Origin of the sequence: Sporolactobacillus caesalpiniae (genome assembly GCF_040513385.1) — a bacterium.
Classification (GTDB): Bacteria; Bacillota; Bacilli; order Bacillales; family Sporolactobacillaceae; genus Sporolactobacillus.
Genome location: NZ_JBEVCB010000001.1, coordinates 517,231 through 573,634, shown reverse-complemented (window position 1 = coordinate 573,634; position 56,404 = coordinate 517,231). Strand labels below are relative to the sequence as shown.

67 protein-coding genes, 1 pseudogene and 1 riboswitch (2 of these 69 running past the window's edge) are annotated in these 56,404 nt (G+C 43.2%); of the genes and pseudogenes, 20 read left to right on the top strand and 48 right to left on the bottom strand.

The features are described 5' to 3' along the window. Positions 1-783 carry the 3' portion of a 3-isopropylmalate dehydrogenase gene (leuB, locus tag ABWW58_RS02860; protein ID WP_353867740.1) on the top strand. 312 nt of this gene lie to the left of the window's left edge, so the window shows 783 of its 1,095 coding nt (coding positions 313-1,095); the start codon falls outside the window, past its left edge; the stop codon is at positions 781-783. A 31-nt stretch (positions 784-814) separates the two neighbouring features. Next, positions 815-2,224, top strand: a complete 1,410-nt coding sequence (leuC, locus tag ABWW58_RS02855; RefSeq protein WP_353867739.1) for a 3-isopropylmalate dehydratase large subunit — start codon at positions 815-817, stop codon at positions 2,222-2,224. Between the two features lie 28 nt (positions 2,225-2,252). Here leuC and ABWW58_RS02850 read toward each other — a convergent pair whose 3' ends face one another. Further along, positions 2,253-3,683, bottom strand: a complete 1,431-nt coding sequence (locus ABWW58_RS02850) for a transposase (RefSeq protein ID WP_353867738.1) — start codon at positions 3,681-3,683, stop codon at positions 2,253-2,255. 196 nt (positions 3,684-3,879) lie between these two features. Between ABWW58_RS02850 and leuD the strand changes: the two genes are divergently transcribed. Beyond that, entirely contained in the window at positions 3,880-4,470 is a 591-nt protein-coding gene (leuD, locus tag ABWW58_RS02845) for a 3-isopropylmalate dehydratase small subunit (RefSeq protein WP_353867737.1), read from the top strand. A gap of 587 nt (positions 4,471-5,057) precedes the next feature. Here the strand turns inward: leuD and thiE are convergent. The 6 genes from thiE to ABWW58_RS02815 form a co-directional block, all read right to left on the bottom strand. Then, complete coding sequence (thiE, locus tag ABWW58_RS02840) at positions 5,058-5,714, bottom strand: thiamine phosphate synthase (RefSeq protein WP_353867736.1); 657 nt, start codon at positions 5,712-5,714, stop codon at positions 5,058-5,060. Continuing rightward, on the bottom strand, positions 5,704-6,519 hold the full coding sequence (thiD, locus tag ABWW58_RS02835) for a bifunctional hydroxymethylpyrimidine kinase/phosphomethylpyrimidine kinase (protein ID WP_353867735.1): 816 nt from the start codon (positions 6,517-6,519) through the stop codon (positions 5,704-5,706). Before thiD ends, thiE begins: the two co-directional genes overlap by 11 nt. Then, a complete protein-coding gene (gene thiM / locus ABWW58_RS02830; RefSeq protein ID WP_353867734.1) occupies positions 6,519-7,328 on the bottom strand; it encodes a hydroxyethylthiazole kinase in 810 nt (269 codons plus the stop codon). Before thiM ends, thiD begins: the two co-directional genes overlap by 1 nt. After that, positions 7,303-8,013, bottom strand: coding sequence for a thiaminase II (tenA, locus tag ABWW58_RS02825; RefSeq protein ID WP_353867733.1), 711 nt, complete (start codon positions 8,011-8,013; stop codon positions 7,303-7,305). Before tenA ends, thiM begins: the two co-directional genes overlap by 26 nt. 73 nt (positions 8,014-8,086) lie before the next feature. Further along, a riboswitch (TPP riboswitch) is annotated at positions 8,087-8,185 on the bottom strand. 77 nt (positions 8,186-8,262) lie between these two features. Beyond that, positions 8,263-8,490, bottom strand: a complete 228-nt coding sequence (locus tag ABWW58_RS02820; RefSeq protein WP_093674787.1) for a DUF896 domain-containing protein — start codon at positions 8,488-8,490, stop codon at positions 8,263-8,265. Positions 8,491-8,575: 85 nt separating this feature from the next. Next, a complete protein-coding gene (locus ABWW58_RS02815; protein WP_353867732.1) occupies positions 8,576-9,391 on the bottom strand; it encodes a lipid II flippase family protein in 816 nt (271 codons plus the stop codon). 221 nt (positions 9,392-9,612) lie between these two features. Here ABWW58_RS02815 and ABWW58_RS02810 point away from each other — a divergent pair, with 221 nt between their 5' ends. Both ABWW58_RS02810 and ABWW58_RS02805 read left to right on the top strand, forming a co-directional pair. After that, positions 9,613-10,302 carry an ABC transporter ATP-binding protein gene (locus tag ABWW58_RS02810; protein ID WP_353867731.1) on the top strand — a complete coding sequence of 230 codons (690 nt, stop codon included), beginning with the start codon at positions 9,613-9,615 and terminating at the stop codon, positions 10,300-10,302. 1 nt (position 10,303) lies between these two features. Next, positions 10,304-11,440 (top strand): ABC transporter permease, encoded by a 1,137-nt coding sequence (locus ABWW58_RS02805; protein ID WP_353867730.1) that lies wholly within the window; start codon positions 10,304-10,306, stop codon positions 11,438-11,440. Positions 11,441-11,502: 62 nt separating this feature from the next. Here ABWW58_RS02805 and ABWW58_RS02800 read toward each other — a convergent pair whose 3' ends face one another. From ABWW58_RS02800 to ABWW58_RS02790, 3 genes are all read right to left on the bottom strand, one after another. Beyond that, positions 11,503-12,444, bottom strand: coding sequence for a proline-specific peptidase family protein (locus ABWW58_RS02800; RefSeq protein WP_353867729.1), 942 nt, complete (start codon positions 12,442-12,444; stop codon positions 11,503-11,505). Between the two features lie 79 nt (positions 12,445-12,523). Further along, positions 12,524-13,777 carry an MFS transporter gene (locus ABWW58_RS02795; RefSeq protein ID WP_353867728.1) on the bottom strand — a complete coding sequence of 418 codons (1,254 nt, stop codon included), beginning with the start codon at positions 13,775-13,777 and terminating at the stop codon, positions 12,524-12,526. An 86-nt stretch (positions 13,778-13,863) separates the two neighbouring features. Next, positions 13,864-14,430, bottom strand: a complete 567-nt coding sequence (locus tag ABWW58_RS02790) for an ArsR family transcriptional regulator (RefSeq protein ID WP_353867727.1) — start codon at positions 14,428-14,430, stop codon at positions 13,864-13,866. Positions 14,431-14,661: 231 nt separating this feature from the next. On the opposite strand from ABWW58_RS02790, the gene ABWW58_RS02785 reads away from it, so the two are divergent. Both ABWW58_RS02785 and ABWW58_RS02780 read left to right on the top strand, forming a co-directional pair. Further along, positions 14,662-15,495 carry a hypothetical protein gene (locus ABWW58_RS02785; protein WP_353867726.1) on the top strand — a complete coding sequence of 278 codons (834 nt, stop codon included), beginning with the start codon at positions 14,662-14,664 and terminating at the stop codon, positions 15,493-15,495. A 93-nt stretch (positions 15,496-15,588) separates the two neighbouring features. Next, positions 15,589-16,269 (top strand): hypothetical protein, encoded by a 681-nt coding sequence (locus ABWW58_RS02780; protein WP_353867725.1) that lies wholly within the window; start codon positions 15,589-15,591, stop codon positions 16,267-16,269. A 54-nt stretch (positions 16,270-16,323) separates the two neighbouring features. Here the strand turns inward: ABWW58_RS02780 and ABWW58_RS02775 are convergent, their stop codons facing one another. Further along, positions 16,324-16,629: a rhodanese-like domain-containing protein gene (locus ABWW58_RS02775; RefSeq protein WP_093674796.1), complete on the bottom strand. Its 306-nt coding sequence runs from the start codon at positions 16,627-16,629 to the stop codon at positions 16,324-16,326. A 20-nt stretch (positions 16,630-16,649) separates the two neighbouring features. After that, entirely contained in the window at positions 16,650-17,927 is a 1,278-nt protein-coding gene (locus ABWW58_RS02770) for an MDR family MFS transporter (RefSeq protein WP_353867724.1), read from the bottom strand. Positions 17,928-18,124: 197 nt separating this feature from the next. On the opposite strand from ABWW58_RS02770, the gene ABWW58_RS02765 reads away from it, so the two are divergent. Further along, entirely contained in the window at positions 18,125-18,994 is an 870-nt protein-coding gene (locus ABWW58_RS02765) for a DMT family transporter (RefSeq protein WP_353867723.1), read from the top strand. Positions 18,995-19,016: 22 nt separating this feature from the next. Here the strand turns inward: ABWW58_RS02765 and ABWW58_RS02760 are convergent, their stop codons facing one another. Further along, positions 19,017-19,583 (bottom strand): NAD(P)H-dependent oxidoreductase, encoded by a 567-nt coding sequence (locus tag ABWW58_RS02760; protein ID WP_353867722.1) that lies wholly within the window; start codon positions 19,581-19,583, stop codon positions 19,017-19,019. A gap of 459 nt (positions 19,584-20,042) precedes the next feature. Between ABWW58_RS02760 and ABWW58_RS02755 the strand changes: the two are divergent. Beyond that, positions 20,043-20,894 (top strand): annotated as a pseudogene (locus tag ABWW58_RS02755) (nuclease-related domain-containing protein); the annotation flags it as partial. Positions 20,895-21,070: 176 nt separating this feature from the next. Here ABWW58_RS02755 and ABWW58_RS02750 read toward each other — a convergent pair. Further along, complete coding sequence (locus ABWW58_RS02750; protein ID WP_353867857.1) at positions 21,071-22,321, bottom strand: L,D-transpeptidase family protein; 1,251 nt, start codon at positions 22,319-22,321, stop codon at positions 21,071-21,073. 383 nt (positions 22,322-22,704) lie between these two features. On the opposite strand from ABWW58_RS02750, the gene ABWW58_RS02745 reads away from it, so the two are divergent. Continuing rightward, positions 22,705-23,007: an iron-sulfur cluster assembly accessory protein gene (locus ABWW58_RS02745; RefSeq protein ID WP_353867721.1), complete on the top strand. Its 303-nt coding sequence runs from the start codon at positions 22,705-22,707 to the stop codon at positions 23,005-23,007. A 45-nt stretch (positions 23,008-23,052) separates the two neighbouring features. Here ABWW58_RS02745 and ABWW58_RS02740 read toward each other — a convergent pair whose 3' ends face one another. The 3 genes from ABWW58_RS02740 to ABWW58_RS02730 are packed head-to-tail and all read right to left on the bottom strand — an operon-like array spanning position 23,053 to position 25,873. Next, on the bottom strand, positions 23,053-23,712 hold the full coding sequence (locus ABWW58_RS02740) for a DUF6320 domain-containing protein (RefSeq protein WP_353867720.1): 660 nt from the start codon (positions 23,710-23,712) through the stop codon (positions 23,053-23,055). Next, the gene (locus ABWW58_RS02735; RefSeq protein WP_353867719.1) at positions 23,690-24,982 is read right to left on the bottom strand and encodes a condensation domain-containing protein; all 1,293 of its coding nucleotides are present in this window, start codon (positions 24,980-24,982) and stop codon (positions 23,690-23,692) included. Before ABWW58_RS02735 ends, ABWW58_RS02740 begins: the two co-directional genes overlap by 23 nt. Further along, on the bottom strand, positions 24,983-25,873 hold the full coding sequence (locus ABWW58_RS02730) for an alpha/beta hydrolase (RefSeq protein ID WP_353867718.1): 891 nt from the start codon (positions 25,871-25,873) through the stop codon (positions 24,983-24,985). Positions 25,874-26,046: 173 nt separating this feature from the next. On the opposite strand from ABWW58_RS02730, the gene ABWW58_RS02725 reads away from it, so the two are divergent. Further along, positions 26,047-26,886, top strand: a complete 840-nt coding sequence (locus tag ABWW58_RS02725; protein ID WP_353867717.1) for an aldo/keto reductase — start codon at positions 26,047-26,049, stop codon at positions 26,884-26,886. Positions 26,887-26,940: 54 nt separating this feature from the next. On the opposite strand, the gene ABWW58_RS02720 is transcribed toward ABWW58_RS02725, so the two are convergent. After that, positions 26,941-27,246, bottom strand: a complete 306-nt coding sequence (locus ABWW58_RS02720; RefSeq protein ID WP_353867716.1) for a DUF6506 family protein — start codon at positions 27,244-27,246, stop codon at positions 26,941-26,943. 414 nt (positions 27,247-27,660) lie between these two features. Here ABWW58_RS02720 and comGC point away from each other — a divergent pair, with 414 nt between their 5' ends. The 6 genes from comGC (at position 27,661) to ABWW58_RS02690 (ending at position 29,888) form a co-directional block, all read left to right on the top strand. Beyond that, entirely contained in the window at positions 27,661-27,987 is a 327-nt protein-coding gene (comGC, locus tag ABWW58_RS02715; protein ID WP_353867715.1) for a competence type IV pilus major pilin ComGC, read from the top strand. Beyond that, positions 27,977-28,420: a competence type IV pilus minor pilin ComGD gene (gene comGD / locus ABWW58_RS02710; protein WP_353867714.1), complete on the top strand. Its 444-nt coding sequence runs from the start codon at positions 27,977-27,979 to the stop codon at positions 28,418-28,420. The genes comGC and comGD overlap by 11 nt, the downstream gene beginning before the upstream one ends. Next, entirely contained in the window at positions 28,401-28,730 is a 330-nt protein-coding gene (locus tag ABWW58_RS02705) for a type II secretion system protein (RefSeq protein ID WP_353867713.1), read from the top strand. Before comGD ends, ABWW58_RS02705 begins: the two co-directional genes overlap by 20 nt. Further along, the gene (gene comGF / locus ABWW58_RS02700; protein WP_353867712.1) at positions 28,727-29,179 is read left to right on the top strand and encodes a competence type IV pilus minor pilin ComGF; all 453 of its coding nucleotides are present in this window, start codon (positions 28,727-28,729) and stop codon (positions 29,177-29,179) included. Before ABWW58_RS02705 ends, comGF begins: the two co-directional genes overlap by 4 nt. Then, positions 29,142-29,549, top strand: coding sequence for a competence type IV pilus minor pilin ComGG (comGG, locus tag ABWW58_RS02695; protein WP_353867711.1), 408 nt, complete (start codon positions 29,142-29,144; stop codon positions 29,547-29,549). Before comGF ends, comGG begins: the two co-directional genes overlap by 38 nt. A 135-nt stretch (positions 29,550-29,684) precedes the next feature. Then, positions 29,685-29,888: a YqzE family protein gene (locus ABWW58_RS02690; RefSeq protein WP_353867710.1), complete on the top strand. Its 204-nt coding sequence runs from the start codon at positions 29,685-29,687 to the stop codon at positions 29,886-29,888. A gap of 30 nt (positions 29,889-29,918) precedes the next feature. On the opposite strand, the gene ABWW58_RS02685 is transcribed toward ABWW58_RS02690, so the two are convergent. From ABWW58_RS02685 to ABWW58_RS02675, 3 genes are all read right to left on the bottom strand, one after another. Further along, positions 29,919-30,647, bottom strand: a complete 729-nt coding sequence (locus ABWW58_RS02685) for a class I SAM-dependent methyltransferase (RefSeq protein ID WP_353867709.1) — start codon at positions 30,645-30,647, stop codon at positions 29,919-29,921. Positions 30,648-30,721: 74 nt separating this feature from the next. Beyond that, positions 30,722-31,354, bottom strand: a complete 633-nt coding sequence (locus tag ABWW58_RS02680; protein ID WP_353867708.1) for an MBL fold metallo-hydrolase — start codon at positions 31,352-31,354, stop codon at positions 30,722-30,724. 47 nt (positions 31,355-31,401) lie between these two features. After that, positions 31,402-32,376: an ROK family glucokinase gene (locus ABWW58_RS02675; RefSeq protein WP_353867707.1), complete on the bottom strand. Its 975-nt coding sequence runs from the start codon at positions 32,374-32,376 to the stop codon at positions 31,402-31,404. A gap of 198 nt (positions 32,377-32,574) precedes the next feature. Here ABWW58_RS02675 and ABWW58_RS02670 point away from each other — a divergent pair, with 198 nt between their 5' ends. After that, positions 32,575-33,423, top strand: a complete 849-nt coding sequence (locus tag ABWW58_RS02670; RefSeq protein ID WP_353867706.1) for a hypothetical protein — start codon at positions 32,575-32,577, stop codon at positions 33,421-33,423. A gap of 3 nt (positions 33,424-33,426) precedes the next feature. Here the strand turns inward: ABWW58_RS02670 and ABWW58_RS02665 are convergent, their stop codons facing one another. From ABWW58_RS02665 to rpmG, 3 genes are all read right to left on the bottom strand, one after another. Next, entirely contained in the window at positions 33,427-33,588 is a 162-nt protein-coding gene (locus ABWW58_RS02665; protein ID WP_353867705.1) for a hypothetical protein, read from the bottom strand. A 55-nt stretch (positions 33,589-33,643) separates the two neighbouring features. Continuing rightward, on the bottom strand, positions 33,644-34,225 hold the full coding sequence (locus tag ABWW58_RS02660; protein ID WP_353867704.1) for a 5-formyltetrahydrofolate cyclo-ligase: 582 nt from the start codon (positions 34,223-34,225) through the stop codon (positions 33,644-33,646). A gap of 107 nt (positions 34,226-34,332) precedes the next feature. Then, the gene (gene rpmG, locus ABWW58_RS02655; RefSeq protein ID WP_093670127.1) at positions 34,333-34,482 is read right to left on the bottom strand and encodes a 50S ribosomal protein L33; all 150 of its coding nucleotides are present in this window, start codon (positions 34,480-34,482) and stop codon (positions 34,333-34,335) included. A gap of 280 nt (positions 34,483-34,762) precedes the next feature. Here rpmG and ABWW58_RS02650 point away from each other — a divergent pair, with 280 nt between their 5' ends. Both ABWW58_RS02650 and ABWW58_RS02645 read left to right on the top strand, forming a co-directional pair. After that, positions 34,763-34,969, top strand: coding sequence for a hypothetical protein (locus ABWW58_RS02650; RefSeq protein ID WP_093670125.1), 207 nt, complete (start codon positions 34,763-34,765; stop codon positions 34,967-34,969). 5 nt (positions 34,970-34,974) lie between these two features. Continuing rightward, on the top strand, positions 34,975-35,511 hold the full coding sequence (locus ABWW58_RS02645; protein ID WP_353867703.1) for a hypothetical protein: 537 nt from the start codon (positions 34,975-34,977) through the stop codon (positions 35,509-35,511). A gap of 151 nt (positions 35,512-35,662) precedes the next feature. Here the strand turns inward: ABWW58_RS02645 and ABWW58_RS02640 are convergent, their stop codons facing one another. The 24 genes from ABWW58_RS02640 to ABWW58_RS02525 all read right to left on the bottom strand — a co-directional run. Beyond that, positions 35,663-37,726: a peptidoglycan D,D-transpeptidase FtsI family protein gene (locus tag ABWW58_RS02640; RefSeq protein ID WP_353867702.1), complete on the bottom strand. Its 2,064-nt coding sequence runs from the start codon at positions 37,724-37,726 to the stop codon at positions 35,663-35,665. A gap of 1,131 nt (positions 37,727-38,857) precedes the next feature. After that, on the bottom strand, positions 38,858-39,805 hold the full coding sequence (locus tag ABWW58_RS02635; RefSeq protein WP_353867701.1) for a hypothetical protein: 948 nt from the start codon (positions 39,803-39,805) through the stop codon (positions 38,858-38,860). A 127-nt stretch (positions 39,806-39,932) separates the two neighbouring features. Continuing rightward, the gene (locus ABWW58_RS02630; RefSeq protein WP_353867700.1) at positions 39,933-40,928 is read right to left on the bottom strand and encodes a glycoside hydrolase domain-containing protein; all 996 of its coding nucleotides are present in this window, start codon (positions 40,926-40,928) and stop codon (positions 39,933-39,935) included. After that, on the bottom strand, positions 40,928-41,326 hold the full coding sequence (locus ABWW58_RS02625) for a phage holin family protein (RefSeq protein ID WP_353867699.1): 399 nt from the start codon (positions 41,324-41,326) through the stop codon (positions 40,928-40,930). The genes ABWW58_RS02630 and ABWW58_RS02625 overlap by 1 nt, the downstream gene beginning before the upstream one ends. Before the next feature lie 122 nt (positions 41,327-41,448). Next, positions 41,449-41,754: a hypothetical protein gene (locus tag ABWW58_RS02620; RefSeq protein ID WP_353867698.1), complete on the bottom strand. Its 306-nt coding sequence runs from the start codon at positions 41,752-41,754 to the stop codon at positions 41,449-41,451. Between the two features lie 14 nt (positions 41,755-41,768). Beyond that, positions 41,769-41,975 (bottom strand): hypothetical protein, encoded by a 207-nt coding sequence (locus ABWW58_RS02615; RefSeq protein WP_353867697.1) that lies wholly within the window; start codon positions 41,973-41,975, stop codon positions 41,769-41,771. Between the two features lie 91 nt (positions 41,976-42,066). Next, positions 42,067-42,684 (bottom strand): acyltransferase, encoded by a 618-nt coding sequence (locus tag ABWW58_RS02610; protein ID WP_353867696.1) that lies wholly within the window; start codon positions 42,682-42,684, stop codon positions 42,067-42,069. 20 nt (positions 42,685-42,704) lie between these two features. Then, the gene (locus ABWW58_RS02605) at positions 42,705-43,394 is read right to left on the bottom strand and encodes a GDSL-type esterase/lipase family protein (protein WP_353867695.1); all 690 of its coding nucleotides are present in this window, start codon (positions 43,392-43,394) and stop codon (positions 42,705-42,707) included. A gap of 278 nt (positions 43,395-43,672) precedes the next feature. Next, positions 43,673-45,724, bottom strand: coding sequence for an SGNH/GDSL hydrolase family protein (locus ABWW58_RS02600; protein ID WP_353867694.1), 2,052 nt, complete (start codon positions 45,722-45,724; stop codon positions 43,673-43,675). Next, positions 45,721-46,206, bottom strand: a complete 486-nt coding sequence (locus ABWW58_RS02595) for a hypothetical protein (RefSeq protein WP_353867693.1) — start codon at positions 46,204-46,206, stop codon at positions 45,721-45,723. The genes ABWW58_RS02600 and ABWW58_RS02595 overlap by 4 nt, the downstream gene beginning before the upstream one ends. Beyond that, positions 46,199-47,308 carry a phage tail protein gene (locus tag ABWW58_RS02590; protein ID WP_353867692.1) on the bottom strand — a complete coding sequence of 370 codons (1,110 nt, stop codon included), beginning with the start codon at positions 47,306-47,308 and terminating at the stop codon, positions 46,199-46,201. Before ABWW58_RS02590 ends, ABWW58_RS02595 begins: the two co-directional genes overlap by 8 nt. Before the next feature lie 12 nt (positions 47,309-47,320). Then, a complete protein-coding gene (locus tag ABWW58_RS02585) occupies positions 47,321-48,184 on the bottom strand; it encodes a phage tail family protein (RefSeq protein ID WP_353867691.1) in 864 nt (287 codons plus the stop codon). Continuing rightward, positions 48,181-50,805 (bottom strand): phage tail tape measure protein, encoded by a 2,625-nt coding sequence (locus ABWW58_RS02580; RefSeq protein WP_353867690.1) that lies wholly within the window; start codon positions 50,803-50,805, stop codon positions 48,181-48,183. The genes ABWW58_RS02585 and ABWW58_RS02580 overlap by 4 nt, the downstream gene beginning before the upstream one ends. A 38-nt stretch (positions 50,806-50,843) precedes the next feature. After that, complete coding sequence (locus ABWW58_RS02575; RefSeq protein WP_353867689.1) at positions 50,844-51,062, bottom strand: hypothetical protein; 219 nt, start codon at positions 51,060-51,062, stop codon at positions 50,844-50,846. Positions 51,063-51,112: 50 nt separating this feature from the next. Then, positions 51,113-51,466, bottom strand: coding sequence for a hypothetical protein (locus ABWW58_RS02570; protein ID WP_353867688.1), 354 nt, complete (start codon positions 51,464-51,466; stop codon positions 51,113-51,115). 3 nt (positions 51,467-51,469) lie between these two features. Beyond that, entirely contained in the window at positions 51,470-51,883 is a 414-nt protein-coding gene (locus tag ABWW58_RS02565) for a phage major tail protein, TP901-1 family (RefSeq protein WP_353867687.1), read from the bottom strand. Positions 51,884-51,888: 5 nt separating this feature from the next. Continuing rightward, positions 51,889-52,296 carry a DUF3168 domain-containing protein gene (locus ABWW58_RS02560; RefSeq protein WP_353867686.1) on the bottom strand — a complete coding sequence of 136 codons (408 nt, stop codon included), beginning with the start codon at positions 52,294-52,296 and terminating at the stop codon, positions 51,889-51,891. Beyond that, entirely contained in the window at positions 52,280-52,717 is a 438-nt protein-coding gene (locus ABWW58_RS02555) for an HK97-gp10 family putative phage morphogenesis protein (protein ID WP_353867685.1), read from the bottom strand. Before ABWW58_RS02555 ends, ABWW58_RS02560 begins: the two co-directional genes overlap by 17 nt. Continuing rightward, a complete protein-coding gene (locus ABWW58_RS02550; protein WP_353867684.1) occupies positions 52,714-53,031 on the bottom strand; it encodes a hypothetical protein in 318 nt (105 codons plus the stop codon). Before ABWW58_RS02550 ends, ABWW58_RS02555 begins: the two co-directional genes overlap by 4 nt. Further along, positions 53,024-53,320, bottom strand: coding sequence for a head-tail connector protein (locus ABWW58_RS02545; protein WP_353867683.1), 297 nt, complete (start codon positions 53,318-53,320; stop codon positions 53,024-53,026). The genes ABWW58_RS02550 and ABWW58_RS02545 overlap by 8 nt, the downstream gene beginning before the upstream one ends. Before the next feature lie 6 nt (positions 53,321-53,326). Next, positions 53,327-53,632, bottom strand: coding sequence for a hypothetical protein (locus tag ABWW58_RS02540; RefSeq protein ID WP_353867682.1), 306 nt, complete (start codon positions 53,630-53,632; stop codon positions 53,327-53,329). Between the two features lie 25 nt (positions 53,633-53,657). Next, on the bottom strand, positions 53,658-54,917 hold the full coding sequence (locus ABWW58_RS02535) for a phage major capsid protein (protein WP_353867681.1): 1,260 nt from the start codon (positions 54,915-54,917) through the stop codon (positions 53,658-53,660). A gap of 23 nt (positions 54,918-54,940) precedes the next feature. Continuing rightward, positions 54,941-55,525: an HK97 family phage prohead protease gene (locus tag ABWW58_RS02530; protein ID WP_353867680.1), complete on the bottom strand. Its 585-nt coding sequence runs from the start codon at positions 55,523-55,525 to the stop codon at positions 54,941-54,943. Continuing rightward, a protein-coding gene (locus ABWW58_RS02525) for a phage portal protein (protein WP_353867679.1) crosses the window boundary here: on the bottom strand, positions 55,467-56,404 show its 3' portion. It continues 289 nt past the right edge of the window; the window shows 938 of its 1,227 coding nt (coding positions 290-1,227); its start codon lies off the right edge, out of view — the gene reads right to left on this strand; the stop codon is at positions 55,467-55,469. Before ABWW58_RS02525 ends, ABWW58_RS02530 begins: the two co-directional genes overlap by 59 nt.

The window sequence follows — 56,404 nt, the reverse complement described above, 5'->3', positions numbered from 1 at the left end:
CTTCGTCCTGTCGAAGCATTTGACACCCTGATTGATTCTTCGCCAATTAAACGATCTTTTGTTGAACATGTTGACTTTGTCATCGTCCGCGAATTGACCGGCGGTTTGTATTTTGGACGTCCCAGTGAACGACGAGGTGCGCATCATGAACAGGTTGTTGACACCCTCTCCTACAGCAAGAATGAAATTGAGCGCGTCGTTGAAAAAGCATTTCAGCTTGCTATGAAAAGGCACAAAAAATTGACGTCAATCGACAAAGCAAATGTACTGGAATCCAGCCGCATGTGGCGTGAACTTGTGAATCAAACAGCAAAACGTTATCCGGAAGTCACAGTCAGCCATCAGCTTGTTGATTCAGCGGCGATGCAATTGATTACAAATCCTGCGCAATTCGATGTACTTGTCACCGAGAACATGTTCGGCGATATTTTGAGCGATGAGGCTTCAGTAATCACCGGATCGCTTGGTATGATGCCTTCAGCAAGCCTAAGATCAGACAACGTCGGATTGTACGAACCGGCTCATGGATCCGCACCGGACATTGCCGGTCAAGGGATTGCAAATCCGCTTGCGACGATTTTATCGGCCGCTCTCCTCCTTCGTTATTCACTGGATATGGACCAGGAAGCTGCTCAAATTGAGAAGGCCGTGCGCAATGTATTGAGCCAAGGCTATCATACATGTGACTTACAAATGGAACAACAAAACAATCGCATTGTAAATACAGCAGAAATAACGGATCTTGTGATTAATGCAGTGAATGAAAACCAAACAATTGCATGATTAAAAACTAGTTTATGAGGAGGAATGCATCATGAAATCACGCAACATCATTGAAAAGATCTGGGATCAGCATCTGATCCACAAAGAGTCGGGCAAACCAGATCTGCTTTATATCGATCTTCACCTAGTTCACGAAGTAACGTCTCCTCAAGCATTTGAAGGGCTGCGCATGAATCACCGAACGGTTAGACAGCCGGATCGAACGTTCGCAACCGTTGACCATAATGTTCCAACCTCCGAGAATAGAGAAACAAAGGATTCGATTTCAAAAGTTCAAATAGAGACGCTGCAAAACAATTGCAGGGAATTTGGTGTTGAACTTGCCGATATTTACAGTCCCCATCAAGGAATCGTCCATGTCATCGGACCTGAACTTGGCTTAACACAACCCGGAAAAACGATCGTCTGTGGTGACAGCCATACGTCAACCCATGGTGCGTTCGGCGCAATTGCATTTGGTATTGGTACGAGTGAAGTGGAACATGTCCTAGCGACACAGACCCTATGGCAGAAACCTCCGAGAACGATGCAAATCAAGGTTAACGGAAAGCTGGGCATTGGTGTTGGGGCAAAGGATTTGATCCTTGCCATTATCGCTAAATACGGCATTTCTGTCGGAACAGGACATATTATCGAATACACAGGTGAAGCGATTCGAAATCTATCGATGGAAGAACGCATGACCGTGTGCAACATGTCGATTGAAGCCGGAGCACGCGCTGGATTAATCAGCCCTGATCAAACAACTGTCACGTACCTTCGCGGACGCCGGTTCGCGCCAAAAGATGCGGCGTTTGATCAGGCTGCCGGCAGATGGTTGGCGCTTGCCAGCGATGAAGGGGCTTCTTATGATCGCACAATTGAAATTAATGCCTCAGAGATTAAACCACAAGTAACCTGGGGTACCAACCCATCAATGGGGGCATCCGTTGACGCAACAGTGCCTGATCCTGAATCTTTTGACTCAGAAGAAAAAAAACAAGCTGCAAGAAAAGCAATTGCCTATATGGGGTTGAAACCCGGCATGCCGATTCACGATATTTCGGTAGATGTTGTCTTTATCGGCTCATGCACAAACAGTCGAATCAGTGACCTGCGGCAGGCGGCACAAGTTGCCCGTGGCAAACATGTCCACGAAGGCGTCCGTGCTCTCATTGTTCCGGGATCTTACACAATAAAGAAACAAGCAGAGTCTGAAGGCTTGGATAAAATTTTCAAAGATGCGGGATTTGAATGGCGGGAAGCGGGATGCAGCATGTGCCTGGCGATGAATGACGATGTTGTCCCATTCGGAAAACGTTGTGCATCAACATCAAATCGTAATTTTGAAGGACGTCAAGGCACCGGATCCCGTACACATCTTGTCAGTCCGGCGATGGCTGCAGCCGCAGCCATTCACGGTCATTTTGCCGATGTACGCGATTTTGCCGTCGCACGTTGATTACTGGGCAGTCAAAAGTTCTAGGCTCTTAAGAAATCATTAATTCGTCCTGTAACTCAGGTGTTTCCTGCTTTTCTCGAATTATTTGCGTTATGGCTAAATGCTGATTTCGGGCAAACCGTTGAAAAATCGTCTGACGTAAATGAGCCATAATGGTTGCTTCTGAAGCTGCTCCCTTGGATGGGGTTCGTAAAAAGCGAAAAAGATTCTTTTGTCTCTTCGTGTCATGACGCAACGCAATCATCTGAAGCAAGCCCATCGCGATGCAGTGGCACATCATGGATCCTTCAATCGCTTTGACCGTTTGAACAATCCGTTTTTGTGCGCGGTCTTCGGTTATGTGATCCAGCGGATCGGGTTCATCCGATTTGCGATAACGGTTCAGTTTGGGCATCGAACGGCTCCAAAAATGATAGGCAAAAGCACCGAGTGACTGTTTCATCGCTCGAAAAGTAGTTTCGGTGGTAAAACGCCAGGCATAAAGCCGGATGATGGCCTCCGGTTCTAAGGATTGATCCGTGCTGGCAAGAATCGAACGGCGTCCACCCATCACAACGAGCACAAAACGCAGTTCTTGATACAGTCCTTGCCCCCAAAGCAGATCAAGGCAGAGATAAGAGACCGTCTCTTTTTTCCCATAAAGAGACAGACGGGTCGTTTGAAACTGGTTCTCCTGCGTTTCAAACAGTGTGCTTACATGCACTTTGGTTCCTTTTTTCCGTGGACGTCCCCGTCCGCCCGTTTGAACGGGGTGTTCATAAGCCACGCAGGAGGTTTTTGCTTTCGTCACCAGATCCAGTTGCGTGCTTCCTTCCTGATTCCGTTGATTCAACCGACGAAGTGCAGGTACAGACAAGAAATAACGGTCAAGTAGAAACAACGCACGTCCCAGCACCCGAGCGGCTGAAAATCCTTGATCAATCATTTGCACCACGTGGGAGTCTTGATTTTCATCGCACGTTTCCCATTGACGAATCGTCTGGACACCATCATGAAGGCGAAGAAAAAGAGGTAGGCAGAACAACTTTCCAGCGTTTCCGATCAGGATGCCCACAGAACCCCAGAGATGTCCAAAGATGAAGGCGGACTTGGATACATCCTCGGACTCTTGAAACAATTTCTTCACAGCGGGCATGTAGCGGGCTTCTTTCGCCTGTTTGACGCCATCGCCAACGAGAACCACGGCGCCCGCTTCATGCTTGAGCGGCGCAAACTTGAGCACCACGCGCAGCCACTGTTGCCGTAGTTCGCTCAAAGACCATGCGGAAGAACGAAAGAAATGAATCATGGACTCATAACCCTTCGGGTTTAGGGACAAGTCACGAATCACCGAAGTGATTCCGAGACAGTCAGAACGTATCATCAAACCGATAATGATCACAACAAACCATTGAAACGTAGCGAATCTATGGAAACAAGAACGGAAGAACAGAAGTACAGAATCAATAAATTTTAACATGGCACTAGTCAATCGCGAAGGAACACGATAGAATAAGAACTACGATAACCCTTGGCGATTTTATCCTCTCTTTTGTCGTAGAAATAGAGGATACCATAAAATCCCATTTAAGGGTTATCCTTTTGTTTATTCACACAGAACTTTTCACTCTCCAGTTGATTAATACAATGAAAAATATCGATTTGGAGGCTTAACTATGAACCCATTTCAGACGTTTAAAGGTCTCGTTTGTCCGATAGACCGTACGAATGTGGACACAGATCAAATCATACCGAAGCAATTCCTTAAACGCGTCGAGCGCAAAGGCTTCGGTGCCTGCTTGTTCTATAATTGGCGCTTTGATGAAAATGGCAATAAAAAACCAGATTTTATTCTAAATCAACCCCGATATGCAGGCTCATCCATTCTTGTAGCCAGAGACAATTTTGGCTGTGGTTCATCTCGAGAACACGCGCCATGGGCACTACAAGATTTTGGATTTCGAGTGGTTATCGCGCCGAGCTTTGCCGATATTTTTTATAATAACTGTCAGAAAAATGGCATTCTCGCCATTCGGCTCGGTGCTGATCGTGTGGACGACCTGATTAGGCTCGCTTCTCAAGATAGATTCATGCTCAAAGTAGATCTTAATCAGCAAAAATTGACCGCAGACGATTTCAACGAAACATTTGACATTGATCCCTATCAAAAAGAAATGCTGCTGAAAGGTCTCGATGAAATCGCGATTACCATGACCTACGAACATGAAATTGCGGACTATGAAAAGAGACAGGCAGTTATTCAATAATTTATCATCATGTTACCTCCTGATTTGCGTCAGGAGGTTTTTTTTACAGGTAAAGAACGTTTATCGTTTTATCTTGCTGGTACAACGATAAGATCATAAGACTCGGTTAGGCGATCAGGTAAGCCCCAATCTGAGAAATAAACGGAAAAATTCCGCTTAATTAGAAAATAAATGAAAAAATTGCTTAAATAGATGAAGAAATTCCGCTTATCGAATCGAAAAGCGTGAAAATAGAGGGCTTTTCTGTGCTTAACCGGAAAAATTACCCTTATTTACCTGTGAAACCAGCACCAGGATGCATATAAGCGGAAAATCTCCGCTTATTTTACTCGTTACTTAATTAAGGATCCAAATGAGTTCAAGCACAAGGCTGATGATTCAAAACAGCATTTGGAGCAAAGGAACGTTTTGTGGCTAACGGGTCTGCGCAACAACCTGTAACGCTCTGAGATACTTGAACCACGGTCAAGCGAAACAGCAGGTTAGTTCTAAGACTCGAACCTCGCATTACCGATAGTGTATTGTTTTTAGACAATACTAATAGCAGGTCAATCATGGTACCCGAATGACCTGCTCAATAAATAGCATCAAAAATCGTTCAATTGTGATAAAAAGCGCTCCACTGCCATCGCCGGATCAGCAGCTTTGGAAATAGCGGAAATCACAGCGACTCCGGCTGCTCCTGCCGAACAAATAGAGGGAGCATCCTCAGGTGTTACACCCCCTATAGCAACCATCGGCAATGGATAATTCATTTCCGCTAAGGTACGAATTAACGTATCACCCAATGGAGATTCCGCATCCGCTTTTGACTGTGTCGGTTTATATGGACCGACACCGATATAATCAGCTTCATCGTCAAGCGCTCGCTCGGCCTCTTCGACAGAATGTGCGGAGACGCCAAGCCACATCGCCGGTCCAATTTTTTGCCGTACCTCGCATGCGATTTCATCTTTCTGCCCAACATGCACGCCATCAGCATTCAGTTCAAGTGCAAGCGATACATCATCATCGACGAAAAAAGGCACGTGATACGTTTTGCATAAATGCCGTGCTTCTTTTGCAAAGGCGAAACGCTCGGATCCAGTTAATGACTCTGCGCCTTTTTCTCTCCATTGATAACAGGTTATTCCTGATTTTAACGCGATTTCAAGCGTCGTCAACGGATCATATGGGCCAACGTCTTGTGAACCCATGACAAAATATAAAGATAAAGCCTGCTTCAAGTTTTTATCAACTGTCATAAATGACCACATCCTCTCGCAATGACCAGTGGGCAACCGGTCCGTGACCATGACCAATTTCCGGAGCATGAGCGATTGCCCTAGTCAGCAAATATTTTGCGGTTCTGACACTTGCCTCCAAGTCATGACCTTTCGCAAGTTCGGCTGTGATTAATGAAGATAGTGTGCATCCTGTGCCATGGGTGTGCGGCGTGTGAATTCGATCTGCCGCAAGCCAAATTGTCCGATCCTTTGTCACAAGACAATCCCGCGCTTTTTCCGGGTTCGCATCATCATGTCCGCCTTTAAGAAGTACGGCCTTAGCACCTTGCTTTATGATTTTTCTCGCCGCTTGTTCTCGATCTGCGTCCGACTGAATCGACATCTCTGCCAGAACTTCAGCTTCCGGTGTATTCGGTGTAATCAAGTCCGCAAGCGGCAGAAGTTGGCGGCTGATTGTTTCAATGGCTTCAGGAGCTACCAAATGGGCGCCTCCCTTTGCGACCATGACCGGATCGACCACTAGCGGATGCCAGCCAAATCGGCGAATGCCGCTGGCCACCGCCTCGATCCGCTCAGCATCAACCAGCATTCCAGTCTTCAAGGCGGAGATCGTAAAATCATCAGCTAAAGATGCCATTTGCTGAGTAATCGATTCGACCGGCAAAGGATAAACACCTTGCACGCCTTTTGTGTTTTGCGCGGTGACGGCAACTACCACCGACATCCCGAACACATTCCGCTCTTCGAACGTTTTCAAATCCGCTTGTACGCCTGCTCCGCCGCCGCTGTCTGTTCCGGCGATTGTCAAAACTTGAGGTATCATCAGACAGTCACTTCCTCAATATCTGCATAACGCTGAACCTTTTCTTCATCTAATAGGTATAATTCATCCATCAATTGTTGGCGAAAAGCACCGGGTCCCGCACATTTCTCTCCCGCCAGTTGTCCGGCAATCGCGTAATTTACCGAAGCGGCGACCGACGCTTCTAAATAATTCTGAGAAACAGCTGCGTAGGCGGCTTGAATGACACCATTCAAGCAACCGGAACCGGTCATAAAAGGAAACAGAGGATGACCGTTTTTCACCCGATACGCCTGACGTCCATCTGTAATTGTATCAACAGCTCCTGAAACGGCGACAACCGTATGCCACTGGCGCGCCACGCGCTCAGCCATCGCAAGCACATCACCTTCTCCTTCACCGGCATCCACGCCTTTAGCTCCCCAATTTTCTCCGGCAAGAGCCGCAATTTCACCCGCATTACCACGGATAATTGCGATGTCTAATTCACTGAGCAACTTTTGCACCGTATTAAGTCTGAAATCGGTGGCACCTGCGCCAACCGGATCAAGAACAACAGGAACACCTGCTTGATTCGCCGCACGGCCGGAAAGCAGCATGCTTTGAATGGAGTAAGGCGTCAGGTTGCCAATGTTGAGCTCAAGTGCTCCGCTGATCGCCGCAATCGCTTCAACTTCTTCGTGCGCCTCAGCCATAATCGGAGATGCGCCGACTGCGAGCGCCCCATTTGCTGAATCGTTAATTGCGACGCGGTTGGTGATCACATGAAGTAGTGGTTTTTTCTCGCGTACTTTGTGCATTAAGTCAACCAATTGTTGAGTAGAAATCATGAACATCTTCCCCCTTCTCTTGTTCCGGCCAATCACTGAGCGCGGCACCCATATCCCAAAATCGAAGTTCATAGTAACTGCTCTGCATAAAGATATGAATCATATCCTGGCACTCTGCATCGGTCGCATCCTTGCTTGCTTCATCCCACAACGCGCGTTCAATGCGCACATTTTTCTCAATATCTTCACTGCTGTACTCAGCAATCCATTCTTGAAAAATCTTTGCTTGCGGCTGAGCATCTTTTAATTGCAATCCTATTTCGTAGTAGAGCCAAGGGCATGGCATCAACGCGGCGAGCGTGTACCCTAGCTTTCCTTTACTTACCACATGATAGAGATGGCTGATGTAGGCGTAAGCATCTGGCGCCGGGCGGAACGCCTCCCATTCCTGATCACTGATTCCAAGCGCCTGAAATACACTTAGATGAAGCTGCAATTCACCTTCCGCCAAACCGTTTCCTATTTTGAGAAGCTTCGAGACAGCCGCCGCATCATCCGTTTGCGCGGCAGCCATACCGTGAAGCTTGGCAAACTCGCGAACATAGTAGGCATCTTGTTTGATGTAATAGCGAAACGAATCCATACCTAACGTTCCGTGCTTAATCCCTTGTACAAAGGGATGTTTGAAACTCTTCTGCCACAATGCATCGCTTTGCTTACGTGCCAATTGTGAGATTCCTTCCATTTTGTCACTCTCCCTATTTAATGCAAAATTAAAACCGCTTTCGCAATGAAAGCGGTTGATTACCATGAGTGAAAAGCAGGATCAGCCACTTCCCTACGCCGGCATCACCCGGATCAGGTTCAAAGGGTCTTGACAGAGTCAATCTCAGCTTTCCGCTCCCCTAGTGGAACACTTATTTTATTAAATTCATCGTATCATAAGCGCTTACATTGTTCAAAGAATAGCACCCGAAAGATCGAGCACAGGTGCTTACTCTTGATCAAGTGCTTCCCGCAGCGCTTTCGCTTTCTTCGGTGTGATGTCCTTCCCCTTTGGATCAACCACCTTGATTTGCGACAGCTGCTTTTTAAACCGTTGACGAAAATTCTTTAGATACTTTTGACGAAGCTCCGCCTGTCGTTTTTTTTCTTGTATCGTTAAAGGCCTCTCTCTTGAAAGCCTAGCAAGTTGATTAATTTCATCGATCAATGTACTCATTTTTCTCAAGCCACTCCTTTATAATGCTCTCGTTGCATTATCGCATAGTGACCGATCCAAATTCAATAGTCGGTTTCCGTCTCGTTTAAAGGATTTGTGTGAACCAAGCAACATAATAGGCAGCCGGTATAAAAAGTAATTGAGCAACGAGAGTTCCAATAAACTTAGAACTGATCATTGTTAATGAATAGCTTTTCAGATAGATATAACTGCTTTCTTGCCTCGCTACCCGATCAGCCAAAACGGATGCCTTTGGATCAATGAAAAGAGTGAGTAATATCGTGGCAACACCATTAATAATACCTGATGACAGTGCTGCAGTCGTCGCGTCTTTGGCAGGAAGGAGCAAGGATGCATACAGCGAAGCCAGCACGCCAACCGTATAAATCGCCGTAATGATCACATTTAAGATAAAAAGACGTTTTGGAATCACTTGGTACGTAATGCCTTTTAAATCATTTAAATGGGGACGTCTAACGCAGCGAATAATCGCCTTGAGCCCCTTCATATTAGACCATTTTCCGATAAGTGCCGTCATCGAGCCTCTTTCACGCGAGAGCTGTAAGATCGCCCGTGAAAATATACCGATAAATGTTGGAAACAGTGCAATGCCTAAGAGTACACCAATCGAAACAGCGATAATGAGCAATCGATATTCATTTTCAACAATCATTAATCTACCGTTTTTGGGTGCATCCGATATTAAATTGGCGGTCAACGGCTGCTGGATCATCGTTGAAAAACGGGATACGATCACCAATGTGCTGAATAAAGAGATTGCAGTTGCCATCAGCCTTACGCGTACTCCCGAAATCCGTGTCGCGTAGGCAAGCGTTTCGATCAGCGTCACAATAAGTAAAAGAAAGGCAATAAACATTAGTTTCCCTGACATTAAATACATGAACGTAAGAACTCCTTTTTCGCTTCTCGTGCAGAGAATCGGTTCTGATTCGAGCATTGACCAAGCGCTCAATTAAATATGCCGTGAAAAAAAGTTGCCATTATGTATGGTATTGTAGCATTAATTGATTCACTATCGCGTCACTTTTTTGTCTCATAGTCTCGCAAATCAATTCATGATAAAATAGACACTAATTTATTTTTCCGGAGGAGGACTATAGGTTGTTACGTGTCACTATTCAAGAAGCAGGCTATGCTCATGAACCGGCTACATTAAAAGATATCCATTTTTCCGTTCACCCCGGCGAACTCGTAGGCTTAATAGGGCCAAACGGAGCTGGGAAAAGTACAACCATCAAATCAATCATGGGCGTCATCGATCAGGTTAAGGGCGACATTGACGTCGATGATTACGCCTATATACCGGAGCGCCCGATTTTTTATGATCAGTTAACCTTATGGGAGCATATTGATTTTCTCTTGACAACACTAACGATCGATGAAGCTGAATTTTTACATAAAGCATATGAACTGCTCGAACTGTTCAAATTAACCGATGTTGTTCATCAATACCCAGATCGTTTCTCAAAAGGAATGCAGCAGAAAGCGATGCTCGTTCTCGCATTTCTAAAACAAGCGAAATTATATATCATTGATGAACCATTTATGGGGCTTGATCCTAAAGCAGTCAAGAAATTACTTATGAAACTTCAAGAAGAAAAAGAATCCGGAGCCGGAATATTGATGTCCACCCATGTACTCGATACAGCTGAAAAAATATGCGACCGATTCATCCTCATTGCCGACGGAAGAGTTATTGTGCAGGGCACCTTGATGGATATCAGACAGAAAAGCAATCTCGAACACGGCTCTTTACTCGACTGTTTTGATGCATTGACGGAGGATGATTGAGATGATTGGGCAGAAAATAGTTATAAAACGCCTGCTTCAGGAATGGATCATGCAATGGAAAGTGATCCAATCCGTTGTCGACTTCTGGATCCTTTTGTACATTGTCGTTCCTGCTGCAATTCTACTCCCTGTACTGTACCATGAACTATGGCAAAATGTGAATCGTTACTGGAGTCCCTTGCTTCCCTTAACATTTTTACTCTATGTGATGCTCTTCTTATCAAGTGGCGGTAACTTCAGAACCTATTTGTTTAAAGCGGATCAATTATTTCTGCTGCAAAAAACAACCGTCATTCATCAAATAAAACAATGTGCCTTATTCTTATCTCTCATTCACCGTTTATTAGTGACGGTACTTATTTATGTCGTTGCACTTCCCATTCTGATTCGAGCTTTTCACTTTGATGCAACTTCAATAATCTGCCTCTTCATCATGTTTATCGCCTATCAATTGATTGTACTCACGTTAAAAAAATACATAAGGCGGCTACTTTATCAAAAAATCATTCTCTTTTTCATGCTCGGTTCTGCGAGTGCTCTTCTCTCAATCTGCACCCCATTGATCAATGGCATGGTTGGAGGAATTATTGTCATTTCGATGATTGGCATCTTATTCAATCAAGCGAAATCCACACGGGCATTTACGAGGGAATTAGACATTGAAGAATCCGAGCGCAATAAATACGTCCATCTTATTATGGGTTTCTCGATGACTTCAGAAAAAGTGCCTATGATTCGAAATAGAAAACCATTAATTCTCTTTCGAAATTCCAAACGGATGTTCAAAGTAAGATCTCAAGCGAATGGACTACTTGAAGTGGTGCTTAAGGTCTTTTTACGTGATGCCTCATTGATCAAGAGTTATTTCACATTCATTCTATTGACCAGTATCGCGATTCTTTTGATCCCCTTCTGGGCAAAATGGATTCTGCTCGCCGCCTTTTTCTTTTTTATGAAATTCTGGTTGAACATTGCATTTAAGCGAATTATTGATCATAACTTTTTTTATGTCGTTCCCTATGCGCGATCAATTGAAGGCGAAGTATGGGCGCGATTCAAGAGATGGGTCACCTATCCATCCTTAGCTTGGCTTGGCGGAATCTTATCGATACTATCCTTAGTCAAACTTCTTACTTAATCATTTAGCAAAATCAAAAACCTGTAATTGGCGACAGTGCCGATCACAGGTTTAATTTTATCTCAATCATGAAACTTGTCGTTCTCAACATCCTTAATAAATGTTGCAAGATGCTCGAAATAAACCGGCGCGTTGTCAATCATATGATGATGGCCGCCTTCCGGTGTAGTAGCGAGTCGCGCGTGCGGAATCGTTTTTGCCATGCGTCGTGCAGCGGCAAGCGGCATTGTTTCATGTTCACCAAACGTAATCAGAGTTGGAACGGTAATGTTCTTTAGTTGATCACGTACGTCCCATTCTTTAAGTTTGCCGGTCACGACAAATTCGTTATCGCCTTGAAACGCGTTATATACAGGCGTTGCCATAGTTGGCGACAGATGTGAGATTGCCGGAGGCTGTTTGCGATCGACAAAACCTTTATTCAATATATCCACATAACCTTGATAGCGATCATTGTCATAATCATTCGTCGCTTCACATTGCTTCATAAAAGCAACCGCATCGGCAGGCAGCGCTTCCTCGCGAATTTTATTAATATTGACGACATATTCGTCAATATTATCCGTCATCGAGGAAATAATGGCACCTTTTAAGTGCTTACCATATTTCAACGCATACATTTGGACAAGCGCGCCACCCCAGCTCTGACCAATCAGATAGAATTGATCCAGTCCCAATTTCTGCCGAACCTCTTCAACTTCATCTAAGAAGTACTCATAGGTTAAATACTTCGCAGCAGTTTCAGAATTTGAATAGTCCGGCTGATCTGAATAAAGAGAGCCTAATTGATCGTACATATGTACTTGAATGCTCAAGCCCTGTTCCGCCAACTTTTGAGCGAAGTTTTCATAGTACTCATGGTTTCCGCCTGGGCCTCCATGCAAACAGAGCAAATGGATATCGCCGGTTCCTTGCGTGTTCGTCCAAAGATGATATCCGTTATCCAAAGTCAAAATCGTTGTTCCTTGCTTCATATAATCACCTGATTTTTCCATTAATGCCATTATCATAGCACTAAATGGCGTGAGGTGCGAAACTCATCGTAAGTCCGCGAATACGCATATTTGTTATTCTGCGCAACAATTAGTCAACCGTTTTTGATCTTGGCTCCTGTACATGAAGCAGATCTTTATAGCCTTTAGTGCGGATTAATCCTAAGGATACAGTCGCCATCAAAGCTCCGGCTATAACCGTTACTTGAATGACACCGATTGAGACAGAGAGCGCGCCACCAACAAGAAGACCAATGATTCCTCCGAAATAAGAGAACATTTGCAAAATACCTACCGCACGTCCTCTGAATTGGGCAGGGGTAACGACCAAGAATAGTGAACTGACAGGAATACTCAGACAGGAGTTGAGCAGTCCGATGCCGCTGATCCACACAAAAAGCGGTATCAATCCAAAACTCAGATAAGACGAATGAATAAAGAGAATGAGCGCCATCCACAGACCAAGTATGATCCCTGAAAAAATGATAAACTTTCCTGGGTGTATGCGTTTAATCAAAAAAGGACCAGCAAGTGAACCGACGATTGCGCCTATTCCAGCAACGGATTGAAGGAGTCCGTATTGGAATCCGGTCACATGGAAAACCTGAAGTTCGATTGAAACGGAAGTCGCATTGAATACACCGGCAGCAAGCATTAAGACGAAGACGATAAAAATTAAAAATCTCAAACTTTTTAACGAGGAAACCCGTTTTATGCCTTTAATCATTGCTGTTATGACCGATTCACGTCCCTTTGCATCAGGAATCTTACGTTCTTTTTGTGCATAACGCGAGGAAGCAAAGATAAATCCTACCGACACCAAAAAGGTCAACATATCGATCATCAATATTTGTCCGCTTTGGATGACCAATAGCAACACTCCAGCTATAGGTGGCCCGATTAAATCAGTAGCCTGACTTGTTCCTTGAGAAAGACCGATCGCATCAGGTAACTTTTGTTCGTTAACAAGTTCAGGTAAATAGGCTGTCTTTGCAGGACCGTAAAACGCAGCACCCGCTCCCTGAAGGAAAATTAAAATAATCAATGCCCAAGCAAAATTAAGAAAAAGGATCATAAAACCGACAATCAGCAATTGAAAACATTCACTACCGATCATAATCGCAAATTTCGGCATTCGATCCGCGATAGAACCCGCAAAAATGCCGATTAAGACCATCGGCAACATCTGTGCCAGTAAAATCATACTGATCATCATGGCACTGCGCGACTGCGTGCCGATATGATAGACCAACACGGTTATCGTAAGCGCGTTACCAAAACGAGTCGTCAGTGTTGAAAGCCAGAGCATGAGATAGCCTCTGTTTTGCAATAAAAGATCTTTCATACAAAACACTTCCCTATTATGATATGTAATGTTTTCACATATTAATTTTATTGTACGTTATGCAAAAAAAGAAGAAACTTACCAAATCAGTCTGATTCCGGATCAGTATGGAACATCGTCATACTCACATAGTAATTCTTCATGTCGTCAGTTGGTTTCCGTTGTCGCAGCTTTTCCATTTGCTCGTGAAGATCAATAATTTTGCTGGCTAATTCTTTTTTTTCTTCATTCGTTAAGGCAAGAGAAACAGATACTTGAATCAATTCCGGTTGAACCGCACTTGCCTTAGTCAGCTTTTCCCGCATTTCATCCAAGGCATCTAAAGCATTCTGCTTCATAATGCTATCAAGCTTAGAGGCATCCTCCCCATTAATTAACGATGCTACTTTTTGCAGGGAAAAACCTGCCGCAACCGGTAGATAGAATTTTTGTTGAATGCCGTTCTTTAGTTCTGTACGAACTACCTTTACAAGACCAACTCTTTCCAATTCGGTGAGATGGTAACGTACTTTGGAAGGTGACATTTGAAATTCGTCCGCCAGCATTTTTCCTGTTTTTTCTTTACCGCAAAATGACCATAAGATCTTAATCCTAAAGGGTTCGCTAAAAACCCTAAGTTGTTCCAAATCTTTAATGTAGTATATTTTTTCCATTAGCACGACACTCCACAATTATTTTGATTAAACATGCAAACTTTTTTGTACGTTTAATAATAACAATATAGTCCTTAACTGTTTTAGTGTAAAGTAAAAAAACTCATTTATACTAGTGGCTCCATGAATAATCTGCACATTTTCAAAAAGAAGTCGGTTCAGTACCCATTCGCACCTATGTTTTCAGGACAGCTGCTTAGGGAATAATAAGAAGAAGGGGGTTATGTCACCATGAAAAAACAAGTGATTATTACTCTGTTGTTTACAGCCTTGATCATTGCCGGATGTTCACAGAGCGCAGTAGAAAGCAGTAAACCTGCGGGTGATTCTTCCTCGAGTCAGACAGACAGTTCATCACCGAACACGAACAGCGAAGGATCAAGTACTCAAGATAAAATAAGTAACAGTTCAAATGAAAAAACAAACACCAATCAAACAACTGCAAAAACCGGGACCCTGCAGCAAACGCTCAAGGACATCCGAATCGTTCTAAAGGATAAGGGGCGGCTCCATCTCCCGCAACAAGTACCCGTTGAAAAAGGGAGATATATATCAGCAATTGTGAAAAAGCAGTCATCGGGATACTCAATCACATTTAAACAGACAAATACTCCGGTCGCTGTGAATGACAAGACACTTGCTCATGCAAAAACACTTGCAGTTGTTAACGCACAAAATTATGCGAGCCGTACAGAGGCTGCCGAGCAAATCTCTTACCATAAATTTGGGCCAACGGACGGCGCTGCTGTCGATCTGGGACACAACATTACGGGCTACGCAGATGCGGGTGCGGGCACAGCAGGGATTTCTTGGAATGAAGGACGTTGGACACTTGCAGTCTTATCACCAACAACAGACGCAGATAAAGGAAGGCAATTAGGCCGAGAGATCGTCGCCTATCTGGAACAGCATACCTTACCTATCCCTCATCAGTATGGAACCATTCAGGTCTATACCGATAATCGGCAAAGCATGGTCAGATGGCAGGATGGCGATACGATCTTTGAACTCACCGGTATCAATGATCCGCTTAGTCTGCTAAAAGTCGCTGTTTCGATTAAATAACCACGTTCGAACCTTTTGGTGACAAGCCCAAGTCTATCGTCTATAATTTTCTTATTCATATCTTGGTTGATAGTGCTAGGGGAGTCTGATTACGTGATCATTGATGAAGCAACAAAGTACAAGTTAGTCAAACTGAAACAAGAATTTGTGCAGGACAAGCCGCAATCGATGCTCGATCATATCCATATGTCGCCAAAAAGCAGAAGTCTTGTTGAAAAAGATAGTTTTGCGCTGTTAGTCGCTGTAATCGCCGATCAATCGGTGAAGTCGGAGCTTGCGTGGAATCTTCCCCATGAACTAAGTACGCGGATTGGGGCCAACCATCTGAACCCTGAATGGATCATCCAGAACACTGAGACAGTCCAAGAGGCGATCAAACAAAAGCCGGCACTTCATCGCTTTCCGAAAAAAATAGCCGACTATATCTTCTCTTTATCGTCAATCATTCATGAAAAATATCAATCAGCAGATCAGTTGCTGAATAGCTCACTGGAGTATCACACATTTGTGTCGGCGATCAAGGAAGTTTCAGGAATCAGCGATAAAAAAGCCAATTTCTTATTTCTGACCCTTGTGCTCGATTTTAATCATCCATTCATAAACAAGGAGCAAAGCGGCGTTCTTTTCGATTCACATTTAGAAAACTGGTTATCCAGGTATTTCAACAGGAAAATCAGCAAATCTGAGGCGAATCAAATCTGCAAAGAAGTCTCTCCAGACAATCCCGCATTGCTCTGCCCTTACCTATGGAATTTAGATCGAAAATCTAATTAGATTATCAAAAAAGAGGATCTCAAACGTCATTAAAATGACGATGAGGTCCTCCATTTATGAATACGTGATCGCTCCGGTCCATGCGAGCATTCCGCCGGTCATATTTTTCACTTGAAAGCCGCTCGCTGAAAGGATCTCTGCGGCAAACGCACTGCGGACTCCGGCATGGCAAACAAGGATGTGTTCCTTGGATTTGTCAATTCGCCTCAACTGGGATTGAATGCTGTTCACCGATATATTAACAGCACCTGGAATATGACCTTCTGCAAACTCATCAGGCTCACGGACATCAATAACACTGGCGACTTGCCCATTCAGACGCATCCTTTTCACTTCATCAGCAGAAACATCTTTGTACATCATCTATTCCTCCAATTGGTTTAATGATTTACTGTTTTTCCATCCATTTCTCTTGGCACACTTCTCATTGAAATTCGCCGATCAACATGTGGGAGAATCAGTGCGTAGAGAAGTGTGCCGGACAGTCCGATCGCGGTAATGATAATCGCCGTCGCAAGTGTCGACAAATATGTACCAATTGTGATTGTTAATGAAGCGATCAGCATGGCGAGATTGTATTTCAAGCCGTTAATCGCCATGTAGGTGCTTCTCGAATCTTCAGGCGGTATCGCCGCAGCATAGGATTGCTCGACCGGAACACGAAAGACTTCTCCAATTGTCAGGACGACCATAAATACGATCAGCATCCAAACAGTATTTGTATAAGCCAGCACACCGTAGCCAATCGAAAAAATCGCGCAGCTGCCGATCAATGCGGTCTTATCATTCAGACGCCGACTCACAGCTGAACTAAACAGCATCAGCACCGCAACAAGGATCGTGTTCTCACTGCGCAGGAAACCAAGCATCGTTAATCCGTTGACTTTCCAAAATAGTAGAGATTGCGTTGGCATTTCCGCGCTCAAACGAATGCCGATATAATTTGTCAATTGTAACTCCATCGAGAAAACAAGAACTCCGGCAATGACAAAAATGATAAAGAGGCGATCTTGAAAAACTCGTTGGTAGCTTGAGACAATATGTAACACATGTCTGTGTAACGACATTTGACCACTCTGTCGTTGGATGTGGCTCTCTTCTATAAAAAAAGCGACAAGAAAAACAACCCCAAGCTCGACAACACACAGTGCGATGAACAGTTCAAATAAATAGTGCTGGAACAGCAACGCACCCACTATCCCACCGATCGCAATCGACAAGTTGTTCGCCCAATACGTGATCGAATACATTAATTTTCGCTGTTCCGGTGTGCTGACATCAATCAGCATCGCGTCATTCGCCGGACCGGCGAGCCCCCAAGAGATGCTGTTGACGATCATCATTATAAATGTCAGCGTGGCTGATTCAAAAAAAGGCGAGTTACTTATCATCATTACAACAAATGCGGCAAATCGCGCACACTCCGCATAGAGCATAACTTTTTTTCGACCAAATTGATCTGACAAATAGCCACCAAGAAATGATATCGTGATTCCAATAAAAATGTTAATCAACAGCAAGAAACCTGTCGTCTTAGCACCGAAGTGAGCAGCTAAGTAAATGGTCATAAATGGAAAAATCATGCCGCCGACAAAGCGGCTCGTGAACGTCTCAATAATTCTTATTTTAATATTTTTGTGAAAGTCTCTAAATCTCAAATTATGCCTCTTTCTTCTCAGATGTAACGTCTGCAGATGAATGATTTTTATAACGCGCATGTCAGAGCAATCAGTATACCATTGATCTGCATTCTTGGTAACAAAAAAACAAATGACAAACCTGCGACATATGATAGTATGGGATTATGCCTCTTTTGTGTAAACCTCATGAGTTGGAGTGATTTTTTCTGGAATCTATGAAACCGAACTACGTGTATCTCATTCTCTTTTTTGCCGCATTTGCGCTTTCCGTATCGGCGATTTTTGTTAAGCTTTCTGATGCTCCGTCAACAATTATTGCGGGCTATCGTATGCTTTTCTCAACAATTGTTCTCTTGCCTTTTCTTCTTTTTAATAAACCAAACCGCACAGCGTTAGTTTTATTGTCCCGAAAACAATGGTTTCTTGGAATTCTTTCCGGTTTTTTTCTCGCTGCACACTACGCATTGTGGTTCGAGTCTCTGCGCTTTACCTCCGTCGCAAGCTCTACCGTGCTCGTCACGTTGCAGCCTTTATTTGCCTTTGTCGGCGGTTATTTTCTTTTCGGGGAAAAGTTAACCCGCCGGGCGTTATTCGGCGGGCTTTTAGCGATCACAGGTAGTGTAATCATTGGTTGGCAAGACTTTCAAGTAAGCGGTGGCGCTCTTTTTGGTGACTTACTCGCGTTTATTGCTGCCGGGTTGATTACCGGATACTTTTTTCTCGGGCAAGGTCTTCGCAAAAAGCTGCCACTCATTCCCTATGCGATCATCGGCTATGGCAGCAGCGCTTTCTTTCTCCTTGCCTTTTCTGTAATTAGCGGATTCTCGCTCACTGACTACTCTGCAATTAATTGGTTATGGTTCCTATGTCTAGCGCTCATTTCTACCATACTCGGGCAGACGGTTTTCAATTGGCTGCTTAAGTGGCTGAGCACGTCAACACTATCCATGAGCATCGTCGGCGAACCGGTTGGGACCTGCATTCTCGCCTACTTCATTTTGGGACAAGGGGTCACCTTACAGCAAATCCTTGGCATCTCAACCATACTCTTAGGTATTACAATCTTTTTAACGAAAAAGAAGTAAATACTCTAATCCGTTTGTCTCATTAGCGGTCAAAAATTGTATTTAAGTGTTTTATCAACTCATCCGCATAGGCTGGTGCATCCGGATTTTTGATGACGTCATGGAAAGAAATACTTGGCAATTTTGTTAGGCCGATAAAATTTTGCGTATCGTGAAACGCGGAGAGCACATCATCGACAGATCGACCATTAAAAAATGAGTCGGCATTGCCGAACACTTCCTTCGGCGCGTTCCATGTCGTAGACACCGTATAGCGTTTCCCTTTAAACAAGCCGCCTCTGCCATATTCAGGTGCGCTTGAATAGAACGTACCATAGTTATAGACATCTTCAATGTACCTTTTAAGTACAGCAGGCGCGGCAAACCAGTAAATCGGAAACTGAAAAAGGATAAAGTCTGCCTGCTTCCACTTATTTTCCTCATCTCTTACCTCATATCCGTCTGCCACGCTCGTTGTCAGTATATCAAATCCTTTGTCCTTCAAGTAACCAGCTGCAGTGTCTGATAGAAACGTGTTCAAATCACCTTTTGCAACGTAATCGTAGCGAGTATCCTTACCATTAATGATCAACACCGTTTTTTGTTCCATATAAATCCTCCTGAATTCCACTATTCTTCACTGAAGTATTCTCTACTTTATCTGTCGTTTCCTTCTTAAAATTTTTGGGCGCACCGATCATTTCGCTTGTTCACAAAGCTGTACCTTTTCTTATCAAAAATAAATAGGAGTATGACCGCAAATTGTGGAATCTATAAGAAAACTTGGGCATGCCAAGCCTCCGGCGAAGGCAAAATCTTAGTTGCATCAGCCAGGAGGGGGCAGTGGCTTTGACGTTGCTCACAGGAAATGAACGCCATTAGTCAAAGATCCTTACTCTGCTGATTTATAAACCAATAAAAATGAGGTGGGCCAATGTACCGAAAGCCAATTGAATCTCCCTTCCATATCAACCAGCTTCACGCCTGTCTCAACAGGATTTCAGCACAAGCAGTTATCTGAAAAGAAGTCAATAGTCGTTATAAACGATCCCTTTTTGGGTTCAAAGGAGAACAATCATTGACTTTTTTTCTTGATTATCTCTCAGAAGAGTTTATTATTTTTCACAATTTACGGCTGTCTGATAAAATTCATCATTTTCAAATCGATTGGCTAGCCATGTGCCCCCGATTTTTCCTAATTATTGAGATCAAAAATATAATTGGGAAACTAACATTTGACCATAACCTGTGGCAACTGATCAGAGAATGCGATGGAAAAATTGATGTGTTCGATGATCCCTTGATTCAGGCAAATAAGTTACAGGAACAGTTAATGAAATGGTTTAATGATCATGCCGACTTATCAAAATTTCCTGCTGAGAACCGCGTAGTTATTACTTCTTCTGCTCAGCTTCAAATTCTAAATTCAGAAGATCCTTTAATGAAAAACCTCACGAGAACCTCTGCTTTTGGAACCGCAATAAAAAAAATAAACCAAAACCATACACATGACTACATTAATCAGGACGATCTTCAAGCAATTGCAGATCAGCTCATGGATAATCACGCCCCGCTCATTCTCGATTTATTTTCTTCGTTTAAAAATCTGAAACGGACAGATATCATCAAAGGTGTTCAATGTCCAAAATGTCGCACTTTTTATATGAAACGTATACATCGCAGCTGGCATTGCTTTTCATGCGATCATTCATCAAAAGAGGCTCATATTCCAGCGCTTCGAGATTATTATCTTATCTTCGGGTCCAAAATCACAAATAAGCAATGCAGATTATTTCTATTGATCGACTCTGCTGACACGTGCAGAAGAATTCTCCAATCTGTATCTCTGTCTTACAGTGGAAAAAACAGAGGCCGAGTTTACCATCTGTCACACGAACTGTTAACGATTAGACTGACATGATTATTTCTTTCTGAACGCTGATTCTTTCGCCTGAACGCTGATTCTTTCGCCTGAACGCTGATTCTTTCGCCTGAACGCTGATTCATCCTGTTTGGCTGTAGCCAACAGGATGAATCGCAGAATCAAAAAGCACCCAACCGATTTTATGGGTGCTTTCAATCAATTTTTCTATTCTTCTAGTAAATAACCACCGGTTCGTTTTGTTCAAGATTATCATAAACGGTTTTCATTACAGATGGAGGCGTATTCACACAGCCGCCTGACCCTTGTGTTAAGTACGCATCCTTTTTCCAATTTCTCCTCCAGCTGGCATCATGGAAGCCGCAGCCGCTCATAGTGAACGGTGCCCAATAGTTAACTTTCACGGAATAGTGGGCATTGCCGGCTTCGCTTCCTTCCAACGTAGATGGAGATTCTTTGTACATCACGTACCAGAGGCCTTTTGGTGTATCCTCATTTGTGTCATGGCGGCCGGTGACGACATCTGTAGAAATGACGAGTTTACCATTTTTATAGATCCATATCTTTTGTTCGGCAATAGATACTTCTGCGTAACTCGTTCCAATTCCGTTGTTTGTCGTGTTGTGATAGCCAATGCCGTAGGTACTGTACCCGACACCATACACATTATAAGCTTTCAAAGATTCTTTGCCGGTTTCCAATGCTTTTTTGATGCGTGCTGTTTCTTTGCTGACGTTCAGCGCCCATCCATAGGACTGCCCCTGAATAGAAAGTGTTCTCCCCGAATGCGTCTTAAAATTGAACTTTTTATTTAACGTTGACTGATTTTTATTAATTTCAGCGACTTTGTTTTTTAATTCACTAGAATCGACTGTGATCTTCATATTAGCTGACACGTTTGCTTTTTTAATCAATTCACTCGCTTTAAAGTTATAGCTTTTGTCCTGAACCTTATAGCTCACCTGTCGAGTCATGAGTTTTTTCAACGCGCTTGTTTCATCTTTTACCGTTTTACTGTCTGCCTTAATTGGAATGAGCAGTTGAACCGGTAAATGAATCTCACTATTGTACTCTTGCTTATCATAGGCACGCATGAGTTTTTTCACATCATATTGTTTGCCGGCTTCACTTTTAGATACCTTCAGATCACCATTTTCTATGTAGGCATAGGCATCTTTTGGCGCTTTTAATTTTTTATTTAACTGGTTTAGTCGGGCTTCCAGCTGTTTCTTTAATGTGTCTGATCGATAATTGTCGTTCGTCGCTGGATTGAGCGCATAATTCCTCGTCTTGAATGATGGCCACCATGTCCGTTGTTTGTTAAATACTTGATTTATAGACTTAAGATCCCGCTGCGAGAATTTCGCCACGGTGTTTTTACCATTGATAATCTGCTCATTTCCAATAAAAACATCGTTTTTTAGAACCTGTGCGGTTAACTTCTTCAATGCCTCTTCAGGCTTCATATGACCCACCTTAATCCCGTTAATCGCTACATTCGCGTTAAAATGTGTCGCCTGATAGTAGCTCATAATTCCAAAAACTAATGCCGCGATAATCACGACACTGCTGCTTATAATAATTACATTACGCTTCTGAATAATCGCTCACCTCAAAAAGTATCGATTTATTAATTAACGTTCCATGTTATGTGTTCGTTTCACAGGATATTCGTTATCTATAAGATATATGAGTGAACGCAATTTAACAAGAATTTATTAATAGAGATAATTCTGACAAACGGTCGTCATTTTAGATCCTATTGAACTAAAGGTTTTGCGCGACTTATTCCTTACCAATATGGCATAATAGGACAGGTGTTAGTGAAGAAAAGAGAGGCGAATCGATAATGAAGTGCAAAATCAACCGAAATGCGGCAAAAGTAATGAAAACAATGCTTGAAAATGAGGATGCGGAGGGACAAATGCTGCGGGTGATCGTGACTGAAAATCATGGCGATCATGCTCACTACGCATTGACCTATGGGATACCGACTGAGCACGATGAAATTGTTACTACAGACAAAGGAATCGACGTCCTTTTGGATAAACGTGAAACGCTCCTTGATGGGGTTTGGATCCAATTCTTTTATGTCCCTGAACCAGGATTTGAAATCATTAATCCCTCAAAAGGAGATCACAACCATTTCTAAAGAGATGGTCATACAAATCCGGTCCATTGTTCATCAATACATTCCCTATACATGAAAATTCTTCGCCATCTCCCGCAACACATTCTTTCCTTCAAACAAAATGAGTGCGGAGAGCGACAGCACACTTAGAGAAATACAAATAACAGATGGAATGATGAAGCCAACTTGCCCGGTTAAATAGAGGATAAGCGGTACAATTCCGAATAAAATGTCGGTAATAAAATAGACGATGTAATCCTCGGCCGGCATTTTTGTGACCTTAGCAATAATCGCAAGTGAAATCATCGCAACACTGCAGCCGATAGGAATTACATAATTCAGCGACCATCCTCGCCAATCGGTAATCCAGTCCCATCCGATGCTTAATAGGGATAGAATAAAGACCTGAGCAGTAATATTATTTGGGATATTGCCTTTTTTTTGCAATGCATAGATTAAGCTGATCCAAAAGCACGCAATTCCCACAACGACAAACAGAGACCAATAACCGCTATCAGGAAGTATAAGGTTGACGGCAACGCATAGGACGCCAATCATAATGGTCGAGAAAATCAGCAGTTTAAAAAACAACTCGTATTGTCTGTAAATTGTGGGAACAAAAGGATAAAGCTCTTCCTCATCAGTCCCTGAAAGTCTGTTTTGGCACAATGGGCAATTTGTGTCTTTTCCACGGATGCTTACTTTACATTTTTCGCAATACTTCATGCTTAGGTCCTCCTTCCTTTACGTCACCGGTTGGACTCGCTGTGATCTCAACCTCAGCGCCAAGACTCGTTAAGGTTCGGAAAAATCGTCTCTGAATCTCCGAACTGACAAAGGGTGATGAAAAACTGATACTCAGGCGATCTTGAAAGGAGCACATGCATACTTGAAGTTGATTGCTCCCGTAACAAATGTCGAATGATCGAATAAAAGATTCCAACTCCTGCGGCATGGAAACAATGCCAAGGTTTGAAAAACCAGCCGTTTTCCTGCGTGCTGCGTAGTGATAAGCCACTTTTAATGCAGGATCTTTAATGATAAGCGGTGTGATACGTGCAAAAATATTATGCTCCACCGCCGAATACGTTTCAATCACCTGAGTAAGTTTCTCTTTGGATAACCCAGCGCGCAAATCATCACTGATCATCTTCACAACATCCTCAAACGTTCCGTCATGGTGCCAGTAATCGTATCCGATTAACAAGACACTGAAAAAATTTCGTGCTGAAGCGGAAGGAAAATGGCTGCGCAGATTAACAGGAATGTCGAGGACAATCGGCCTTTTCTTTGTCCGTTCGTGAACTGTTTCGCTAATGGCGTTCATCAAGCAGGCGGCAAGAAAAACAGTAAGTGTCGTGTGATGGCGGTGTGCCGAATCGAGCAATGGTTGAATTTTGATCAAACCGGTCATAATTTTTAACCGGTCTTCAGGGTATTTGTGACCGCGTAGACGACAAGCAAACGTGCGTCTTGCTTGTTTCTTTCTTGAAGAGCCGCGATAATATTTACGAAAACTATCATCACTCATCTGCATTGCTGAAGCGTCAAAATCCAAATTGGGTTCCGCGATGTGATGGTATTGAGACAGATACTTGGTCATCAGCGTCCGAAGAAAATGCATCGCTCCTGTACCGTCCGCAAGCACATGATAAACCTCCAGATTGACCCGATTTTTAAAGTAGCTTACATCGAAAAGCAGATTTTTACTGCTTTTCCTGTATAGTGCCGCACAGGGCTGCGTGTTTTCCTCATGAACAACCGGCTTCCTATCTGTACTTTCAAGATAATACCAAAAGAAGCCGCGTTTCAATACAGACTGATAGACATGAAAAATTTGAATGGTCTGATCAAGCGCGTTCTGCAAAATCACCGGATCAATTTTTTCGTACAATTCGCAGGAGATTCGGAATACCTGCGTGTCCGCTTTTTGTGCGGCGGCCGGGAAAATAAGCGCCGCATTGTCCAGACTGCTCCAATTATGATCCGTGTTCATTCACTCCTTAAGAAATATGTTGATCAATTGATAACACTGCTTCACTTGAGCGGCTTGCAGTGAAAAAGAAAAAAAACCGTGCAGAGCCTCTTTTATTCGATAAACGGCAACATCATTGCCAAATTTTTTTAACTTCTCTCCATAAGCTTCGCCTTCGTCCCGAAGCGGATCCAACTCAGCGGTAATTATTAACGTCTTCGGCTGACCTTCCAGATGATCAGATAACAGCGGTGCGAAATACGGGCTGTTCCGATCTTCTTTATTCTGGACATACAGATCTTGATAATCCTGTATCTTTTTGGATGTCAGTAAATAATCCGTTCCATTTGTTGTAATGGAACGAAACGGAGATGCCTCACTATGGTCATTATAGGTAGACGGATACAGCAATATTTGCTTCTCCACCTGAAACTCCCCTCGATCAACCGCCATGAGACTAACCGCCGCAGCGAGCGACGCTCCGGCACTGTCCCCCATCAGAACGACCTTTTCACCAGATGATTCAAGCAGCTTGTCGTATAAGAAAAGTTCTCGAGCAGCTTGATAACAATCCTCAACAGCGTAAGGAAACGGGTACTCAGGCGCGCGGCGGTAATCCACCGAGAGCACCCGCCGACCTGTCCTTTTTGCAATATGAGCACAAATTTTCGTATAGCTGTCTATCGTTCCGCTCACCCATCCGCCGCCATGAAAAAACAGGATCACATCCTCGATCTGAGATACTTTGGGGGCAAAGAGTCTAATTGGTAAATTATAGCCATCAATCATTATTTTATGATCCCACATTTTAAATCGTGGTTTAAACGATACATGCAAAAGATTATTAATCATCCGGTCAATCCGGTAATATTTTTTCACATTAATCTCTGCACGAGAGATCATTTTCAGCATAGCACGTATCATTGGATTGATTGCGATCCGAAACAGCACCTTTCAAATGCTTAGATATTGTCATTGTATCATCCAGCCCGTTCGTTTGATAGGAAGTCTTCAAATAAGCGCTTTGTTAGACTAGGTAAATTGAGGATGCTAAACTATAAATAATGAAGGAGGAGAAGGATTTAATGACAACTATTCCACAAAAAATACTTAATGATGGATTGCTGTTGCCTGCTGTTGGGTTCGGTACATACAAACTGAACGGCGCATCAGGCATTAACACCATTTTAAGCGCGATTGACACAGGCTATCGATTGCTTGATTCAGCTTTCAATTACGAAAATGAAGGCGCACTTGGTGAAGCTGTACGGCGCAGCTCCGTTCCACGTGAAGAATTGATCATTACCTCCAAATTGCCCGGACGTCATCATAACTATGAGGAAGCAATAACGACAATCCAAGAATCCCTTTTTCGAGCAGGTTTGGACTATTACGATCTGTATCTGATCCATTGGCCGAACCCAAGCAAGGATTTATATGTGGAAGCATGGCAGGCATTAATTGATGCACAGAAATGGGGCTTGATTCGATCAATCGGCGTCTGCAACTTCCTGCCGGAGCACTTGGACCGCCTGATTAACGAAACCGGAGTTACTCCGAGCGTCAATCAAGTAGAACTGCATCCCTACTTTTCACAGGAACAGCAACGAGCTTACGACAAGGAGCATGGTATTGTTACCGAATCTTGGAGCCCATTGGGACGTGCAAATAAACTGCTTCAAGACTCAACCATTAAGGCAATTGCGGAAGCACATGAAAAATCCATACCTCAGATTATCTTGAGATGGCATGTACAGCTCGGTGCAGTACCATTACCAAAATCCTCTTCGCCATCTAGGCAACTCGAAAACCTTTCTTTATTTGACTTCACACTCAGTGATGAAGAAATGCAAACCATTGGCAAACTAAGCCATCCGGATGGGCGGACCTTTGATCAAGATCCCGCACGCTACGAAGAATTTTAATGAAAGAAAAAAAACGACCGATTGAGCTTTATGCTCGTTCAGTCGTTTTTTATATCAACTGAAAACTTCATCACCGCTCTTAAATCCAAGTCCGGGATGGTGATCAAATCGAACCACACCAACGGATGCCTTCCCCTTTACAGCAGCGGCAACCCTGCCGATACCTTCATTGCCAAATCCGCCGCAAAGTTCAATCGCCTGAACTCCAGTATCCGCTAGCTCAACCGCTGCTTTTACCGCTTCATCATACGTTTTTACACCGACAACGTTCAGTTTGATAACAGGCGTATCAACCTGCGCTCGCGCTTTGGCAGTGTCAATTTCCGGACCGATAAAAATAAATGCCGCCTTAACTTCCATGATTCGTCCCATCCTTTCATGAAAGACTCATTTAATAAAGTAAGTATAGCATATATGTAACCGTTTCCAAAATGACGTTATCCTCATACAGAAGATTTTGAACAAACGTTTTGTATTTCGTCACACTTTTTTGGTCCTGAAAAAAAGGACTATGTCGAATGATGCAGAATGTATTATTTATTGTCTCTTTTTCCGCCACTAGTAAACCTTCACAAGGGAGGTGGTGCACAGCCAAGTTCCGTATCTCTGTCTCAATTTTACCATCCATCGTTCAATCTCCAAGTTTGTTGTTCTTTTTAATTCCCGGCTTTCATTCCCCACGTAACATGTATCAGCACAGAAACGCTTTAAACTAAACCCTTTTCCTTGATTCCGGACACCTGTTAATCACCCCATTACAAAGGAGTTCTTCGAATGCATAAAACGCTACGCAAGTTGATTTTCGCCTCTGAACGCGGATTTACTCTAATCGAAATGATGATCGTTTTGTTCATTATCAGTATCCTGCTTCTCATCGCTGTACCAAACATGACTAAATCGAACACAGTTGTTATGGGCAAAAGCACCGAAGCGACCGTCAAGCTTGTCCAGAGTCAAGTCGCTGCCTATCAGATGGATAACAACGGAGCACTTCCGGAGAGCCTAGAGGATCTTAAACCTGCCTATGTGAACAGTATTACAACCTCAGATGGGAAAACCTTAAGTTATGACAAAGACACCGGTGAAGTAAGTGCACCATAAGAATAACGGTGCAGGTGGATTCACTTTGCTTGAAGTGCTAATTACCTTGTCGATTGCGTGTATTATCGCCCCGCTTTCATTTCTCGCCGTATCCCATTTAGCCGATGAAATCACGATCCGGCACTTTGTCGAGGATCTTAATGAGACAGTCCGTGACGCGCAAATGGAGGCGATCACTCAAGCACAGCTTGCGCGCATTGTTTTCAACAATCCCGAGCACTTTTATTATGTGTCCATCAATAATCGGATCGAGAGAACAGAAATCAATAAGCGTATCCTCATCTACGGCGGTCAGGAAAATGTAATCTCTATTAATCAACTGGGACATTTCTCCCGTATCACCACATTCACCATTTCACTTGATAAGATTCGATATAAATTTGTCTTGCTTCTTGGACAAGGAAGGTGTTACTTTGAAAAAATTTCGGGATGATCGCGGGATTTTTCTCACCGAGGCAATGGTCGCAATATCGATACTCACTCTGTTAATGCTCGTTGCAATGCCCATACTCATGCAGACCTACCGCGAACGACAGATGTTAAAACAGAAAAATGAAGCACTGAGTTTGCTTCGCTATCACCTGTTGTCTTGGAAAACCGAGTCGCCTCTATTATCTGAACCAGCGACACGAACCCCCTTCCAAATTGAATGGATTGAACGAGACGATCATTCGGCCTATCTCAGCGTAGCTTGGGAATATGGAGGACGCGTGCATCAATTATTCGGGGAAGCAAGAAAATGAACGATCAAAACGGCTTTACTCTATTATCCATGATGCTCGCGCTCTCAACACTGCTCGTCATTATCAGCCTCATTGTATCAATTACGCAGTTCATGACTCACCGATTTCAACCACGTCTAGACACGCAAAAAGAGACACAGATTTTTTTCACTCAAACGGCTACAGAAATTCATCTCTCCCACTCTGTCTCCAGTTCAAGTGATCAACAAACATTAACCTTAAAAAAAGGTACAGATTTCGTCAGCTATTCCTTTGAATCGCCCGGTCGAATCGTTCGCAAAGTGAATGGAGACGGTTATGAAATTGTATTGCAGCAGGTTAAAAAGGTAACTTTTCAAACAAACGGTGAATTCGTATCTATTCGCGTGACGGATAAAGCAGATCGCGCTTATTATTGGGATGATTTTCTCTATGTTAAGGATGATGCCGGTGATTCACAACAACACTAATCAAAAAGGATTCATTCTTCCACTTACCATGATTCTGTCCCTCATGCTGCTCGCCTTTGTTTTTCACGCGCTTCTCCTGTTAACTAGTGATCGCCAATTTTTTCGGCAATCCTATTCCCGATTTCAGCTTCAACAATTACGCGAGTGCACCCTCACTGATCTAAAACGGGAAATGAAGCAAAAAACGCTGCCCAATAAAGGAACGTTCCTCTATCATAAAGGAACAGTTCAATTTATTGTCACAGAAAATGTTGATTCGGTAACAATAAAATTCACAATATTAGGTGGTGAAAGTCAGGAAATTGATCAGATCATCTATTCGAAAGAAAGCGGAAAGCCAATAAACTGGCTTGAGCGGTTAAATCGTTGATAAAATAACTTAAAGTGAGAACTATTGTCTTCCACATTGCGATGATTGTTGGTGGTGGTGAATACTGCTTGCTTCTGAATCAATACCGAGTGGATTGGGCAAACTGTTGTTAAAAACGCGAAGGAGATCATCGACATGAAGTCTGATGAATACGTGCGTTTCTTAACCGAACAGTTTGTACGCTATATGGAAACCCCGCGTGAGGAACGAAAAAAAGTGCGGCTGCAGCAAAAAGAAAATCGTCCACCAATCCGAAATCTGCTCTTCGGACAAATTCCGGATGCAATTGAAAGCTATACGTCAACTATCCGCGAACGAATTAAAAAGCATAAAAAATAAACCCGGCTTTTCGACTGCCGGGTTTATTTTCTATTTATTCACGTCAGGTTTAGTCATCGTGAATACGCGATAAGTCAACACATTTTGGTACGCTTGCATGGTTTGTAGGTGGTCTAGCCACACTTCAAGCGCTTCCTCATCAATCTGACTCGTTAAATTGTAGGTAGGTAAGATATCCTTAGATTGCTTCAGCAACTTATTTGCATGAAGTGCCTCTACATTGATGAATCCGGCGCTTTTCCAAATAGTCAGCCACTCAGTTTCAGTATGAACATCATCTACACCATACACGGATTCAATGGCACGTTTATTTTCTTCATCAAGAGGTTTCTCAATCGTCATCTCAACGGCTGCGAGTGATCCGCCTGGTCGCAAAACTCTAAAATACTCGGGAACCGAATAAGAAACATCTGTAAATGCGGTTACGGATTCCGAGATCAGGTAATCAAAACGGTTCGTTTGAAAGGGCAACTGTTCAGCAGATGCCTGAATAATCTTAGGCGATAGCCGACTCTCTTTAGCACGTGCCTGCGCTCGTTCAACCATCACCGGGTGCAAATCAATGCCCGTTACATTAGCCTGAACTTTTTCAGAAAGGAAGACCGCGGTTGCCCCTGTTCCGCACCCTACGTCCAAAATATCACTTTTCTGTCGCATTGAAAGCCGGTCAACAATTGCCTCTGTGAGACCATGTCCCCCAGGATGTGCGTTATCTACCGCCAATTTAGCCAGAAAGTCAATATAACGATGTTTCTTCACTCCCCGCACGTCCCTTCGCTGTTCATCACTGTATCTTATGACAAACGACCAGTTACGTGCGCCGTGAATTTAATCTATATCAAGAATGGATTAGTATCAGCCTCTGCACCAATCGTTGTTTGCGGGCCATGACCGGGACAGACAATCGTATCACCTGGAAGCGTCAACAATTGGTCATGTATGCTCGTCAGTAATTGCTCCTGATCGCCGCCATACTGGTCGGTTCGTCCAACGCTGCCATGAAAGAGCGCATCTCCGCAAAAGACCGTACGTTCATCGTCAAAATAGAATGAAACGCCGCCAGGCGAATGTCCGGGTGTGTGCAAAACTAAACATGAAAAAGATCCAAGCAGCAATTTATCATGATCCGAAAGCATATGTTCCGCTTTTCGAGCAACAACCGGCTCGATCATTGAGAAATGTGCCGAACCATTTTTCATCGGATTCTGTAACCAATCTGACTCTTCCGAATGCAGATAGACAGGAATAGCCCATTGATCACGTGCTTTATCTAGGGCGCCAATATGATCAAAGTGGGCATGCGTCAACAGGATAGCAATGGGATGAAACTTTTCACGATCAATGATCGCTTTAATTTTTTCAAACGCTTCTCCAGGATCAATAATCAGACATTCACCGGTTGTTTGATCATGCAACAGGTAACAATTCGCTTGAATAGGGCCAACAGGACACGTGATCCATTCCATTCAATCCGCTCCTCTGTTCCATTTAGTTCACAGCAAGTTTACTAGTTTCAGCTAATCGTAGTCTGATTGACTTTCTGCATGCAGAGCCACGCCGCGCCAATCACACCGGCGTCATTGCCTAACTTGGCAATGTCAATCGTACATGCCTCAAACACTCTTGGCAAAGAAAATTGTTTAAAATACTTAGTCAGCGGGTCAATCAGCGTATCACCTGCATGAGACACGCCGCCGCCAATAACGATTTTTTCAGGATTAATGGTTACGGCCAGCGCGCCGAGCGCAAAGCCAAGGTAATAAGCGGCCTTTTCAGCCACTGTGGACGATAACGGATCTTTTTTCGCCGCACAATTAAAGACATCCTCAGCAGTGATATCTCCTTTATTTTCAAAGAGATCGCGTAGAATACTCACCGAATCATTATAATCGAGAGCGTCTAAAGCCATTCGTCGAATCCCGGTCGCTGAAGAGACAGTCTCAAGGCATCCCGTCTTTCCGCAATTACAGGCAGCACCATCATTAGGTATGACCGTAATATGACCAATTTCTCCTGCCATGCCGCTGACACCATGCAGGATCTCACCGTCGCAGATGATACCTCCGCCCACACCGGTTCCAAGTGTTACACAAATTAAATTCTTTGCGCCAAGACCGGCACCAAGCCACATTTCGCCGAGCGCTGCCACATTCGCGTCATTATCAAGAACAACAGGCAGGCCAATCAATGATTCCAGTTCATCCTTAAACGGATAATCTTTCCAACCAATATTAACCGCCTGATAGATAAAACCGGTATCCATATTAATAAATCCCGGAGCCCCTACTCCGATCCCTCTTACTGTCGAACGTTCCAGATTAAACTGCTGCATCTTTTTTAATATGCTGGAACTGATTTCAGACGCGATATGCTTACCGTTATCAATCGTATTCGTGACAATAGCCCACTTATCGATCATTTTTCCTTCATCATCAATAAGAGCCATTTTAATTGTCGTTCCGCCTAGATCTACACCAATATTAATCATTAAATTCCACCGCCTATTAGAGTAAGTTCATCACTTCATTTTCGCTCAATTATCGCTGTTTGAAAATAGCAACTTGTTAACGTTTATAGAAATAAAGACGAATTAAATTTTGTGGCAGACTAGAAAAGCTTGCCGTCATGATTTGTCCGTCGCAAGAATAGGATAGAGTATCGAGTCTTGTCCGGAGGTTGTCCGTTTATGCGCACAAAAAAAGTCCAAGTTCTCACCTTACTCATTGCGGCAGTCACTGTTTTCACCCTGTTTATCTTTCCACACCTGTTGATGGATCGTCCAACCATCACTTATTTTCCTGAAAACCCGCGCATCCGCTATGTAAAGGCTGAAACAACCCTGAGTATTCGGCCTGAGGACCAAATTATGCGCTTACACGTCTCGTCTCAGACAAACGAAATGAATGATCTGATGCAAGATTTTTCTTTATTGTACCGTAATAATCGTCTGGTTTCCATCCTTAATCGCTGGCAAAAAAACACGAGCCAACTGTCTTCGTTCAAAGAACTGGAACTGTCATCCGGCTTTTATACTGCCTTATCCGTTCATCAGGCTGAACGTCATATTGATCAATCCATTTACGGAAAAGAACAGCTCTCACAAGATTTTCTCATGGTTGTTCCATCAAACGGTTCCTTTCGCGCATTTCGCGAACCAAAATCGACAGTTGAGGCAAATCTATTGAGCAGCTACACACGTGAATTAGATGCCGACAGGCAAGAATTGTTACGCAAAGCCGCCAAACGCTATGGATTTCGACTGTCTGATTATCGCGTCGTCCCTCTGGACGCACTGACCGGTGAATCGGTCTCCCGCATTTTCCCTTTTGAAGAAAAAAAGTCAGAACGAATCACCGGTCAACTATGGGAAGGTATATATAAAAATTATGTACGCGGCATTCAGCTGACTCAAGGTCAACATGTACAAGCACTTGGCAGTACAATGCCGCTCCTGCTCATTGCCCAGGATCACATGCTGATTATTATTGAAACGGCAGCGCACCAAATCGTTCTGCTCAGACAAAACTTTTCATAGTGCTTAGGGTGATTGATCAGGCGGATTTTCCTTCAGCCGTCGAAACATGATCAAGTGTCCCAGAATCAAAGTAACAAGTTCAAGAAGTACACGTCGTCGTTTCATCAGAAAGCATGTTGTCAGCAACAGTAGTATCGTCTCGATAATCGCATTCCTTTTCGCCACAGTAAGTCCCCCACTCTCAGTTATTACTGCTTAGTGTGGCTTAGTGGCTCTGCTTTCATTCTGCACCTTCACTTGCTTTAAAACACCGTTGTTCTGTGATCAGCCAATCCACGTGCTGATCATGTGCTTCAACCGGTATCTCATGGATCAGTTGATTTTCAAGCAGCAATGAAATGGTTGTTCCCTCGTAATGAGTCAAGAAGCGGTCATAATAACCGCCACCATACCCAATCCGAAAACCCCGCTCATCAAAAACGACTCCGGGAACAATGAGCAGATCAAGCATGTCCGGTTTGACTTCCTGAGTCTTTAGTATATTCGGTTCCATTAATTCGTAAAATCCGGATTCAAGCTGGCTAAAACTCTCCAATTCATAAAAAGAAAGGCTATGATTTTGCGGGTTGCATTTTGGTACGGCGACATGTTTCTGCTCTGTCCAAGCTTTGGTTATAATCGCCATTGTCTCCACTTCCCGCCCAACCGACAAGGTAACCCCAATCGTAAGCGCCTCACGCCATAACGCGGTCGCAAATAATTGATTTCTAATTTTCTTGCATTTTTCTGTAAACACATATTCATCTGTTTTTTCCATTTCATGGAGTATTTGGTTGCGTAATTTTCTTTTTTCTAAGCTCATTCTATCCTCCATACTTGAAATGATGATGAATTTACTAATTATGGTGTCATATAAAAAGCCGCCAAAAACCCAATAGAGGTCTTTCGCGGCTCTTTATTCAGGTCAACTTACTTTGTTTCGCGATAAGTCACATATTTTCTCAGTTTCGGGCTGTATTTTCTCAGCTCAAGACGTTCTGGGTTCTTTTGTTTGTTCTTAGACGTGATGTAATCGCGATCACCGGTTTCAGTATTTTCCAAAATAACCTTAACTCGCATATCTATCCCTCCATTACCTTATAATCAGCGTGTTCGAAAACATACACTTTATCTTAACAAAAAAAGTTGAATGCTTCAACCTTTATTCAATTTAACTTTTTATTCACGTATAGCCGCTCTTCTTATTTTCCCCCAATTTTTGCTATTTATTTTACATTCTTCTTTCTTTTTCGCCATATTTCTTCCGTAACCATAGGAGATATGTTATAAATAATTATGGTGATTGTCATGTGATCGTTACATCGCATGAACCTCAGACAATGGTGAGGGGGGTAATGAATTGGGGTTTGTCATCTTGATACTCATAATTGTTGGGTTGACCACGCTTGCTGTCTCTTACTATAAGCAGGATAGCATTAAGCAAGTAGAAGGTCAGCTTGAGGAAAATTCCATAACAATGATGCAAGAATTGTACAAGGTTAAGAAAAAAATCCGTGTGCTCGAAGAAGAAATTATGCTCGAGGACCAAGATCATACTAAAGGGTGAACGCAGTGACAAAAAATGAACTACGCGGGTTCGCCGCAGGTATTTTGCTGACATGTGCCGTTTTCGCTTTCTTTTATTATTTGATTTTCAATCAAGGAGAGCAGAAACCTGCCAAGAATGTAGTTAAGCAAACGCCTTTGACAGAAGCGACCGTTACTCAATATCTTACCGGCCATCACCGTAAAGCGATTGATCTGGACGCCTATAACCAATGGCAGAATGACACAAAGAAAGCAACGGAACAAGCCGGTAAAGAAAAGGCAACAACGGACAATGACAGCAAGAAGAAAGAAAAAGCTCCGGAAAAATCAACGAAGAAAACAACGTACAAGCTGCATATTAAGAGCGGCATGACTCCGGGAGATATTTCGAGCGAACTTGTGAGCGCTAAGATTCTTAAATCGAGCCAAAAGCACAGTTTCGATTCATATCTTCAAAAAAATAAGCTGGAAAAATACGTTCAGCTCGGAACATTCAGCGTCTCGAGCGATATGTCCATTCCAAAGCTCGCTCAGGTCATTACGAAAAACCACAGTAATTAACTAATTGAAGAGACATCAAAAGGCAGGTTGATCATTTATGGATTCAACCTGCCTTTTTGCGTTGATTTGTGAAAATGAATGATCAGTTACATAAAGGGGGATAACTCTGATGTTCAGCTCAGAATTATCCCCCATTTTATTCATGCAACGATTATTTACTCGTGTAGTGATAATACTTGTCATACTCCTTATACATCTCAAGAGCAATTTGCTGGTTCTGATGCCCCGTTCGTACTTTGGGAACAACAACAGAAATAGCAACTTGCGGATCGTCATAAGGTGCATAGGAAACGAGCGTTTCATTGTAAAGACTCAAATCCTTCTCATCGATCTGCGCAGTACCTGTTTTAGCAGCTACTTTATATTTCTGGCCCTGCTCCCTGAATACACTTCCCGTCCCTCTTGCGCCATGTGTCACAAGGTACAATCCATGCTGCACTCGTGCAAGATCATGCTTGCTATTACCAATGATGCCCAATACTTTCGGTTCAAATTGATAAACCGTATTTCCTAGATTCTCTCCGTCACTTTTCGGTTCGTGAACAGATTCAAGTAAATGCGGTTGCATTCTGTATCCACCGTTAGCGATCGTCGAAATGTATTGAGCCATTTCCAGCGGAGTATACGTGTCAAACTGACCGATTGCATACTGGTGAATGACCCCGGGAGTATCAGGCATACCACCGTTATATCCCGTTCCTTCTGTCGGAAGATCAATCCCAGTCTTGACACCAAGTCCGAATTGGCTGTATCCGTTTCGTAAATCATTAATCGCCTTAATAAATTTAGGATTCGTTACATAAGGAGTTCTAGCGATGTACTCCCCCCCAGACGGGATCAAAGAAATTCCTGCCATGTTAGAAACGATCTTCGCCATAAAAACATTAGATGAAAATTGCAATGCCGTTTCAGGTGTTAATGTACCTAAACCGCTGACTTCCCATGATTTGAAATATTTTTTTGTTCCTCGATAGTTGATTTGCATATCATGAAATTGAGAAGGCACCGCATTATGCTGAAACCCGATCAATTCCGTTGCGCCTTTAACCGCAGATCCCATTTCAAATTGTGAGGTAATCGAGTCACTGGATACATCCGTGAACTTGCCATTTTCGTATTTCTTTCCGCCAATTGCCAGAATGGCTCCTGTTTTGGGATTCATCATCACTGCGTAGGCGCTGTTATTCTGTCCATTTCCCTCTGAACGCGCGGACAATATATTCTGTTCCAATACCTGGTCAAGCTTCTTTTGCAACCTGATATCAACAGTCAGCTGCAAGTCGTCTCCGCGTGTTCCATCCTTTACTGTTGGATTTCCAACGGGAAGTCCTTTTTCCGTATCATAAGTAAGAGTCATTGGAACCCCGCGTAAATAGGACTCATATTGATCCTCAAGATAACTGATTCCCACATCAGTGTTGCGGCTATATCCCTGCGCGAGATACCCTGTAATTTTATCTTCAGGGATCGGTCCCATTTTTCCAACGTAGAACGGTTTATTTTTAATGTATGTTCGTGAAGAAACATCTGCGGTTTGAATAGCCCCGTTAAAATCGCTTAGATGATCAACGACGTTAATGTATTCCTTATCGCTGACCTTCAATCCTCTCTTAATAATATAAGGGCTCAAATTAGACGCTTGATTAAACGCATGCTGGATCGCCATGATTTGCACATCTTTTTTTGAATAACCCTTTAGTTCTGATTTTGGTACTCGAGATAAAAGCAACTTGTAGGCCTTGCTCTGCTTCTTTGCATATTTTTTCTGTTCAGCTGGGCTTAGATATTTATCGTAGGCACTACTCAATTTCTTGAATTTTGTCAGAATGTAGTATTCGCGTTTATCATGATCAGAGACCTTTTTAATCACATCAGCATCAACAGTTAAAAAGTTGGCTAATTTCCGAGCGTACCCCAAGCTCTCTTGTGCACTGATTCCCGCATTTCGAATAAAGACAATAGCGAGCTCGGCTTTATTATCCGCGAGCGTGACATGGTTCGTATCGACAATTCGCCCACGTGCCGACTCAATACGCGCAGACTGCGTTTTGCTTGCATTCGCAAGTCCTTTATAATAATCGCCCTTGACAATTTGGACATAGCCAAGCCGTAAAATCAGCCCGGCGAACGCTAAAAACACAACAAGAAAAAGTATATTCAGCCTTAGCGGCAGATTGTTCTTTTTTCTTTTATTCTTTGCTGTTTCCTGGACCACTTTTTCCCCTCCTAGGCGCAGTTCATCAATTAATTCTATCTATTTATTCGTGCTTCTCCCGCAGTTTAAGAACAATCAACAATAATCTATTGATAATAATTCACTGAACACATTTTACTCAATAAGCCTATCCTCATTTTAAAGTTGCTTTGATCTTCTGTCAAAAATCATTCGCAATGCAAAATCTGCGCAAAATGCTTTGCTATTCTTTGCTTTTCGTTGACGATCAGAAAATAATAAAACACCCGGAAATGCCTTTAAATGGCTACTTCCGGGTGTTTGCGTATGGGTATTGATTATGTATCAACGGAGGAAGAGGGATTCATACTCCATTGGAAAAAGGTGATAAGGTCAAGGGTTTTCGGCATTCCTGATAGCCTGTGCGCAGAATTTGCGCAAAATGATATGGGTTTAGATGCCTCTATCATTCATTTTTACAATTATAGGTACAATAGACTGCTTTCATTAAATTTTTTTTATGTTCCATTTTTCAACCTACTTAAATATTTGGATGCAATTTATTATGAAACCTGCATTTCCAAACTTTTATACCATTGAGCATGCCTGAATCCTTTAATATCAAGAGATTCAGACGTTTTTTGAAATGCTCCCTGATTTAATGTTTTACGATTAATTATTCTTTACGTCTAGGTACTTGCAAATTAATAATTTTTTCTAATACCCAAAAACACCTTAAAACTCTAAGAGTAACAATGACCATGGACCATACAGTCATTAATGTTAACAATGGAATAGGATAGGCGTCTTTGTCAAATATTAAACTTATCAAGGAAAACACTAATGATACGCCTAAAAATTTGCTGGTACTTAGAAATATTAGGAATATAGTTCCAAAGTGCTTGCTTTTTTGCAATCTCTTCATTTGTTCGGTCGAATTGGTTGTCAACAAAATCGACAGTCCAGTTATTACAAACCCTAATAACGCTCCCGAAACGGCTACAATAGTGCCATAAAAAACATCTCGAATGCCATTTAAATCACCCATTAGAATTAGACGATAGTTAGAAAAACATAAAAACCATGAGATTAAGCCCAAAATTACAAATGAAAGTATCAATTCAACACCCAAAAAATGTTTTCTATAGAACCTAATCATAATAACATGCACACTCAGCTTTCATTAAAATTTGGTGCTAGTTCATCATGTGCTTCTTCTATTGCGTTAAACATGCTTTCCGAATCCACGGATTTGCTACGTTCTCCCAATGTCACAACTTTTTTAGACCTTATCATTTTATCTTCAAGAAAATCAAAACTTTTATTTCTTTCCTCGGATCGAGACTCTGCATTAGCTTTAAATTTGTTGAATTTTTGCCTGTTGTCTCCTGAAGACAATAACTCTTTCATTTTGGATCGAGAAAATGGAAAATGAAAACCACCTCGAGAATGTTTTTTCTTTCTTAAAATCACTTCAACACTTTCTGCATCATCAGCTACTTTTGCTGAAGCTTCGAATGCACTATACAGATCTTCATCTAATTCTTTAACAATATTAATTTCATTTTTTGCGATCTCCATTTGCATAAAATTTATTTCCCCCATATCATGAAGTTGCAAATCAATATCTTGATTCAATATCGGAGTAACGTCTATTAATTGGAAAGGATTAACAAAGATCTTACTTTTTTCTTGCAAATAATTACTCAATGTATTAGTACGCGGTCCATAAAAGTTAAATTCTACTCCAATCACATTCTCATCGACAAAATAAATAAAGTGTGTAATTTCAGCAAGTCCACTATTAGCTGGTATGTTTAGTGGTTTTAATATTCCATTAGTTTCCAGAGAAGGAAGTGAGCTTCTTCTTGATATTGCAAATTTACCCCTAACTTGACTTCCATTAATCTCTACTTCGTTTAAAAAACTCACATCATTATTTGCGTAAAATTTAAACCGTGATCGAATATCATTTCCGGCCAAAGGGAGATTAGATATATCGGATATTATTTTTCCTGGGCTAGAATGATGCGTTAAATTAATTGATCCCTGTTGAAGTTCAAAAATATTAAAATCAAAAAAATGTACTTTTCTCATAATAGTTTTGGGTTCTGACACCATAAGACATTCCTCCTAAGTCATATGTTATACATTCATTTTTCGACAAAGAAGTTTATTTTCCTTTAATATAATCTAATTTTTTGCTTTATTTATGTACACCCGATCACCCGGGCGGTGAATCATTATGTCAAAACTTAATCTTCTGTCCTGGATAAATCTTATTCGGATCCTTGATGCCATTTTTCTTTGCGAGTGCCCCGGTTGTTGTACCATGTTTTGCAGCGATCTCGCTTAGAACATCACCAGGCTTAACCGTATAAGGTTCTTTCTTCACTGCCTTCTTGCTCAGCTCTTTTTTTAGTGCTGCACGTGTTTGATCGCCTACGATGCCATCGACTGCAATCTTATAAGTGCGCTGCAATGTTTTGACCGCTACCTCAGTATCATCGCCAAAGATGCCGTCTGCCCCTGTTTTACCGCATGAATAACCAGCCTTGATCAAATCCTTCTGCAACTGTTTCACTGCAGATCCTTTGTCGCCCTTACGAATCAGCGTTTGTTCTTTTGACTTAGGTTTGTCCGACTTTTTGACAGCCGGAGCTCCCCACTCACCGGCAGCTCCTTTTACTTCATTGTAGTCGACCGAAACCCCGGCAATGGTCTGTCCATTTTTATATTGGTAAAGATCAGCATGCTTGCTGACTTTTCCATTGCTCCAGGCATAGGTCTGAAAGAAGAAATCGGCGTAGCTTGTCTCGCTCAGTGCTTCAACCACGCTGTACGAACCGTACACACCGACTTTGTAATCTTTAAGCGTATCGGACACGCCTTTAAAAAACTGTTTGACTGCTTCAAGAGCATCCCCCCTGGCGTCAAAATCAACAGCGAAATAGATTGCTGTGCCTGATGGCTGTTCAATGCTCTTGGCCCATTTTTCCGCTTCCTGTGCTTCGGACACGCCCCTGGCATAATTGAAAAATGATGCTGTATTGTTGGCTGTCTGTCGAATTGAATAAATGTTGATACCGGCGTCTTTTAACGCGCCGACCTCGGCTTTCTCAAGCGTCTTCCAGCTGTCCGGGCTACCGATGTAACGGCCGACCAGCCGGATCCCAGCAGCCCGCAGCTGCTTTGCCTTTTCTTCATTTAATTTTGTTGCTGTGTCAATCGCTTGTACACCCATTATTTTCTTCCCCCTTTTAAAATGTCCACCATTTTTGTGATCTGCTCCGGAACAGGAAGACCGGTCTTGCCGGCGTTTTCCAAAATCGAAAGCAGCTCATTAGCTAAATAGAAAAAAATCACCGCATCTCGTGCAATGTGCTCCGTGCCCAATACCTGATCGGCAAGATGCGCAGCAGCCACGACAATTACGATCATGACCTTTTTGGCAATGCCATGGAAACCGACACTTGACGAAAGTTTGCCAAGATAAGCCGCAGCCACAACCCCGGATAGATAATCAATGATAATGAACGCAAACAAAATACTGATCAGCATGGACCAACCTCCAAACAGATAACCGATGGCTGCCCCAAGCAGAACAGCAGCTGAGCGAAAAATAAATTCAAATGTATTCACAATGATGCCTCCCTTAAATTTGAGCATAAAAAATAGACCCAACTGGGTCCGAATAAAAGGATCAACTCCTTTATTGAGGTATGAAAAAAGAGCCCTTAAGGACCCTTTTATAACAACTAATTTTATTTTTTTAAATCATCAATTTTATACCATCCTGTTGCTTTAAAAAGCTCAATTTCTGTATTAAACTCTTCCGGATCGTCGACTCTTATCTTTTTTAGAACAACTTGACAAGTATCTTCATCATAATCATAGATGATATCTTTAACTTGAGAGGCATTTGACGAAGTCCACTTTCTTTTAAACGCGTCGTCGACTATATGTTCATCAACTCTAGGAATTATGCTAGTATGGACCGATTTATATACTGTAATGTTAACTCTTGAATTGCCATCAATATCAATCTTTTGAACCAATTGAATTCTCATCAATTTTCCTCCAATCACTCTGCTGCTCTTAATATGAACCTTTCTTCACATAAAAAAGTAATTTTGAGATTACTTGGATCATATTTTTTTTGCCTTCCATCTTCCTTAAACTCTCTATTTCTTTCTTCAATGAAAATGTTTAATGCTTCAACACTGGTTTTAGCGGAGACAACTCTTGAGTTCTTGTACGCTTCAATCAAAAACAATTTACTATATTCCATAGTGAGGCCTCCCCCTTTATTAACTCCTATTTGCATATGCGGAAAGCATAATTTCAATATAATTTGTTGCGCAGTAGCGTCCTACTTAGATTTAATCTGACACTATTTTTCTTATTACTATACATGGATTTCCGGCAGCAATAACATTATCAGGAATATCTTTTGTTACTATGCTACCTGCCCCAATCACAGAATTATCCCCAATGTGTACACCTTTCAGGATCACTGCTTCTGCACCGATAAAAACATTTTCCCCTATTAATATCTCTTTTTTGCCGATTTGGTCTTGGTTTTGATTATATCTCCTATTTATTGGATTAATCGGATGAAAATCAGTATCTGCCACCATCGCGTTTGCTCCAAACATCGTATTCTTTCCAATTATTATTGATTTAGATGCGCAGATGGTAGCTCCGCTGATCCCAACATCATCGCCAATAATAATCTTTGCACTCTCATTTAGTGTACGGATAATAGTAGGATGCTTGACACCTAATAATGTATATTTGCTGTTAGAAACCAAAGTAACATTATTGCCTATTACAATTTCTGATCCATTTTTTGCCTCAATCAATGGATAGCCATATAGTTTTAAGTTATTGCCAAATTTTATATTATATAATTTTAGTTTCAGTTTACCAATCAATAAGGCAATGCGAATATTAATTAAAGACGATAGCTTGTCAGCAATTTTAAACAAAAGGTTCATCGACCCTTAGCCCCTATAAATTAATTTACATAGTCATTAATCGTTTTTTTCCATAATAGATAGCCATCACCGTTTAGGTGAATGCCATCAATGGTTAATCCTCGTTTTAATTGCTCGTTTTTATCGATGAATTTATAACTTAAATCGACATATTGCAATCCATAGTCTTTAGCTAACAATTTTAAACCGATATTTAACTTTTTGATTTCACTGTTTGAAGCTTTTGTATCTTTCAAAATATCGGTGTTTATTGGTAAAACACTTTGAACAATCAATTTTGAACTAGGAGACTTCTGTTTAATGCTATTAATTACCTTTTTATAATTAGCTAAGGTCGATTTGACAGAAACACCATTTGACAGATCATTAATTCCTACCATTAAAAATATTTTCTTTGGTTGCCCTTTGACGATATTGGCAATATTATCAATTACTCCGTCCGTTTTGTCTCCTGGAATTCCTCTATTTTTAATATTGCTGTTACCAAATAGTTCACTCCAGTTGCAATAATTAGTTAAACTGTCCCCAGCAAAAACAATATCATTTTTATTTGCAGGAAGAATAGAAAATTCACTTTTTTTGATTGCATGAAAAGGTGTTCCTTGCGCTACTGGTGTTACGTTTTTCTTAATAATGTAAACTGATCCAAACAGCACAAGAATTAGATTAAGCATTAAAGATAAAACGAGAATATTCTTTAACTTTTTCATAGCATACCTCAAACTTAATGTTTATTTATTGGGAATAACAAACGTTTGAAGAGGGAACGATCTATTATCAAAATCTTCTTTTTTGACAACTAACAACATATCACTATTCAAGTATTCAACTATTCTATACTGTGTGTTATTAAATGTTGTTTCTCTATCAATAGAAATGCTTTCGGGTATGATAAAATTATTTTCCTCCATTAAAGTAACCACCTTATGTTGTATTTGGTAACATTTTATCATACGTGGTAGATTATATCAGTTTAATTATTTAATATTCACCAGGTAGCCCCATCATTTTTTAACGGTAAACCAAGTGCATCCAAAATTATTTTAAACAAGGCCGCATAACCATTATCATTTGGATGCAATCCGTCTCCCAATAAGCCATCCCACGTTTGCCCAGAATAGAGGCAATATCTCCTTACCAATCTGAATAAAGATATATGTTCTTGGTTAATGAACTTATTCAGCTTGGATATATTTATATCTACGTCCTCAAGATGATATGATTCTGTACTAGGATCTTCTGCTGCTGTACTTGCAGGAAAAGTAGACATAAAAATTATTTCAGCACCGATTGAATGAATATAATTATAAACTTTCATAAGATTCGTGAACTCTTCGGTTAAGGATAGGTTCACGTTTGTATTTCGGTCATTAGTTCCTAGATCGCAAATTACTATATCCTCATCACCATGTATGATTGTTGATATATTTTGAGAAATGTCACGTGTATTTTTTCCACTTACACCATAATTCTTGACGACACAATTGAATTTGGATTCAAGGTAAGTTTTGAGTAAGTTTGCCCAGCATGTCCCATTTTCATTTACTTGATACGATCCGTATATTATTTCTCCTGTTGTTGCGTATCCTGTTCCGCCTAATCCAGCAGTTCTCGAGTCACCTATAAGCTTGATATTTACAGGTGTACCACCACTAGAAAATAATAATCGACTTAAAATATCTGATATTTTTCTAACTGGTTGAGTTAAAAAATCAGGATCAGCGGAAAAGGATGGAAATACATTTTTCTGTACTCGAAACAATCCAATATCAGTATTTAAAATGGTAAATCGAGCAAATGCTGCATTGCTAGGTGTCGAGAATGTTTTAGAAATACTACTATCCGTTACGCCGATGCCTGATATATACGTTTTACTTGCATCATAAAAAGCAATTTGGTTGTAAAATAATGCAATATATTTGGAATTTGGCAGTACTGGTACATAATCCGTAACGGAATAACTTGTATTCGTTCCTAGCGTACCTTGATCCCATCGTACGTATTGTCCATTTATTAATGATACATCGTCAATTATGTTGTGAATAAAAGGAAATGAGACTTTATCCTTAATAGAATTGATCTTATCTTGCAGATCCCCCTTAAGATTTTCCTCAGAAGCAAAGTTGCCGAATGGCTCATAAGATAAAAGATCTGCCCCTTCATTTACCATACATGTTGTTAAATTAGCTGTTTCAACAGTCATTTTCATGAAATGAGCATTTGATGGGGTGTGGATAAGTCCGTTCGGATCCCCAATCCCAGAAATATAATTTTTTGCTAGATCATAAAAGGCAATTTGACCTGTATAAGTTCTTGAGTAATCACGATCCCCGACTATTTTTATGAAGTCAGAAACTGAAAAAACCCCTGTTTGCGAAGTAGGAACAATAAATCCAGTATCAAATTGTACATAATAATCATTCGTTACTTTCGCTTTATTAAAAATATTTTTTGAAACGTAAGCATCAGTAACAGGATTAAAATCTGTCTTTTCAACAGTTACCATTTCATCTCCAATGGCAGTTTGTTGATAGTCTCCACCTGACGTCCACCCAAAACCATCAAGGTAAAAATACCAATTTCCATCTTCTTGTACAACATAAATCCCCGTTATCCCGTCCGGGTAAGCTTCTTGCAGATCCGATAGTGTCGCATACACGCCTTTTGGAGATCCATCTAAAATAGAAGCAAATTTATTTTCAAAGTATGCTCGATCTGCATCTGCGGATATTTTATCTTCTTTCTGTTGCTCCATATCCGCCAACTGCGCAGCAGTGTCCTGATTAACTTGGGCCTGTGCCGACTCCGTTTTACCAATCTCACCAAGCACCATATCCCTTGCGACCGGATAGGTTTCCCCATCTCGCCCCAGGTGCATGTCTACTACTTCAGACGGCTGCTCAACGCCATTAATCAAATTGTCAACGCGGTCTTTCTGCTCCTGCATGTCTGCGCCGATGTCACCGAATATCTTGTTTAATAGATTACGAAATGCGCGTGTCGTTAACACTCCAATGTTTTCGTATGGCCATTTCATCATTCGCCAGCTCCTTCCACATATGTTTCTGTGCTCAAGTTTCCGTCATCGTCTACTACCAAAATGAATTTATTGCCGCTAGGCGAAACCATGACTGCATCCATTTTCGCCGCAATTTTTTCGACTTCATCCTTATCTGAATCCGTGTAGTCGTTTGTTGATAGGCCCTTTCCAGGCTGTTTATCCACTTTGTTTGCGATCTTCGCCACTTCTAGCTGTTCTTCGTCAGTATAATCGTTGGTTGATAACCCTTTTCCGGTTACCTTACTGACTTTACCAGCAAGTTTGTTATCAATTTCATCAGCTGTATAAGTGCCTATGTCAGCAGCGCCGATCTGTACATCTCCATCTTTTCCATTGACTGATTTCACCGGATAATTAATTGCATCGTCGATTTCATCAGACAATCCCTCGATCGCTTGTGCATGCGTTTTAGGATAAAATGGATCATTGTTTGGATATTTTAATTGAACGATATCAGTCATTGATTTCACCTACCTTGGTACTGATGATTCGATCATCATAAGCTGTGTTGGCGACCTTGATCGTGTCATCGAGTCGGATACTGAGTGTTGAAATGTTTCGTGATGCCCTCGTGATTCCGCTGATTACCTGCGTTGCTGTACGTCTGAGCTCACCCAGTGTGAACTTTGGGGATTCTTTTTCGTTTGAATAATCCTCAATGGCCATTACGCGGATCCGCGTTTTAATGCCGAATGGCTCGATGATGCACCAGACGTAGTCGCCAAAATCAATGTCCTGGATGCCGGCATCACGCAGCTCAACATAGGTAAGATCGATCGAAATATTGATCGAATCCGTCAGCTGCGCCATACAATAGGCAAGCAGCGTGTCATTGTTTGTGAAACGGTCATCGCGCACCGGCTTCGCGTGCCGGATGCCGATGCCTGGCACGCTGGCCAGTGGGCTCGTGTAGTCGATCTGGGCAACGTATGAACCATCCTCATTTTGCTTTCCATAACCACGGATATAGGTCTTGAGCGATGAGGTGTCGATCGACTTTTCCGGATCGCTGATGTTGAACTTGTAGCGCAGCTGATAATCGGTTGTCTTACCGAGTTCTTTTGCCACGTGAATTTTGTTTGCTACCGGCTGATATTCTGCGCCGAATTTATCCAGAGCGCTTTTCAACAAGGAAAAGGAGTCATCATCGCCAAAATTCTCCACAGTGACGGAGTGCGGCAAGCCATCGGCAGACAATTCAATTGCAATACCGGAACCCTCAAGTAAAAACTGAAGCATAGCTTCTAGCGTGAAGGTGCCGGTGATCGTGCCATAGATGTAATTGTTGGCCAACTGGTCATAGATCTTATGTGTCGCTGTGATCGTGACTGCGACCGTCTTCCCGATCGTTCGCTCTTTCAGCAACTTGATGATGTAAGGCTCATGCTCATAGTCGAGCTCGCATTCATTGGCGATCATCGGGTACGCGTGCGCGTTCCGATCCGTCTGATAAACGGTCACGTCAATCGACTTTTCTGCATTGACCGTCCTTTTCCTTGTGACCGAATAATCGGTCAGTCGTTCAATTTTTCCCTCAAGATTCTTGATTAATAAATCGCGCATCTCAATCGCTCCTCACAGGAACAAAAATCGAAAATCAAATGAAATGGTAAAAGCGCCGGTTGCTCCGGTGACTTCAAAATCGTTCCACCCTTTAGCCAGGCTGATCAGTCCTAAATTCGTTTGGCCGAGAATGCTCAACCCGTTTTTCAGGTTCTTCACTCCGTCCAGGACAATTTGATCGGAGCCCAATGTAGTGCCGTTGTACTGCCACACCTCGCTGGTGGTCTTGTTCCGGATCAACAGGTCATCAGATGTGCCGCTATACGTAATCACGAGCATGTTTTCAGTCGGATCAATCGGCCGATTGCCGCCATTCCAGATACGAAATGAAGGCGCGTGTTGCTCATACTCCATGTCCTCTTCCAAGATCATGCCGGAACCGATCGCTTGCCAATTCTCACTGTCCGTGTCTATCGACTCAGCGCATGTACTGACCACCGACTCCGCATAGGGATAGAACGAGACCAGGTCAATTTCAAACAAGCCAACAAGATGCGATTGATCAATGGAATAATCGCCATCAACCTTGACCTTCCAGCGCTTGCCTGGCTGCCTGTTCTCCGTAATATAAAATGGCTCTTTGCTGTCAAAGAGTTGAAAAATTTCATCTCGAAGCAACGAAAACTCGGCACGATCAATGGAACGAAACGAAAACGGGCAATGAATTTTTCTTGGTCCATAAGTTGTTCCCAAGTCCTGCACTCCGTCACGTCCGCTGACCTCGGCTGTTTGGTGCTGCGGTGTCGGCGCGCTGACGATGAAATCACGAAGCTTGATTCCCGCCTCGGACAGAATAATCTGTGTGCCGTCCAGCTTGGTGAGCATGGCATCCAGCTTTATTTTGTCGCCATAACCTTCCTGCATTGCATACGTCATCCTGGCAGACCTCCTGACATAATCGCGTCAATGGTAATCTTGTCCGCATTGACAATATCCAGCATCGGCTGCAGGATTCGCGCCAGTTCCCGACCGTCCAGATTCAGCACATTTTCCAGGCGCAGGACCCGCGGCCCGCTCGATGTGTTCTCATCATTTCCGGATCCGATCATTGATGCGATCGCTTGCGCAAACGGAAGCATCCGTGATTTATTGGACAGTGGAACAACCGCTTCATCACCACCATCACCGGCACCAATAAGGCTTCCTCCCGGCGTTCCTTTAATGACACCACCAGTCTTGAACCACTTGATGTTCAGCTTCGGCACGCTCGGCGGTGCCAGGCTGAATTTACCGTCAATGCTGAAATGCGGCATTTTGATCTTTGGCAAACTGAGATGCATTCCACTGAAAAAGCCTTTAATCGCATTAATGATCCCGGCAATCTTATCCTTGGCTGCGCTGATTGGTGAAACGATGGCATTCTTTATGCCGTTCCACACGGACGATGTGACCGACTTAATGCCATTCCAAACCCCTGAAACAACTGATGATACGGTATTAATGGCACTTGATACACCACTTCTTATTCCATTCCAAACAGCAACAATCACTGATTTAATTGCATTCCAAACTGTTGTTGTCACACCAAAAATGGTGCTAAATACGCCAGAAAAAAAGCTCACCAAGCCATTCCAAACAGCGCGTCCGATCGAAACGATGCCATTCCATAACCCAACCAGAAAACCTTTGATCGCATTCCATACGCTCATAAAAATAGTTTTATAGGCATTCAACACAAAGCTAAAGTAAGCTGAAAGACCATTCCACACGGCTTTCGCTACGCCGCTGATGCCATTCCATATACCGCTTAGAACCCCTCTTATTCCCGACCAAACCGCAGATGTGACGCTCTTAATCCCATTCCAAATGGTTGTGAAGAAACTAGCCAAACCGCTCATAACCGATTGAAAAAAGTTTACAATTCCGTTCCAAACGGTTTGTGCCGCGCCGCTAATGCCACTCCATATGCCACTCAAGAATCCGGAGATCGCTGACCAAACAGCTGATGTGATGCCCTTAATCCCATTCCATACCGATGTAAAAAGGCTGTTCAATCCGCTTAGCACAGACGTAAAGAAGTTCACCAATCCATTCCAAATGGACTGAGTAAATGAAACAATTCCACCCCAAATGGATGCAAACAGTCCGTTAATAAAATTCAGCGCAGCTGAGAACAGACTCTGTAAGTACGCCCAGAACACCGCAAAATATTTCTTGATCTCATCCCAATAAACGATGACGGCCACAATGGCAGCAAGTGCCGCAATGATTAATGCAACCCACCAAAAAGCGGCCATCATACTGATCTCAAGTGTCGCGCAAGCCGCAGATAGCTGACCGAAAGCAATGATCATCGTCCCCACAACTGCGAGCACCGGCCCGATTGCCGCGGCAATCAATCCAAGAACGACAATGAACGTCTGTGTTGACGGAGACAAGGACTGGAAAGCGTTCGACAATGTGCTAACTGCTTTCTGAATCACTGGGAACACTTGGTCAGCCATGTTCAGCAATACATCACCAATGGGTTCAAGCGCTTCGCCAAGGCTTCTCATGGTTTGTTGGAATTTATCGCCTAGGCTGTTATAAGCAGACTCGCCGGCGCGTTTTGCCGCACCATCCACTTCACCGAGCTTATTAACAGCCGGATCCATGGCCTTGATCACTTTTCCTCGAACATCTTCCCATTGCGTCCCAAACAGGGCGACACCGGCTTGGTTTTGCTTCATTGGGTCTTTCATTTTCGCCAATGCGGCCACTGTAGCCATAAATGCTTTTCGCCCATCGTCTCCGCCTTTAGCAATCGCCTCGCCCATTTGATTGGCATTCAGGCCGATCATTTTGAATCCTTCATTTGTTGTTTTCGATCCGTCTTGAGCGCGAATGTTAAATTCTTTGACGGCATCACCGACTTTATCCAGGTTAAAAGCGCCGTTCTGCGCGCCCTGGATGAAGATATTGAACATGTCGTCAGCGCTCATGCCCATGGATGAAAACTGAACAGAATACTCAGAGATCGTATCGAGCAGTTCTCCGGAGTAGTCGCCGCCTTTTTGCGCGCCGACCGTGATCAAATCCATTGCCTTGGTTCCCGAAACACCGAAATTGTCCATCAACGCTTTCCCAGCACGTGTGGATTCGTTCAAGTCGAATCCGAACACATCACTAAGCATGAATGCGGACTTGGTCACCCCATTGATCTCTTTGTTGCTCATGCCTTTCATGTTCTGGTTGACCATGGTCACGCCGTCAGCTGCAGCCTGTACATTCTCACCGAAACCGTTTTTCCAAACGTCTCGTGCAATGGATTCTAATTCTTTAGCGCGCCCGGATGTTTCGCCTAGGCGCGCCTGCATCATGCCCTGCGACTTTTGAAAATCGTCCGCGGTCTTTATCGATGCGGCGCCAACCGCTGTCAAGGGAAGGGTTAGCCCGGCCGTAAGCTTACCGCCAAGATCTTGCAAACCACCGCCGACATTCTTCGTATCTTTGGTCAATTTGCGCATTTGCTTATTAAAATTGTCTAGGTTTGCGCCAATCTTGACGATAAGTGCCAAGCAAATCCCCTCTTCCCATGGCATAAAAAAAAGAACCGTTAGGTCAGTTCATTCCTGCCAAACAATTCATGTCGTTCCTGAATGATTTCTTCTGTCGTCAATTTATTTTCCTCTTCAAAAAGAGGTAAGAATCGCGCGTTTTTCTTCCGGAACGCATTGATGATCGCGTTCAACATGACATTACGTTGCATTTCCAATCCGTTCCGTTCCTGCAGGTTGTGGCGTGTCATGAGCGTATTGAATTCCTTATACGTCAATTCACCGACCTCCTCAGGGGAGAGACCGAACGCCAGGACTCCTTCAGCAATTACTTCCGTGTAGTCGCTGAGCCCTTTTTTTTAAACCCTTGATTGCGTTTGAAGCTGTCGTTGTTTTGTTTGTTGAAGGACTTTTGAACAGCCTCACTAATTTTTGTTGTGAAAGCCTCCATCCCATTTTCCTCAATGATTTCTTCCATGATGTTCCCTGCTTGATCCATAGTTACCACACGGCCGCCGTGCTTCAGCCCGACATATAAAAGGGTACGCATCGTTGAAATGCCCGCATTGTCGCCGACCTGGGTAATTGGCATGCCGAGCAGCTCCTCAGCCTCACAATGCGCATTAATTGAAAATCGTAAAAAGTACGTGTCATGTCGCGTCTGAATAATTGTCTTTTCCATCGTTTACACCGCCGGTACTTTCGTTAGTGGGCCGTCGCCTGTGAATGAACTTGAATAAGTGGCCATATCGTCATATGGCATTTCAACAGGGAAATCGTTCAGAATAGCCTTCCCGGAATATTTGGATCCGTTCTGCATGATGATCACGACATCTACCTTTTCCGAGTTGTTGAACTTCTCTTCCAGCGCGTCATAGGCTGCATCCGATTCAACCAGCAGGCCGTCTGCATCGATCGACCATTCTTTGAACGCTGCTTCGTTTTCTTTCCAACCGCCTTCGCTGTCCTTTGCGGTCGTTTCAATCGTATCCGCACTCCGGTTCAATGTCGCGTTGCGCTGACCGGCAAGTATAGTCGGGCTTCCCGGATCGCCTTCAACGATGTATAGCTTACAATTGACGCCTTTTACTTTTGGCAAATCGCTCACTCCTTGTCCAAAATAAATTCATAAACCAATGTCCCGTGAAAAAGGTCAGTGACCTCTTCCAGGACTTCAATGCTCGTTAATTCTTGTGAGAAAAGATCCGCACTCTCAACGGAAATCGGTGCTTCCAATGCCGCGCCAATCAGGTTGGCAATGTCGATCGTTTCTTTCTTGCCGTTGTCACCGCTCCAAATGTCCAACGTCAGCTCAATCCGTTCACCGTCGGTTGTTTTTGTCCGATACGGCGTGCCATAGCAGCGGCCGAGCACAATATAAGGAAACGTTTCATTCTCCGGAACCTTGTCAAAAATTCCGGTGACCACTGAGGATAACCCAGGATCATTGACCAACCGTTGAAAAACGGCATCCTGCACATTCAGAATTTCGGTTTCAAACGGTCTTGTCACGATCGACCACTTCCTTTACTTTGGCATTGTACGAGGCATCCTCTTGGCGCTCAGCAGGTGCCATGAACGGCATTTTCGGCATAACACCTCGATTTGCGCCTTTCTTTGTTCGCCGACTCACTGTGCCATATTCAACCAAATGTCGGTGCGAACCTTTTGGTTTTCTCGGAACAACCGTCGCCGACAAACCGCCATCAAAATATTTAGGACGGATTGATTTCTTTAAATCTTCACGTTTCCCTTTTCCTTTTGTTATGGTTGTCTTAGCGACCGGTGCTTTTGCCTTGGCATTTTGCTGAAGCTTAACGGCAGATGCTTTCACAACATCAATCAGTTTTGCTTTTGTATCCATGTCGAAGAGTTTAATTGCTTTCAAGGTCACTTCTACTCCGTCAATGGAAATATCAATTGACTTTGTCATGACAACACCTCATCCAATCCGCCGAGCCGCTTCTGACACGTCAAATAGACAAAATCGCCTTTCTCATAATCGCGAATTATAGAATAACAGGCACCGTCATTCAGCAGCGTGCGTTCATTCTCATAGTCAACGATGCGAATCTTGAATACTTTCTCCACTTGCAGATCTGCCTGGGCAGCCATATAGAATTCTGTGCGCCCGGCACTTTGTTTGCCGGCGAGAACCTCACGCTGCGCATCAACAACCTCTTTATAGCCGCCGCCTTTGATGCGATCGCGCCGCGTCTTGATCAGCGTCACCACATCCTTAAACATTGGCATCACCCGCCTGCAGGTAGTCCTGGGACATGGTGAGCTCGTTTCTCAGCAGACCATAGGAACGCTGATACTTGTCCGAATCTTCATTGTCCAGTCCGAAATTGGCTTTCACATACAGCGTGATCGCTTGCCTGATCAACGGGTCAGCGGATTCAGAATTCACCTGGTCCGCTGAAAGGCCGGCACGGATTAAATCCCGCTGCGCCGCCGCAATCAGACTATCAATCTCAGTGTCAAAAGCGGCATTCGTGATTCGAAGTGATAACTTAATATCTGCCAGGAGCAAATTGCATCACTCCTTTAACTTTTTCAGCTCTTCCAACGCCTTTTTCTTACCTTTGACGTGTTCACCGTTGGGCAGCTCGTATACCCCGCCGCCTAGATGCTTCAATTCAGACGGAAGCTCCGTTTCATCGGCTTCCTTTTCGTCTGCCTTTTCCTTCGCTGGTGTTTCAACGGCCGGAGCATCTTTCTCCAGGAAGCCTTTCTCCTGTAAAAAATGGATCCGTTCAATATCCGATGATGGATAGATGGATCCGGATGAGTACTCCTTTTTTGTTTTCTTATCAACAAACGCATTCAGAACTTTCACGTTCATGGATATCCCTCCTCATAAAATTGGATTAAGCCTGGGGCGCTTTCTTAATCAGCAGCACGTTCTGCGCATCAGCCAGCTTGCCGTCCGCAATCAGTGTTGTCTTGTGTACCCATTCGTCCGTGTCTTCGTCAAAATATTTCTTATGCAGGAACTGCAGGTTCGAGTTCAACACGTAGTCCTGAAGATCGGCAAAGAAGGCAAACGTTGCGCCCTCAGCCGCGCCGGTGAACGTAGGCAGGTAATCTTCAACGACAATGACTTCATATCCGAGCAAACGGCGCTGCGGGCGTCCATCAAGGCCATAATTGACACGTGCGATCGGCTGGCCGGTTGTGTCCACCATGCCAAGAATGTTCTTATCCCAGTCCGTCTTTGTCATCACCAAGGCAACCTTGCCTTCAGCTGAGAGCGGCAGTTTCGAAATGATCTCCGTCCATTTGTCGTATTTTTTCAGATCGGCTTCGACAACAGAAATGCTGTTTGCCACCTTCGGATCATTGACAATGCCAAGCGGCTGTTTTGTTCCGGTCCCGGCAACAACCGCTTTTTCAATCGCAACGATCATCGCTTCATAGACGTTATTCACGATGGTCGATTCGAAGATATCAAGCGCTACCGTGTCGGCTTCAAGTGTAACCGCTACGCGGCACTGCAGCTTGTTGTAGGTGAAGGAAATGCTGCTGGTCGTTTTCTTCTGTTTGCCGGCAACCGTGCCTTCGTCCTGCCAAGTGGCCACAGGCTTGATGTTCGAAGTTGGGATCGACACGCCGCCGCGGATGTTCGATTGGAAAATCCGAGAATAGATCATGCCGGATGCCGTCATTTTTTCAATGATGCGGTTGATGATCGTTTGCGGAATCACCGTGCCAATGTCGCCTGTTGACGTTGTTCCCGCTTCACGCGTTTCGAGAAGATCGGACTTTTTCCCGCGCAGAACGAAATCCATGAACGCTTTCCGGTATTCCAGTGAGCTGGTGCCGACTTCTGTTTCACGCTGTTCTGGAGGTTTGTTGTTGAACGTCTCAAGCGTCCGCGTCTCACCTGCAGGTTGTGTTCCGTTATTAATTGCCTGTGCTTCACTCAACAAACGTTGGCGCTTTTCAATGGTCTGCTGCTTTTCATTTAGTTCTCGGAGTTCATTTTCCAGAGCGTCCAGGTCAACCGGATCCTCGCCTTCCAAAAGGGAGCGGATTTCGGTCTTTCGTTTGTTGATGTCTTCCAGTGTCTTCGCGCCAAAATACTGCAGATTAAGATTCAGTCTGTAATCCATTTTTTCCTTTGCCATGCGTCGAACATCTCCTTTTTGTGTCATAGATAAGTTTCAAGAATGAGCCGCTTTCGAAGCTCGCCTTTTTTGCGCTGATTCACATAATCCTTGTAAGGATCCTTGCTTCGAGCCGCCACCTGGCTGTCCGGGTAAGCAGGAAAAGCAACCGGACTGATTTCAATCAGCTTCGCCTGGGATACGGTGCGAACAATGTTATCCGGATCGGATTCGTCCCATTCCTCGACCTGCATCATGAAACCAAAGCTCACGCCGTCCACGTCGCCGCGTTTGATCGTTTCATAGGCATCACTGCCCAGCTGCGTCGCCGGCAAGTCGAGTTCAAACCGCAGGCCGACTTCATCCTCATAGAGACGCAGCGTCTCGTTCTTGGTTCGCCCCAGGACTTTCGAAGTATCGTGACTCCACAATGCGCGCTGATCCTCTTCAACCAGCGAGTTTGTAAACGCGCCTTTGGCGAACTGCTCCCTGAACCGGTGCCAATAGCCCATGCGTTCGGATTTCATGTTCCACTTAACCGCGTAGCCGGTAATCTTCTTGACTCCGTCCTCAGCTTCCCGAATCTCCATTTTGCCCGTCGCCATCGATCGGGTCTCCGCCTTCTCCATTCCCATCACCCCCTTTAGTGACCGGCGCTGTATCGAGCCGGCGAATCGGCTTGTCGCCGCCTTCAATCGGCGCCAAATTGAATACAGAACGCCATTCATTCGGCGTCAATGCGCCGCGATCCACCATCTGCAGCAAGTTCAGCTTGGTTTTCATGGACGCGTGCTGCAGGTTCGATGCTTCAAAAATGATCGAATTGCCAAAGCCGCGTTCCCGCCGCGAAAAAAGCCTGCGCGTGTATTCCCCGGACAGCTGCATTGCCACCGGCTCAATCTCGCTCTCGAAATACGCGTTCCATTCATCTTCGGTGTAATCGCTCTGAATGATCTTCTGATTCGTATTAAAAAAGCTATGGATCCGCAATGTGGTCTCTTTCATCTGATCCGCATTGGGTACATAGCTTTCCGGCTTCACTTGTTCGAGCGTATAGCGTGGATCCGCAGGCGCGGCCACACGATTCTTGGCGATGTTCAAATAGTTATTGGTGAAATCATCGACCTGCTTCTGAATATCTTCCGGCTTCAAAACGCTGCTGAAGTGCAAAATCCAGCGAATCATCGCACTGTTCATGATCGCCTTCACAATGCCCTGGTCCGTTGTCGTGACCACTTTCATCAATGGCGCGAGTGCTTCGCCCGGACTGTCCCCGAAAAAGTCATCCTCGTTGAAGTCCTTTCGCAGATGAATCACATCCACATAGGGAACCGTCATTTGCTTGCCGTTGCCGAAAACGAACTTCAAAAAGATATCGTTCAGAGCCCCTTCCACCACATCAACGGTTGTACAGGGGATCGGATAAATTTCGATTGGCACGCCAAGTTCATCACGTTTGATATAGGCAAACGCGTTATTGTTCAGCTCCAGCTGTGTAATTAACTTTT

Bases quoted from the DNA above. Each gene is read 5' to 3' on its own strand.
- ABWW58_RS02550 (WP_353867684.1), bottom strand. From the start codon at position 53,031: ATGTTTAAGGATGTGGTGACGCTGATCAAGACGCGGCGCGATCGCATC.
- ABWW58_RS02595 (WP_353867693.1), bottom strand. From the start codon at position 46,206: ATGACTGATATCGTTCAATTAAAATATCCAAACAATGATCCATTTTAT.
- ABWW58_RS02820 (WP_093674787.1), bottom strand. From the start codon at position 8,490: ATGAGTACATTGATCGATGAAATTAATCAACTTGCTAGGCTTTCAAGA.
- ABWW58_RS02540 (WP_353867682.1), bottom strand. From the start codon at position 53,632: ATGAACGTGAAAGTTCTGAATGCGTTTGTTGATAAGAAAACAAAAAAG.
- ABWW58_RS02775 (WP_093674796.1), bottom strand. From the start codon at position 16,629: ATGTACAAAGATGTTTCTGCTGATGAAGTGAAAAGGATGCGTCTGAAT.
- ABWW58_RS02740 (WP_353867720.1), bottom strand. From the start codon at position 23,712: ATGAAGTATTGCGAAAAATGTAAAGTAAGCATCCGTGGAAAAGACACA.
- ABWW58_RS02530 (WP_353867680.1), bottom strand. From the start codon at position 55,525: ATGGAGAAGGCGGAGACCCGATCGATGGCGACGGGCAAAATGGAGATT.
- ABWW58_RS02805 (WP_353867730.1), top strand. From the start codon at position 10,304: ATGATTGGGCAGAAAATAGTTATAAAACGCCTGCTTCAGGAATGGATC.
- ABWW58_RS02670 (WP_353867706.1), top strand. From the start codon at position 32,575: ATGCGCACAAAAAAAGTCCAAGTTCTCACCTTACTCATTGCGGCAGTC.
- ABWW58_RS02790 (WP_353867727.1), bottom strand. From the start codon at position 14,430: ATGGAAAAAATATACTACATTAAAGATTTGGAACAACTTAGGGTTTTT.
- thiE (WP_353867736.1), bottom strand. From the start codon at position 5,714: ATGACAGTTGATAAAAACTTGAAGCAGGCTTTATCTTTATATTTTGTC.
- ABWW58_RS02660 (WP_353867704.1), bottom strand. From the start codon at position 34,225: ATGAGCTTAGAAAAAAGAAAATTACGCAACCAAATACTCCATGAAATG.
- comGF (WP_353867712.1), top strand. From the start codon at position 28,727: ATGAACGATCAAAACGGCTTTACTCTATTATCCATGATGCTCGCGCTC.
- ABWW58_RS02585 (WP_353867691.1), bottom strand. From the start codon at position 48,184: ATGACGTATGCAATGCAGGAAGGTTATGGCGACAAAATAAAGCTGGAT.
- ABWW58_RS02635 (WP_353867701.1), bottom strand. From the start codon at position 39,805: ATGGTGTCAGAACCCAAAACTATTATGAGAAAAGTACATTTTTTTGAT.
- leuC (WP_353867739.1), top strand. From the start codon at position 815: ATGAAATCACGCAACATCATTGAAAAGATCTGGGATCAGCATCTGATC.
- ABWW58_RS02600 (WP_353867694.1), bottom strand. From the start codon at position 45,724: ATGATGAAATGGCCATACGAAAACATTGGAGTGTTAACGACACGCGCA.
- ABWW58_RS02620 (WP_353867698.1), bottom strand. From the start codon at position 41,754: ATGAGAATTCAATTGGTTCAAAAGATTGATATTGATGGCAATTCAAGA.
- thiD (WP_353867735.1), bottom strand. From the start codon at position 6,519: ATGATACCTCAAGTTTTGACAATCGCCGGAACAGACAGCGGCGGCGGA.
- ABWW58_RS02615 (WP_353867697.1), bottom strand. From the start codon at position 41,975: ATGGAATATAGTAAATTGTTTTTGATTGAAGCGTACAAGAACTCAAGA.
- leuD (WP_353867737.1), top strand. From the start codon at position 3,880: ATGAACCCATTTCAGACGTTTAAAGGTCTCGTTTGTCCGATAGACCGT.
- ABWW58_RS02815 (WP_353867732.1), bottom strand. From the start codon at position 9,391: ATGTATTTAATGTCAGGGAAACTAATGTTTATTGCCTTTCTTTTACTT.
- ABWW58_RS02745 (WP_353867721.1), top strand. From the start codon at position 22,705: ATGAAGTGCAAAATCAACCGAAATGCGGCAAAAGTAATGAAAACAATG.
- thiM (WP_353867734.1), bottom strand. From the start codon at position 7,328: ATGATTTCTACTCAACAATTGGTTGACTTAATGCACAAAGTACGCGAG.
- ABWW58_RS02785 (WP_353867726.1), top strand. From the start codon at position 14,662: ATGAAAAAACAAGTGATTATTACTCTGTTGTTTACAGCCTTGATCATT.
- ABWW58_RS02795 (WP_353867728.1), bottom strand. From the start codon at position 13,777: ATGAAAGATCTTTTATTGCAAAACAGAGGCTATCTCATGCTCTGGCTT.
- comGC (WP_353867715.1), top strand. From the start codon at position 27,661: ATGCATAAAACGCTACGCAAGTTGATTTTCGCCTCTGAACGCGGATTT.
- ABWW58_RS02800 (WP_353867729.1), bottom strand. From the start codon at position 12,444: ATGGCATTAATGGAAAAATCAGGTGATTATATGAAGCAAGGAACAACG.
- ABWW58_RS02765 (WP_353867723.1), top strand. From the start codon at position 18,125: ATGAAACCGAACTACGTGTATCTCATTCTCTTTTTTGCCGCATTTGCG.
- ABWW58_RS02590 (WP_353867692.1), bottom strand. From the start codon at position 47,308: ATGCGCGATTTATTAATCAAGAATCTTGAGGGAAAAATTGAACGACTG.
- ABWW58_RS02680 (WP_353867708.1), bottom strand. From the start codon at position 31,354: ATGGAATGGATCACGTGTCCTGTTGGCCCTATTCAAGCGAATTGTTAC.
- ABWW58_RS02720 (WP_353867716.1), bottom strand. From the start codon at position 27,246: ATGGAAGTTAAGGCGGCATTTATTTTTATCGGTCCGGAAATTGACACT.
- rpmG (WP_093670127.1), bottom strand. From the start codon at position 34,482: ATGCGAGTTAAGGTTATTTTGGAAAATACTGAAACCGGTGATCGCGAT.
- ABWW58_RS02675 (WP_353867707.1), bottom strand. From the start codon at position 32,376: ATGATTAATATTGGTGTAGATCTAGGCGGAACGACAATTAAAATGGCT.
- ABWW58_RS02610 (WP_353867696.1), bottom strand. From the start codon at position 42,684: ATGAACCTTTTGTTTAAAATTGCTGACAAGCTATCGTCTTTAATTAAT.
- tenA (WP_353867733.1), bottom strand. From the start codon at position 8,013: ATGGAAGGAATCTCACAATTGGCACGTAAGCAAAGCGATGCATTGTGG.
- ABWW58_RS02605 (WP_353867695.1), bottom strand. From the start codon at position 43,394: ATGAAAAAGTTAAAGAATATTCTCGTTTTATCTTTAATGCTTAATCTA.
- ABWW58_RS02730 (WP_353867718.1), bottom strand. From the start codon at position 25,873: ATGCTGAAAATGATCTCTCGTGCAGAGATTAATGTGAAAAAATATTAC.
- ABWW58_RS02725 (WP_353867717.1), top strand. From the start codon at position 26,047: ATGACAACTATTCCACAAAAAATACTTAATGATGGATTGCTGTTGCCT.
- ABWW58_RS02555 (WP_353867685.1), bottom strand. From the start codon at position 52,717: ATGACAAAGTCAATTGATATTTCCATTGACGGAGTAGAAGTGACCTTG.
- ABWW58_RS02630 (WP_353867700.1), bottom strand. From the start codon at position 40,928: ATGGGTGTACAAGCGATTGACACAGCAACAAAATTAAATGAAGAAAAG.
- comGG (WP_353867711.1), top strand. From the start codon at position 29,142: ATGTTAAGGATGATGCCGGTGATTCACAACAACACTAATCAAAAAGGA.
- ABWW58_RS02690 (WP_353867710.1), top strand. From the start codon at position 29,685: ATGAAGTCTGATGAATACGTGCGTTTCTTAACCGAACAGTTTGTACGC.
- ABWW58_RS02735 (WP_353867719.1), bottom strand. From the start codon at position 24,982: ATGAACACGGATCATAATTGGAGCAGTCTGGACAATGCGGCGCTTATT.
- ABWW58_RS02570 (WP_353867688.1), bottom strand. From the start codon at position 51,466: ATGGAAAAGACAATTATTCAGACGCGACATGACACGTACTTTTTACGA.
- ABWW58_RS02850 (WP_353867738.1), bottom strand. From the start codon at position 3,683: ATGTTAAAATTTATTGATTCTGTACTTCTGTTCTTCCGTTCTTGTTTC.
- ABWW58_RS02760 (WP_353867722.1), bottom strand. From the start codon at position 19,583: ATGGAACAAAAAACGGTGTTGATCATTAATGGTAAGGATACTCGCTAC.
- ABWW58_RS02535 (WP_353867681.1), bottom strand. From the start codon at position 54,917: ATGGCAAAGGAAAAAATGGATTACAGACTGAATCTTAATCTGCAGTAT.
- ABWW58_RS02750 (WP_353867857.1), bottom strand. From the start codon at position 22,321: ATGAAGCCTGAAGAGGCATTGAAGAAGTTAACCGCACAGGTTCTAAAA.